Raw genomic sequence first — 57,671 nt, 5'->3', positions numbered from 1 at the left:
GATAAAAAAGTTCAACTTTTTTTCATTATCCATATAAATCATGAACTTTATTTTCAAAATTCTATAAATAATTTCCCTTTTTTAGATTTTATGAGATAATTTCATTGAGGTGAAAATATGGATGATTTATTACAATTAGAAAAGGACATATCTTTTCAGTCTTTCGATCATGAAGATGCCTATATTTTAGGACAGATGCTTGTTGAAAAAGTCAAACAAGATCATCTCAAAAACATTCGTATCCGTATTGTTTTGCATCATAATATTGTTTTTCAATACCTGATGAATGGAAAAACAGGTGATGAATGGCTGAATCGCAAACAAAAAACAGTTGAAACATTTGGTCATTCCTCATATTATATCTGGACACAGAATGAACAAACGCATCAATATGATCATTATCTCCAAGATTCCCAGTTTGCGATATGTGGTGGTGGTTTTCCATTAATGGTCCAAAATCAAAGAATAGGATGTTGTATTGTTTCAGGATTAGAACATGATCAAGATCATCAAATCATCGTCCATTGTCTACAAAAATTAAAAAGAAAGAAGGAGCAATCATGAAATTAGGAATTTTAGGAACCGGAATGATTGTCAAAGATTTAATGACAACTTACTCAAAGTTCGATATTGAAAAAACATATTTACTGGCAACTGCACAAACTCAACAAGAAGCTGAAGAATTATGTCAAAAGTATCACTTAGATCAAATCTTTTATGACTATGATCAATTATTAGACAGTGATATTGATACAGTCTATATAGCATTGCCTAATCATTTGCATTATGGTTTTGCGAAAAAAGCGATATTAAAAGGAAAACATGTGATTATCGAAAAACCAATTTGTGCCAATGCGCATGAATTACAGGATTTAATTGATTTAAGTCATGAACATCATATCATCATTTTAGAAGCTATGAATATCCATTATTTACCAGCCTATCAGTCTTTAAAAACACATTTATCCAAATTAGGACAAATCAAAATCTTAAACTTCAATTACAGTCAATATTCATCACGTTATGACGCTTTTAAAGAAGGTCGTATTTTACCTGCTTTTGATTATCATAAAGCTGGTGGAGCTTTAATGGATTTAAATGTTTATAATTTACATGCTATTATAGGGTTAATGGGGCAGCCTGAAAGTCAGCATTACTTTGCTAATATTGAAAAAGGTATTGATACAAGCGGTATTATGGTTTTAGAGTATCCTCATTTAAAAGCGATTTCTATTGGAGCTAAAGACTGTAAAGCACCTATTACTTCAACTCTTCAGGGAGATCAGGGCGTTATTGTGATTGATAAACCTATGAATCAGATGACTGAATATACATTCATTGATAATAAAGGACATCAGACAAAATATGAATTCCCTCAAGATCAGCATCGTTTATACTATGAATTTGAAGAATTTATCAGAATCATTAATGAAAAAGATTTTGAAAAAGCACAAGCCATGATAGAATTAAGTTTACAGGTTGCTCAAGTTATGGAAAAAGGTAGACAACAGGAAGGAGTTATTTTTGACAATGATCAACAATAAATTAGTATTAGGTTATATTGGAAACGGAAAAAGTGCCAATCGTTACCATATTCCATTTGTTTTACAAAGACAGAACAAATTTATGATTAAAAAGATTTTTGATATTCATGTTCGTCATGATATATGGAAGGCCATTGATGGTGTAGAATATTGTGAAGATGTCAATGCATTATTACAAGATCCTGATATTGATATGATTGTTGTATGTACAACACATCATTTTCATTATAATTATGCCAAAATGGTACTAGAAGCAGGTAAACACTGTTTAGTAGAAAAACCATTTATGGAAAATTCAAAGCAGGCAAAAGAAATCTTTGATTTAGCGAATCAAAAAGGATTATATTGTTCAGCATATCAAAATAGACGTTATGATAGCGATTTTTTAACTGTTCAAAAAATCATTGAAAGTGGAAAATTAGGTGATTTATTAGAATTAGAAATGCATTTTGATTATTATCGTCCTGAAGTTCCAGAAAATGTTGATCACTTTGATCCGGCCCATTCTTACTTATATGGTCATGGATGTCATACTTTAGATCAAGTGATTTCTTATTTTGGTCGACCTGATCATGTTCATTATGATGTCAGACAATTGCTTGGTGAAGGAAGAATGAATGATTATTTTGATTTAGATCTTTATTATGGGACTTTAAAAGTTTCTGTCAAATCAAGTTATTTTAGAATCAAAGAAAGACCAAGTTTTATTGTTTATGGAAAAAAAGGAATGTTTGTCAAACAAACAAAAGATCGTCAGGAAGAACATCTGAAATTATTCTATATGCCTGATCATGAAGATTTTGGAAAGGATACTCCTGCACATTATGGTGTATTAACATATGTAGATAATCAAGGTCAATATCACGAAGAAAAAGTTCCTAGTGTTGATGGTGATTATGTGAGAGTTTATGATGGTATCTATGATTGTATAGTCAATGGAAAACCGCAAATCATTACACATGAACAAACTCTTTTACAAATGGAAATGTTAGAAAAAGGAGTTCAAAATTTAAAATAAAAGAGATTTCCTATTGTGAAATCTCTTTTTATGATTGTCTATTGTCTATAGACTTTTTCTGCTTTTTATACAACAAGGAATAAAGAATACTCAAAACATATTGAAAAGATATCTGCGAATAAAATGTAGCTATTTTTTCATTTTTTTCTTTATGAGGAATCAATATATGATAGCGACTGTATTTAAATAGAATATCATCATGATTAGAGGTAATTGTGATGATAGGCACATGATTATATAATAATATTCTAAGCGATTCACGATAAACATCCTGCTTAGAATAAGTGATAAATAAGGCCACATCTTGAGGTGTAGCAGCCTTAGAAAAAGAAACTTCTTCTTTATTTTCTGTTGCGATATAAAAGAATTTCCCTATTTTGATGAGTTTATTGGTAAAACCCATAGCAGTAATCTTGGAATCTCCAGTCGCATAAATAAAGACTCTTTGACTACGATCAAGTAAATCCACAATTTTTTCGAGTTCATCTATATCTAACTGACTATTAATCAAGTCAATACTCTCCTTATAAACACGCGCTAAGCTATTAATAATCTGCCAGGTCGGTTCATCACTTTGAAAAGGAAATGAAAAATCAATATCCTGCCTGACATATTTTAAAGACTCCATATAACGCATAAAGTCTATTTTAAAATCACGAAAGCCTTTATAGCCTAGTTTTCTACATAGTCTAATAATACTTGCATTCGAAGAAAAAGTTACCTGTGCTAATTCTTTAATCGTCATGAGGATGACAGCCTGTGGATTTTCTTTGATGTAATGGACAATCTCTAATTCATTTTTTGTAAATAAAGTTTCATTGTCTAACAAATCAATGATATTCATAGCCTTCACTCCCTTTTTCCCATTATAACATGCCTCTTTTCTTTTTGATAAATCCTTTCAAAATAATAAACATGTTTTATTCATTCGCATACATTCTTAGGACGCTTTGTATTTTCAAATATATATAAACATGATATAATGCACAAAAAAGGAGGAAGTTTATGCATCATCTTGCTTGTCCCAAATGTCATGAACCACTTATTCTCGATGGTAAAAGTTATCGTTGTCAAAATGGTCATTGTTATGATATTGCGAAACAAAAATATATCAATCTCTTATTAAATCCAGATAAAGCCACAAATAATCCTGGTGATAATAAAGAAAGTCTTCTATGTCGTCAACATCATTTAAATAAAGGTTATTATGATGGTATTTTAAATGAAGTTATGCACTGTCTAACAAAATATACATCTTCTCCACGTCAATTATTAGATTTAGGATGTGGTGAAGGCTATTATACATATCGTATCAAAGAACTATTAAATGATGATTCAACGATTTATGGTTTAGATATTTCTAAAATTGGTATTCAAATGGCTACAAAATATACTAAAGATATTTATTGGATTGTAGGTAATTCTAAAAACATTCCTATTGATGATCATTCTTTGGATGTTATAACAGCTTTATTTACGGTTGTTAATGCACAGGAAATAGAACGTTGTTTAAAGAAAAATAGCTATATCATTCATGTTACAGCTAATCCCTATCATCTTGTGGAATTCAAAGAACTAATTTATGATGAAATTAAAATCAAATCTGATCAGCATATACGTCTACCTTTTTCAGTTGTTGAAAGTTATGATTATAAACAGACCATTCATTTACAGACAAAAGAAGATACACTCAATCTTTTACAAATGACACCCCATTATTATCATATTAAAAAAGAACGTCGTCATGTTTTAGATACTTTAGGTGAATTTGATGTGACTATTGATATTCGTATAACAGTTTATCAAGTCTCATGAAATATCAGATTCGGCACTCTTATTTAACACTCTTTATTGATTCACCTATATCCATCATTGATTTATTTCAACAGTTTCATTTATCTAAAAAAACAATTCATCTTATGAAACAAAATAAATCATATCTTGTCAACAATCGTTATGTTTCACCTTCAACAGTATTAGTCAAAGGTGATCAATTGACATTCAAAGCTTTTCAAGAAGATGATGGGATGTATCCACCCGTATATGAAGATTTAGATATTGTTTATGAAGATGAGTTTTTATTGATTGTGAATAAACCACCTTTTCTTCAAGTCTTTCCAGCTAAACCAGATGATACAAATTCTTTGGCACACCGTGTCAGTGGCTATTATCATCAACAGGGTTATAATCTTCCCGTTCGTTTTATTCATCGTTTAGACTATGAAACAAGTGGATTGATGATTTTTGTGAAATGTGCATTTGTACAGCCTTTATTAGATTATCAATTGTCTATGAAAGACATTCATCGTCATTATTTGGCTATTGTTGAGGGAAATTTTCATGATCATCAATGGCATACCATTGATAAACCGATTGGTAAAGACCGTCACCATCAACAACGCATGATTGTGCATCCTCATGGTAAAAAGGCATGTACACATTATCGTTGCCTTTCCAACAAGAATCATCTTTCTTTGATAGAATGTGTTTTAGATAGTGGCAGAAAACACCAGATTAGAGTTCATATGTCTGCTATTGGACATCCTATTTTATCAGATCAACTTTATGGTCACTCTTCTGCCCTGTTGAATCATCAGGCGTTGCACGCTTATCAAATAGAATGCATTCATCCTATTACCAAAGAAAAACTGACCTTCACTTGTCAGCCTCCATCAGATATGTTGAAACTTATAAAAAAAATGGATCCTCAATTTTGAGGATTCTTTTTCATACTGACCATTTTCATAACATTCTTTTCATTTATATCAAATAAAATATGAGCATCTATTTCACGACGTATACCACAATCAGAAAACACAATCCATTCTCCATCACAACTATGTTTATATCCTGTGATACAAACCCAATGCCAATTAGCATCTTCAAGTTCTTTGGCCTGATGAGATAAAATCAGTAAGCTTACTGGATTACCTTCATCTATACTCTTTTCAATAAATTTCATAGCCTGCCAGTAACTTTTAGGCTGTTTCATGTAAACAGGTTTCAAGAACACATGCTTTTCTTGCATCATCTGACAAAATGTTCTTGCAAATTTATATAAAAATGGATAACCCATTCTTCCTGGAGTAAAGCGTTGAAACATCTGATTCATAATTTCTAAAAATTCTGACTTTGACATTTGTGTGATAGATAAATAATATGTATAAAGATGACTTGCTAAAACACTGGCACAACCAGCCTTTTTGGCCCAATCATCTAAAAACCAGTCCTGATTACCACCATAGCTAATACATTGACCGTTTTCATAAATATGAATCATATCCAATTCTTTTTTCATATTTGATCCTCCTTGACATTATTGTAACATACCCACAAAATATTGTATAATGATTCCAATGTCTTAAAGATGGGAGGAATTTTTTTGGCAACAAATTTCACTGAAATCATCAAAAATCAATCTGTACTTTCAAATAAACAAAAAATCAATATTATCATTCAATTAAGTATTCCTACGATTTTATCACAAGTTTCTTCTATTTTAATGCAATATATTGATGCTGCCATGGTTGGACATCTCGGTCCTGATGCTTCAGCTTCAATTGGAATTGTATCAACCAGCAGTTGGCTTTTAAGTGGTCTATGTAGTGCTATGGCAACCAGTTTTGCGGTTCAGGTGGCACAACTCATTGGCGCAAGTCAATATGAAAAAGCACGTCGTACTTTCAAAACCGCGCTTATCACATCCCTCATTTTTTCTTGTATATTATTAATCATCGGTGTGCTTGTAAATCAAAGTTTATTAACATGGTTAGGTGCTGATCCAGCTATTTTTGATAATGCTTCTGCCTATTTTCTTGTTTTCACATTAAGTTTACCTATTTTACAATTAAATAGTTTATGCAGTTCCATGTTACAATGTAGTGGTAATATGAAAATACCGAGTTTACTCAATGCTTCCATGTGTGGATTAGATGTGATTTATAATCTTATTTTCATTCATTACTTTGGTGTTGTGGGGGCAGCCATTGGAACAGCGCTTGCTCAGTTGACAGTCTGTTTTATCAATCTCTGGTATACGACTTGTCATTCTTCTCTATTAAAATTCCAAAATCATGAAAAGTTCTATTTTGAAAAAGAAACATTGAAAAATGCTTTTCAGATTGGAACACCTTTAGCTTTTGAACATATAGCCATTTGTGGTGCCATGGTAATGTCTACAAAGATTATTGCCCCTTTAGGAACAATTGCAATTGCTGCTCATTCCTTTGCGATCACTGCTGAAAGCTTATGTTATATGCCTGGATATGGACTGGAAGCTGCCGCAACCACATTAGTTGGACAATGCATGGGTGCTCAAAAAAAAGAACTTGCAAAGTCCTTTTCCAATTTAACCGTTGCCTTTGGCGCTATCATCATGGGAATCATTGCGATTGTTATGTTTGTCATTTCACCATTTGTTTTTCAAATCTTAACTCCAGATGTGCAGACCCAACAGCTGGCTACAGAAGTTTTACGAATTGAACTTTTTGCCGAACCACTCTATGGTGTTTCCATTGTAGCATCTGGTGCGTTACGTGGAGCTGGAGATACTCTTATACCAAGCTTACTCAATCTTTTGAGTATTTGGGGTGTTCGTTTATCTCTATCCGTTCTTTTTGTTCAAACTATGGGATTACATGGAGTTTGGCTGGCTATGTGCATTGAATTATGTGTCAGAGGTTTATTGCTTCTCTATCGTCAACAACGTGGTCAATGGCTGGAAAAATCACTATAAAAGACATCATAAATCATATTTTATTCTTTCTGTTTTGTAAAAAAGAAAAAGTTGCTATAAAGCAACTTATTTCCTGTTTGTATTCTTACGGGAAAACGAATACGATTATAGATATTTGGGACATGCTTATCATATCATAAATTTTATAAAAATGTTTTCATATTATGAAAATTATCTATCACGAAAATAAATTTCTATTGTAAAATAAACCTCATCTTCCTGACTTCTTCCTTCAACAATATAACGATGACCATTTTCAGCCATAAAAAGTTTGACTTTTTCCAATGGTCTAATTTCTTTACGATATTGAATATTCAAATCACTGATATAACACTGATGATGTTTATCAAAATCAATGAAATCCAATGCCCATTCAACATAGCGTGTATTGTTCATATGCTGATTAATATCGACATCACTATATAGAACTTTTCTTTCTGTGATATATTGGAATTCCATATCTTTTTGAATAGCTGGTGGTAATTCTAATAAATGCTCCAAAGGCGCTTCTGGAAAGGTAATCCCTATTTTTTGTGGTGAAACCATTCTTCTTTTTTGAATATCTAATAATGTCCAAACAGAAGAACATGTGCCAATCAGACGATTATCTTTTTTAATATAATAATATCTTGGAAAACTCACATATGTTCCTTTCGAAATCGTTGTTGATAATTCAATACGATCTTGATAATGAATAGGTTCATCTAAATGAAGATACTGTTTAGCCACAACCCATCCATATTTTGACATCATATCATAATTCCATACACCTAACTTCATAGCGCTCTCTGTTGCAATTTGAGCAAAACGATTCAAAAGATGATGAAAGAAATATTCTCCCATATCATCAACTTCATTAATTTCAATAACACGTGTTTCATAACTCTTTAAATCTTCCATATTTTCACTTCCCTAGTGTCTATTATAATAAAAATTCATAAAGATTTCACATATTTTCATTTTTTTCTAGGCGAAAAGCAAAATTATATGTATAATAGAGAAGTATGAAAGGAAGTTTAATTTATGCAGGAAATTTTTTCATTAGTTCTATCGTTTGTTTTAATAATTATTTTTCTTTGGTTTACATATTCTATCGCTAACATTATTGTTACGTTTTTTCGTTGTCGTAAACAAGATCATTCTTTACAGCTTTGTTTAAATACTGGTGGTCTTATTTTTTATGTAATTTTAACTATCATTTATTTGATTGCTGTTATTGGTGGTATTATTGCTGTTGTATATGGAATCGTCACTTCTCGTTCATCATTTTTCCATAATGGATTAAATGCAGCAGCACTATTAACAGTTGTTTATGCTTATTTTCTTTCAACAATTGTGCTAGTAGGTCGTAAAAACTTAATGGTAGGAAGAATGCTGATAGATTATCGTAAACTGAAAAAAGTGAATTTCACTTATAATAATAAAGTTACATTTGTTTATGCTCAAAAAGATTATAGTTTCCCAACACGTTTTGTTGATAAGACAAAATTAAGAAAAATGATTTCTCGATAAAATAAAAACACGAAGCTCGTGTTTTTATTTTTGTATTTCAAACTGACTATAATATAAATGATGATAAAAGCCATGCTTTTTCAATAACTCTTCATGTTTTCCCTGTTCAATAATTTGTCCATGATTCATGACAAGAATCTGATCAGCTTTTTGGATAGTTGATAAACGATGTGCAACAATAAAGGTTGTACGTCCTTCCATCATTAAATCAAACGCTTCTTGAATTTGCTTTTCAGTACGTGTATCAATTGAACTTGTCGCTTCATCTAAAATCAACATTGGTGGTTTGACTAACATAATACGCGCAATGCATAATAGCTGTTTTTGCCCTTGTGATAGATTTCCACCTTCTTCGCTAATCATTGTATCATAGCCATCTTTTAACTGAATAATAAATTTATGTGCATGGGCTTTTTTGGCAGCTTCTATAATTTCCTGATCAGTTGCCTCTTTTTTTCCATAAGCAATATTATCCCTAATACTTCCTTGAAATAACCAAGAATCTTGTAAAACCATTCCATATAGACTTCTGACATAATCACTGCTCATATCCTGAATATCAATGCCATCAATGCATATTTGACCATGTTGTGGCTGATAAAATTTCATTAATAAATTAATGAAAGTTGTTTTTCCACATCCTGTTGGTCCTACAATTGCAATAGTTTGCCCTGGTTTTGCTTCCACATTGAAATCTTCTATGAATGGTTCATCATCTCGATAAGAAAAACTGAGGTGTTGAATCTGGACATGTCCTTGAATATGCGAAAGTGTTTTCGTTGGACCCTGTTTAGGACTTGAATCTATATCTAATAAATGAAAAACTCTTGAAGCACAAGCTAATGCTGTTTGTAATTCGGTAAAGACATTAGAAATTTCATTAAAAGGTTTTGTATACTGATTGGCATAACTTAAAAAACTTGATAAAGCTCCAACACTCATAGAGCCACCAATCACATATAAAGATCCTGCAATACAGACACTGGCATAAACAATATTGTTGACAACTCTTGTACTCGGATTGGCTAATGCTCCTAAAAACTGTGATTTAACACCACTGATATAAACACGCTGATTGATTTCTTCAAAGCGCTCCTGATTTGTTTGTTCATAACCATAAGCCTTGACAACTTTAACACCGCCAATCATTTCTTCTACATAAGCACCAAGTTCTCCTCTTAAAGCCAGCTGTTCTTGAAAATACTTATATGTCTTATTGGCAATAATTGTTGCTACAACCAATGATAAAGGTGTTAAAACAATCACAATCAATGCAACTGTTGTTTGGATATATAACATAAAACAAATCGTTCCAATAATAGTCGCAATCCCATTAAATAAATGTGTAAATCCCTGTAAAAGGCCATCACCAATTAAATCTATATCATTAACCATACGGCTTAACAGATCACCATGAGCATGACTATCAATATAACTTAAAGGCAATGTTTCATATTTTTCAAATAATTGATCACGTAAATCTTTTGTAATCGCATATGTCATACGATTAGATAATCTCACTACCAGCCAATCAAAAATTTCCGCAATCAGAACACTTCCCAATATCCAAAGCATTTTTTGAAATAACAAATCAAACGCCACAAGTCCCTGTCCAATAATATGATCAACAGCCTGTCCAATAAAAACAGGTGTCAACAATGTAAAAACAATCTGTCCTGACGAACATAATAAAGCACAATATAAATATTTCATATACGGGCGACAAAATGATAATAAACGCTTCACTGTTTTGATATCCATTTATGCCACCTCCTTAGACATTTGTGATGTGACAATTTGTTGATATATTTCACAAGTTTTCATCAACTCATCATGTTTTCCCATTCCCACTAATTCACCATGACTCAAAACAAGAATCTTATCAGCATGCATAATTGCACTGACACGTTGAGAAACAATAATTGTTGTTTGAGGAAGTGTGGCAATGGCTTTTCTTAAAGCAGCATCAGTCGCAAAATCCAATGCACTGGCACTATCATCTAATATAAGAAGTTCTGGATTTCTCACCAATGCTCTAGCAATCGTTAAACGTTGTTTTTGTCCACCAGAAAGATTATGTCCACCTTGTGTAATATGACTATAAATGCCATCTTTCCACTCATCTACAAATGATGCCTGTGCCAAATGCAAGGCCTGTTTGACTTCATCATCGCTGGCATTTTCTTTAGCCAAACAGATATTTTCTTTAATCGTTCCTGTAAAGAGCGTAGCCTGTTGTGGAACCAAACCAATCATCTGTCTTAAAGAAAATAAAGAATAATCTTGAATAGGTCTGTTCTTGATATAAATTTGTCCTTGTGTCGCTTCATAGAAACGAGGAATCAGATGGATGAGAGTTGATTTTCCCGAACCAGTCCCACCAATGATTCCAATTGTTTCTCCCTGATGAATAGAAAAAGATAGATCATGCAATGCATGGCTACCCTGATATGAAAAACTGACATGATCAAATGTCACCAATGGACCTTCTTGATTATCAATAAGACATTTTCCATTCTGAATAGCTGGTTGAATAGCTAAAACTTCCTGTACACGTTTATAACAAGCTGTTGCTTTATTATAAATGACTATCACATTAGCAAATGCAAACATTGATAATAAAATTTGATTCATGTAATTGATTAATGCTATTACTTCTCCCTGAGTTAAATATCCCGCATTGACCTGTAAACCACCTGCATACAAAATGACCAAAATAGCACAGTTGACAATCACACTGGTAATTGGATTTAAAAGTGCAGAAAGTTTTCCAACCTGTATTTGCATATCTTTTTGTTTTTGAGTTGCCTGTTGAAAACGTTCTTTTTCTTGTTTCTGTTTAGAAAAAGCACGAATCACACGAATACCAGCTAAATTTTCACGACAAATCAATGATACATGATCCAGTTGTTTTTGAATTTTTAAATAAAGAGGCAGGGATTTTGACATCACTCCATATATCGCTAAAGCGAGTATTGGTGCTGCACAAATAAAAATCAAAGCAATCGGTACTGAAATACGAAAAGCCATGACTAATGAACCTAAAATTAAAAATGGTGAACGGGATGCCAAACGAATCGTCATCGCAACTGCCAACTGTAATTGATTCGTATCATTTGTGATACGTGTCATTAATGATGGAATTCCAATTTCATCTATATTTTCATAATCATAAGCATGAATCGCTTTAAACATATCATTTCTTAAATAAGTTCCAAATCCCTGAGATGTTTTTGAGGCAAAATACTGACATACCAAAGCACAAGCATATCCTAATAAAGCTAATGCCAATAATAAAAGGCCTCGCTGTAAAATGTATTGTTGATCTTGATGTAAGATTCCATAATCAATAATATCTGCCACAACAATAGGTACAATCAATTCAAAAAAAGCTTCTATCAATTTAAAGAAGAAACCAATAACAGCTTCTTTACGATACGGTTTTAAATATTTCATCCACATGCTTTTATCATTCCTTTTCTTGATTTATTATAACGAAAATTGTATTATATGTATAATATATATAAAGTATAATTGGTATACTTTTAGGATATGGTGATTCAATGGATATTAAACAGATGATTTATTTTAAAACAATTGTAGAAGAAGGAACAATTTCTAAAGCAGCGAAAACTTTACATATGGCACAACCCCCTTTATCTATGCAACTGAAACAATTAGAAGAAGAACTCGGTGTCACTTTATTAAAACGTGGACATCGAAAAATAGAATTGACTCAAGCTGGAAAAGTCCTTTATAAAAGAAGCTTACAGATGATTTCTTTAAATGAGACGACATTTCATGAAATTCAGGATATGCAAAATGAAGTTTTAAGAATTGGGATCACATCTTCTAATTCCAATATTCTTCCAAGTTGTTTAGCTCAAAATCAAAATCTAGCCCATGTTTCTTTTCGTATCTATGAAGGAAGCACTTATGAAATCATAGACTTATTAATGACACATCATATTGATTTAGGCATTGTGCGTACCCCTTTTGATCAAAGTCAACTGCATTGTCAGGCGTTTTTAAAGGATCCTATGGTCGCCGTTGGTATTCCTGAACTCTTACATTCCAACATGACACATATGTCAGACTATCAAAATAAACCATTAATTATTCATCAGCGTTATTTATCACTTATTACTGATTATTGCCTGAATCTTCATTTTCATCCTTATATTAAAATTACATGTGATGATTCAAGGACATCTTTACAATGGGCTCAAGCTGGTTTGGGTATTGCGATTGTGCCACAAAATATCCTTACTTTCTATCCAGACTCCAAGCTGAACCATGTGATCCTCGAAGATGAAGTTTTAAAAACAGATTTAACATTAATTACACGTCCTCATGAAGTCTTAAATACGTCTTTGCAGACACTTATTGAATTATTTGCGAATCAGCAGAAAGGATAATATTTATGCAGCTATCTCAATTCCCACAATTTGAAATTATGATTTTACATCTATTGAAACAACAAGATTTTTCTGGTGAACACATTTATCAGATTTTAAATAAACACTTTCAAATTATTGAAGGAGATATTCTCATTTCACTTTTCTTTCTTCAAGATACACATCTTATTTCAAGCTATTCATTAGAAAACATTGTTTTCTATCATATTGAAGATCCTGGTCTTGTCAGATATACAACATTAAAAAGAGAATATCAAAATATTCATCAGTCTATGGAGGCATTATTACAAAATGAAAAAACAAAAATTCAATAATAAAAATACTAAAAAATATTATCATCAATTATATACAACATTTCCATTACACAATGTCCAAGAAAAAAAGTTTCTCACATTCTTCAAAACAAGATTACATGAATATGAGCGACAATATCCTGATTGTTCCTATCAGGACTATATATACCATTTTGGACTACCTGAAGATATTGTCATTGATTTTTATCATCACTACGATCATCATTATGCTATTACACATATGAAATCTCGTAAAATTCTTCAATATGCTTCTATCATTCTTGTTCCTTTAATAATGGCATGTATCATCTATGTTCTTTATACAACTTATCTTTATTATCAAAATTATATAGAAAGCTATCCTCTTTATCAGGAGGAAATTATCTATGACTATGGTGATATCCCCATGTATGAATAAATACAGGGATATTTTTTATTTCATATCATTAGAACACAAAAAAAGCCATTGATTTGTCAATGACTTTCATTAAGAAACATGATCTCTTATTTGTTTATCTAAATCAATATTAGGTAATGTAAATCCTCTACCTTTAACACTATGTATTTCACTACCAATAATAAATGCAGTTGGATCAATTTCCATAACCAAATCATTAATAACAGGATACTCTCTGTTATTGACAACACATAATACTGCTTTTTGCTGATCATGGAAATATCCTGTTGTGACATTGACAAAAGTACAACCACGATCTATTTCTTTAAAGATAGCTTCAGCAATTTCTTCATGATGAGCAGAAATCACAAGTACCTGAAGATTTCTTTCTCCAAAGATTGTCACTTTATCTAATACAATAGCTGTAATAAACACTGTGATAATTCCATATAAAATACCTTCAAAGCTCGTAAAGAATGATTGTCCCAGTAAAACAACAACATCAAATAAATAAACACAGACTCCAAGTGAAATATGAAGCTTTTTATTCATAATGATGGGTGGTATATCCATTCCTCCTGTACTATACCCTACTCTAAATACAATTCCACATCCCAGTCCAGTAAATAATCCAGCATAGATGGCTGATAATAACATATCTGAAGTTAAATGCTGAAGTTGTGGAATGGCTTCAAACATTGCTAAAAAGAAGGGAAAAATCAAAGAACTTAATATTGTTCCAGCAGCAAACTTCTTACCCAAAACAATAAATCCAAGCAATAACATCACCATATTAATGACAAATACAACAGTTGCATAATTGACTGGAATAAATTCACAAATAATCAAAGCAATCCCTGTTGCTCCTGCAACAATTAAGTTAGATGGAACAGCAAATACAGCGACACCAAAAGCCAAAATTAAATTGCCTAATAACACAAGCAATGTATCACGTACAAGATGTTTTGCCTGATGCATTAATCATCCTCCTTTACCATTGATTTTAAATAGGCATAAATGCATTCATCCAAATCCCCATCTAAAATAGCTTTAGGATTATTAGATTCATAACCACTACGATTATCTTTGACCATAGAATATGGATGTAAAACATAAGAACGAATTTGACTTCCCCACTCGATAGCCTTTTGTTCCCCTTTAATTTCATTAAGCTCAGAAGCCTGTTTTTCTAACATGAGCTGATATAATTTAGATTTCAGCATAATCATAGCTTGTTCACGGTTTTGAATCTGTGAACGCTGTGATTGACATGTTACCACAATGTTTGTTGGTAAGTGCGTAATACGAATTGCTGAATCTGTTTTATTAATGTGCTGACCTCCAGCTCCAGAAGCACGATAAGTATCAATACGGATATCATGAGGATCAATCTCAATTTCAATATCATTGTCAAATTCTGGCATGACATCCACAGAAGCAAATGATGTATGACGACGTTTTGACGCATCAAATGGCGAAATACGCACCAGACGATGAACACCTTTTTCAGCTTTTAGATGTCCATAGGCATTATATCCCACAATACGTAAACTGACTGATTTCAATCCTGCTTCTTCTCCATCCAAGTAATCAAGGACTTCAATTTTCCAACCTTTTTTATCAGCATATCTTTGATACATACGCATCAACATAGATGCCCAATCCTGTGATTCTGTTCCTCCAGCACCTGGATGAATTTCCAATAACGCATTATGATGATCATATTCCCCTGAAAATAAAAGCGTTTTTTCAAAATCATCCATTTCTTTTTCAAATGTTAAATAATCTTCATCCAAAACAGCTTTAAAGTCTTCATCATCACTCTCTTTGACATATTGATAAGTTTCTTCTAATTCATCTAAAGCTGTTATTAAATGATCATATGTATCAGCTTTCTTTTTCATTTCATTTAGTTGATCATATATTTTTCTAGCATGGTCTTGATCATTCCAGAAGTTTTCATCCATTGTTTGAACTGTTAAACCTTCAATTTCTCTTTTTAAACCTTCAATATCAATCGAAATAAAGAGTTCATTGAGTAAAGAACGGGCTTTTTCAAGCCCATTCTTCATTTCATATAATTCCATTAATCTGCTTTAAACTCCAATTCTATCTGAACAGCTGGAATTTGTTTTTCCTGTTCACTACCAGGTGCAATACCCATATGAACAATATTTCGTGTAATATCTTGAGAAATTGATTTTGTCATTTCTTCAAACATGTAGAAGGCTTCTTCAGTATATTCTTGAAGTGGATCTCTTTGGGCATAAGCACGCAAATAAATACCATTTCTTAATTTTTGCATAGCATCAATATGATTAATCCATGTATGATCAATAACCCCTAATAAAACTCTTCTTTCATAATCCAATTTCACTTCTGCTGGTAAATCTTTATTAAATCTATTTTGATATTGTAAATAAATCACTTCAGATAAACTTGTTGATAATTTCTTTGCATCATGTTGTACTGCTTCTTTATTTTTAGCTGTTAACGTAGCTAATAACATATAGTTTTTAGAAATATAGTTTAATGCTCCATCAACATCCACATTATCTTTTTTACCATCATGTTTTGTAAATTGACGTACTGTATTTTCTACAGCCTGATCAAACATACCTCTTACAATAGGTCCTAAATCTGTTTGTGACATAATATCATCACGTTCTTTGTACATAATTTCACGTTGTTGACGCATCACATCATCATATTGTAATAATTGTTTACGAATATCAAAGTTCTGACCTTCAACACGTTTTTGTGCATTTTCAATAGATTTTGTGACCATCTTACTTTCAATCGCTTCATCTTCTAAGAAAGATCCCATTCTATCTTTCATCTTTTCATTTGCGAATCTTTGCATCAATTCATCTTCAAATGATACAAAGAACAATGAACATCCAGGATCTCCCTGACGACCAGAACGACCTCTTAACTGGTTATCAATACGTCTAGACTCATGTCTTTCACTTCCAATAACCATTAATCCTCCAATTTCAGGAACACCTTCACCAAGTTTAATGTCAGTCCCACGACCAGCCATGTTCGTTGCGATAGTTACAGCTCCCATAACTCCAGCTTTTTCAATAATCAAAGCTTCTTTCGCATGGTTTTTCGCATTTAAGACGTTATGTTTAATACCACGTTTATTTAACATTTTACTTAATAATTCTGATGTTTCTACTGAAACTGTCCCTAATAAGATTGGTTGTCCATAACTATGTCTTTTTTCAACTTCGTCACAAATCGCTTTATATTTAGCAGCCTGTTTAGCGAAAACCAAATCTGGTTTATCATCTCTAATAACTGGTTTATTTGTTGGAATTTCTACAACACGCATATTGTAGATTGTTCTGAATTCTTCTTCTTCTGTTTTTGCAGTTCCTGTCATCCCCGCTAATTTATTGAATAAACGGAAGAAATTTTGGTAAGTAATTGTCGCTAATGTCACTGTTTCCTCTTTAATCGGAACTCCTTCTTTAGCTTCAAGTGCCTGATGCAACCCATCACTATATGCACGACCTGGCATCACACGACCAGTAAACTGATCAATAATCATAATGCTGGCATTTCTGATATCATGGCTTCCATCTTCAGTTGCAATCATATATTCTACATTCAAACTCATTGTATAGTTAGCTTTTAATGCCTGATTGATATGATGCACCAAAGCTGTATGCTCAGGATCATATAAATTTTTAATCTTAAAAGCTTTTTCTGCTTTAGAAATACCTTCAGCAGTTAAAGCAACAGTTTTACTTTCAATATCAACTTCATAATCTTTATCTTCACGTAAAGATTTGACAAACTTATCAGCTTGAATATATAAAGCTGCGGTATTTTTCTTACCACCAGAAATAATCAATGGTGTTCTTGATTCATCAATTAAGATAGAGTCAACTTCATCAACCAATGCAAAATTCAATGGTCTTAAAACCTTATCTTCTAATCTTGTCACCATATTATCTCTTAGATAGTCAAATCCAAGTTCAGCATTTGTTGTATACGTAATATCACAAGCATGTTGTGCACGTTTTTCTTCTTTAGATAACTCTCTTTTATTTAACCCAACAGTTAAACCTAAAAATTCATACACTTTTCCATTGTCTGTTTTATCACGTTCAGCTAAATAATCATTAACTGTCACAACATGAACACCTTGTCCAGTTAAAGCATTTAAATAAACTGGGAAAATAGATGTTAATGTTTTTCCTTCTCCAGTTTTCATTTCTGCAATATCACCATTATGAAGTGAAATAGCTCCCATAAGCTGAACTTTAAATGCTTTTAATCCTAAACGTCTAAACGCAGCTTCACGAACAGTCGCAAAAGCCTCAATTAATAAATCATCTAAAGTTTCACCATTTTGTAGACGTTCTTTAAAAAGATCAGTCTGATGAGCTAATTCTTCATCACTCATTGCCTGATAACGAGGCTCTAAGTCCATAATTTGTAGTGCCTGCTTTTCTAACTTCTTTAATATTTTATTATCTTGTGAAAAAGCCTTTTTGATAGAACCTAAAAAACCTTTCTTTTCCTTTTGTGGTGTTGTATTAAATTCAATCGGTTGTGATGGTTTTTTCACTACATCATCAAATGTTTCTACAACAACATCTTCACCTAAATCATCGTTTAAATCCACGATTTCGGCATTAGGATTCAATCCAAGTTCTTCTAATTCTTTGGCTTCTTTCTTTTTTAATTGCTTTCTAATTTCTTGTTTTTTACTTGCCATGAATAAATCTCCTTTCATGCATACTGAAACATTTCACATTATAGCATATAATCTTAAGAAAACAAAGTAAATATCATGTAAAATTCATGAACAAAAACAAAAAGAGATATGCTTTCTACATATCTCAATTTCATCAAATTTTTACAACATGTCTGGCTTGCAAACCACGTTCTGTTGAATAAAGCTCAAACTCTACCAGTTCACCTTCATTTAAAGATTTATATCCATCTTGTATAATTTGACTATAATGAACAAAAACATCTTTTCCTTCACCACGATCAATGAACCCAAATCCTTTTTCAGCATTAAACCATTTTACTTTACCTTGCATATTCACAACTCCTTTACTTCATGGTTGTGTCTATTATAAATGATTGATTTTAAAAAAGAACGCAGATCCTGTCGATGAATTTTATTTTTCTTTCTATCAAAGTTTATCTTTTTTATAGTCATTTCCCTGGAAATTATATTTTTTTAGCGAATAAAGTTTGTATGAACTGTTTCTTCTTTTTCTGGCAATCCTAGCTGCTTTTTACCTAACTGAATACTTTTGATAAGAAAAGCCATATTCTTACCTAAAGTACGCATCGTTTGTAATCCTTCCAAATCCTGTTGGACTTCTTCAGGTGTATTGCCGTGCACCATATTCCAATATTGACTAGAAACAATTGGCATTTGTGAAATTGTAAAGTATTTATTCAATTCATCAAAAGTAGCTGTTGTTCCAGCACGTCTGGCACTGACAACGGCCGCTCCAACTTTCATTGTTTTATCAGCCAAAGTACTATAGAATAAACGATCTAGAAAAGAAATCAGAGTGCCATTAGCACTGGCATAATACACAGGACTGCCAATAACAATGCCATCACTTTCAGCAAATTTCTTTGCGACTACATTGACTTCATCATCAAAAACACATTGTCCATTTGTTTTGCATTGACGACAACCAATACAACCACGAATATCTTTTTGACCAACTTGAATGATCTCTGTTTCAATACCTTCCTGTTCTAATGTTTTTGCAACCTCATTTAATGCCGTATAAGTACAACCTCTTGGACGAGGACTACCATTAATTAAAAGAACTTTCATTGTTTTCATCTCCTATTCTGACTCTATTATAATACTTTTTCCTCATATAGAAAATGATGAAAATGTACACTTCTTTATAAGAAATGTACATTTATATTGTTTGAAAGCTTTTTGTTGATAAGACTAATAATTCGATGCATTGAGGATGGCCTGTCTTAATGAGAGATAGACAAGCTGTTAATGTTGATGATGATGTGACCACATCATCAAAAATTAAAACTTTTTTCCCTTGAAGTTCTTCTGGATGATGAATACCTATTTTATGAACAACATTTTTTCTCTCTTCAAATGATAAGCCACTTTGTTTATATGCTTCTTTTTTATACAATCCTGTAAACACATGTTGTGAAAATGTATGGGCTATGGTTTCCATTGGAGCAAAACCACGTTTTTCATTTTCGAATGATGAACTCGGGGCTACTGCTATCAAATATTCATCATATTGTGTTTTGAACTTGGATAAATACGTACAAAGAAACGCATCTTTGAGGGCATAATCATAGAGTCCTTTATACTGATAGAGAAGTGTTCTAAAAAATTCATTGTATTCATAAAGAATCCTTAAAGGATAGTGATGAAAAGTTGTCTGGATATCAAGAACATGAAATTGTGATAAGCAGTTTTGACAAAGCGATAATGGGCAAAGAAGATGAGCCAAAGATATTTGTTTCAGGAGTGGCGCATGACAAATCAGACACTCATCTGATTGAGATTTTTGATTGTATGAATGCATTGTCTAATAGAGGAGGTATGTTCATTTGATAATATGTAAACATGACCTTGAGGATGAGAAATTTTACGCCCCACGCGTCCTGCTATTTGAATCAGTGTTCTTCGATCAAATAAATCATGTTCACCATGATAAACAATAACCTGCACATCTTCTATTGTGATTCCACGTTCTAATAATGTTGTAGAAACAATCACATCAATATCGCCATTTTTTAAAGCCATCAGATTATCTTGATTATGTTTGTGTGTAGATGATACACCACGAACTCTTAAATGTGTATAAGATTGTAATTGACTTGCCAGTTTATCCACATCTTGAACGAGTGGCACAAAAACAATGACTTTCTTTTTCCATTTCTTAAGCAAAAATGAAATCAATAACACTTGTAAACAATGAGGACAAATGATCAGTTGAGGTACTGGAAGATCATAGCCATGGTATCTTCTATTCATAATTAGTAATTCTTCACCATCAATATCCTCTTTCACAAATGTAGCACTTAACTTAACGTAATTCCCTATACAACAACGCATAAAAATTTGTTGTAAGACAGGATTGCCATAAAATGGAAAGGCATCCACTTCATCAGCTATCATCAAATGAAATCCACTTTTTTCAAAACGATAAAGCTGGTGCATAGTACATACTATCAATTGTGCATTGATATTTTCAATATGTCCACCATAAACCAGACCAATATCTATTTGATGAAAAGCTTCTTTTATTCTTTGATAAAGCTCTTTAACCAATTCTTTACGTGGAATACAGAAACATACACGATCACCTCTTTGTAAAGCATATTGTATTAATTCAAAAACAATTTCGGTCTTGCCAGATCCACAAACTGCCAAGACTAAGGAATGATAATGATTTTGATAATTGTAAACCAATTGTCTAGATATATCCTGTTGGGATTTTGACAATTCAAAATCAAGAGAATATCTTACTTTTTGTGGAGGAAAACGTGTATGATCTTGAGTATATGGCTCATCTACCCAAACACGATGAAAAGCTATACATTGTCGGCAATAATATTTACCATGAAGCTTATATAAACGTTTGACATTTTGATTATGGCATCTTGGACATTCCACTTTTCATCACCCACCTGTATCATAGCATAGATCTATCATTAAAAATCTCAAGTTTGTCTTCTTTTTTTCTCTGATTTGTTTCATATTTTTTAAATCCATTCATACATTGTATGGGGTGAAATCTATGTGTGGTATTATAACAATCTGTAATTATTCAAAACATTTATTTGATTATGATGAGAAAATCATGACAATGACAAAGTTACTGCAAAAACGTGGTCCTGATCATATTGGCTATATGATGACACCACATTGTTTAATGGGACATACACGTTTAGCAATCATTGATTTAAAGAATGGCAATCAGCCTATTCTCTATACCCATCATGAGAAAACATATCGTATGACTTATAATGGTGAAATCTATAATATGACTCAAATCAAGAATCATCTGATTGAATTAGGTTATACTTTTCATACAATGAGTGACAGTGAAGTTGTTTTAGCTGCATATATTGAATATCAGGAACACTGTCTGGACTTATTTGAAGGTATTTTTGCGTTTGTCATTGATGATGGACAAAAGCTTTTTGCGGCCAGAGATCCACTAGGTGTCAAACCACTTTACTATACCTTACAAAAAGATACACTTGTCATTGCCAGTGAAATCAAAAGTCTTTTAAGCTATATTGGAAAAGCTGTCGTGGATGAAAATGGGGTGAAAGAATTATTAGGACTGGGACCAAGCTTAACACCAGGATTAACACTTTATAAAGATATATACGCTTTAAGACCTGGCTACTACTTATATTTCCAAAAAACACTGCATATTCAATGTTATTGGAAGCTTCATGATGAATCACATGATGAAAATTTAACTGAAACTATCCAACACGTTCGTCATCTTGTCATTCAAAGCATCCAGCATCAATTATTAAGTGATGTTCCATTATCAACCATGTTATCTGGTGGGCTGGATTCTAGTATTATTACAGCCATCACTTCACAATATGTACGTCCACTTTCGACTTACAGCGTGACTTATGAAGACCAGGATAAATATTTCCATGCCTATGATTATCAGACAACAATGGATGATAGTTATATTCAACAGATGGTATCACGTTATGCAACACATCATCATTCTATTGTTTTAAAACAAACTGATTTAATAGAGGCTTTAAGGGAAACACTCATTGCCAGAGATATGCCAGGTATGGCGGATATTGATGCAAGCTTTTTACTGTTTTCTAAAGCTATTTCAAAAGAACATAAAGTCACATTATCAGGTGAATGTGCTGATGAAATCTTTGGAGGATATCCATGGTTTTATAAAGAAGAACTCTACAACCAGCCTTATTTCCCTTGGATGCGTGATTTAGATCAGAGATTAAGTATGTTTAATGAAAAGGTTCAAAAATTAAATCTTAAAGACTATATTATTCAACGTTATCAGGAATCTTTACAGGAAATTCATACTGACAATCGTAAAAAACAGCTTATCTATCTCAATACACAATGGTTTATGCAAACACTTTTAACACGTGCTGACAGTCAAACCATGCGTGCTTCATTAGAAGTCCGTGTTCCATTTGCTTCAACTCAAATTTTACAGTATCTCTATAATATGCCTGAAGCCTATATGTTTGATCAAGGTGAAGAAAAAGGTATTCTTCGTCAGGCATTTGCTGATTTTTTACCAGATGATATTGTGCATCGAAAGAAAAACCCATATCCTAAAACTTATTCTCCACTATATGAAAAACTTATTGAAGACAAATTAAAAGAATCCCTTAAGGATCCTTCTAATCTCTTATTTCAATTCTTTGATATTCCAAAACTGGAAAACTTCATTCAATCACATGGCCAAAGCTTCACTGCACCATGGTTTGGTCAACTTATGATGGGTCCACAACTTATGGCTTATTTCTATCAAATTTATTTATGGGGAAAAATTTATCATATTCAACTTGAATTTTAAGCAGGGTATCCTGCTTTTTCAATATCTTCATAATAATAAGAATATGGATGTTCTTTGAGATATTCATCAATTGCTTTTCGACCTTTATCAGGATAATTGGTAATCAGTCCACTTACTCCCATATCTAAATACTGTTTCATTTTCTTACCATTATCTACCGTCCATATATAAATAGGAATCATTTGAGATGTTGCCTTTTGGATTAGAGATGTACTCGCACGATTCTCTTCAATCGCTAAAAAATCTATATCCATATCCCAAATACTATTATCTATATCACCAATACTTCCATAAATACAATAACCAACCCACCACTTTGGATACAAATGCTGTAAATAAGCAACACTTTGATAATGCAGTGACATAAAGATAGCTTGTGATTCAAAATGATATTTTTGTATAATCTTGACAACTTCATCTACCATTTTTCGATAGTTGTCATTGGTTGGCTTGAATTCAATCAGTAATTTGACATCTAATTGTTGTTCCTGCATCTTTTGAATCAGATGTTCTAAAGTGATAGGACTAGCCGTTAATCCCTGGTCATATAAAGATAGATTTTCAAATTCCTGAGCTGATAATTTTGAAACGGGTGAAGAAGAGTCAGATAATCGAGACATCGTTGTATCATGATAAACAACAGGAATTTGATCTTGTGAAAGCTGAATATCAATTTCCGCAAAATCACTGCCACACTGATTGGCATTTTCAACAGCTTCAAAAGTATTTTCTATGACATATCCTGAACCTCTATGCCCAATCACATAAGGCTTATGTAATCTTGAATCTTGATGCAAATAAACGAAACTTCCAACAATCACACAGACAATACAAATCAAACGAATCGTTTTTTTATAAGTCTGAATCCATTGAATTTGAAAAACACGCTGTTTTATTTTTTCAATCAATGATGTGAAATGATTTTGAATATTAGCTAATGTCTGTTGTAAACGGGTTGTATCCATCTGAACATCCTGAATTGTCATAAAATGCGTTTCATTTTGACAAAATAGAGATGCTAGAAATCTTAAAAAGAATATCATTGCAATCACGGATAATAAAAAGACAATTATATATTGAATCACACTATAACGAAATGAAGCAAAATGAACAAAATATTTAATAAAATAAATATTAAAATCTCGATTATGTAACAATGGATAAGGCAAAAGACTCATCATTATATTTTCTATGACTACCCATACGACAATCCATAATAAAATCTGTATTTTTTGATGAAAAGTTATTTGTTTAATCATCTGATAGCTTTTCTTAACCGCTGTGATCAATGAATCATGTTCAATAATCAAATAAAATGGTACAAAAATCATAACTATGAACAGTCCATAATAAAGCATATATATAAAAAAGATCAGTATTTGTCCTAGCCCTGTTAACTGTAATTCTTTAAAGATAAAAGGAGGTATATTCCATCTAGGAATATAGTTATTCAAATACCCAACATGAACTAATGGTAATAATAAAATAAGGTATAAACCACTCAGTATAAACGTTGGTTTATGTATATTTTTTAAATCTTGAAAGCTTTTTAAAACAATATCTTTTAAATGATAAGATTGCTTTCGATATTCTAATATAACAATTTGTATCACAACATAAAGATTATAATAAACAAGAAGCATCATTGCTAATAATAGTACCAGTAAAATGATGATTCCAGGAATAGATAAAAAAACATCAATCATATTTTGATTAAAAGCAATACTGACTGAAACTTGACTCAAATATTCTTTTAAAATAAATCTTAATAAAGGACTAAAGAAAAAGAGAATCATGAGTTTATAGAAGATTGAAAACTGTAAAACATTTTTTATTAAAGCATCATATTTTTTATCTTTAAGCACCATAACTCCCCCTCTCTTTTTCTTTATCATACACAATCTTGTGACTTTGTCAAATCCATTTTTTGAAAATAATATCTATAAATCAAAAGGGTTGCTATCATACTCATCACAGCAATATAAAACTCTGGATTACACCAATCAAAGCTTAATGCTAAATTAAAAGAACCAGAAATGGTGAGGATATGCCATGTTAAAAACTCATAAATTTCCATCATCATAATACCAGTTAAACCAACATAGATCAGCATATAACTTGTTTCACCATAATGAGTCCATATACCAATCAATGTTAAAATCATACATGCCACTGCAATAGGATTATTTAATAAAATGAGTCCAGAAATATCCTGAACACCTCGCTGTCCACCAAACCAATCCATCAGCATTGTTGATAAACTTATGATAAATATCACTGTCATTAATAATTTTCTTTTCATATTAACCACCCATTATCAGTATAATGTTTCACTTCTAAAATTTTCTTAAAAAATTCTTAATATTTCTTAAAAATAAAAGAACAAGATCATTCAAGACCTTGTTCCTTCTTTTATTTTCTTTGTTAAATCTTTACAAAAAACTTTCCTTCAAAGCTGTTCATTAAATTTTTTTATCTCTCTTCTCAAAAGACTTCCACCTTAAACAAATACCCATTTTTCATTGAGAAGATAATTATTGGAATCGAGCTAACTCCACAACTGTACCAATGTATTATCTCGTCAGGTCATGGAAAATACGTTCTCCTAGAAACCAAATATTTTTTAATCATTAGTTATGGTTGGAAACTTATGGAAACTAAAGCAATTCACTTTAATATGAAATTTTGTTGTAAAATCAAGGATTTCTAATATGTATTATCACTTATCAAGTTAAATCGGAAACTTATGGAAACTAAAATGAGTTATTTCAACAAAAAATTATGATATAAATTCAAGGTTTTCCAGTATATATTAATGTTTTTAAAGTAAAACTGGAAACTTACAGAAACTAAAAATTTATGCCCAATAAGGTTTATAACGTCTCATTTTCATCGAAGCTGTTTCATCATATATTTTAATGTAACCAGCATCAATTGTACTCTTAATAATCTTGGAAATCATAGCTTTCTTGTTGGAACTCACACCAAATCTTTCTCTTAATACAGCATTAGAAACATCTATTTCATTAATATAACAATAACAAGTATACAAATAACATGTTCTGATTCTATCATCTTTTTTCCAATCACTTATATCATTAAACCAGAATAGCTTAATACGAGTAAAATCCTCAGATGTTTCAACCTTTGGTGCAGGTATCTTTAGCTCATTCATTCCTTCTTCCATACGATCAAATCCACTTCCTCGTTCTTCACAGATTCTTACTATTCTAAGAAAAGAAGCCATATTTTCATTTCTAGAATGAGGAGCAGTATCAATAATACGATCAATATCTACCAATAAACTTCCAGGATTTGAAGCTTCTACTCTGGTATCAAAAACTTCTAAAATAGGTCCACTACCATGCACAGCTAAATCTTGATGAATAATCATATTTCCGATCATTTCTCTAATTGCTTTTCTAGGAAACATAATCTTTTCTTCTCTACGACCGCCCTCTATAATTTCTTCTTGAGGAATTAATGTCATTACATAATCAGTAACATCATCAAACTGTATAGCATATCCCTTAGTAAATACCTGTTCTCTTAAAGCCTGTGTTCTACTACTTCCTTTATATTGAATGACACGTATAGCTTTACGTTTTAAACGAGAAAAATCATTAATGTTTTTAGCAAATAATAGTGCCCCCATGTTTGTGATAGCATAATGACCATTATCCATTTCAACAATAAATTGTTCATCTATCATATTATGAATAATACCATCTCGATGACTTGGCAAAGGTAATTCCATAAGAGTGTAATATGCAGCACAATCTAAAAGTTCAGTAACTTTAGAAGCAGAAATATTTTCTATAGCTAACATAAGTTCAAAAGGTTTTTGTTCAAAAGATAGCCATAATTTACGTTCTTTTTCTGGAAAATCTTTAAGTTTCTTCTTATATGATCCCACTCTAATATATTCTTCATCTTTAAAACTCGTAGGTTGACTATGTGCATGCGGAATTTCTAATATCACAATGTTTTTTATCATTCATAGAAACTTCAACAAAATGGAAATCAACTCTTGGTTTTAACAATCTCAATAACCAATTTTCTAATTCCTCATTACCAATCTTAAATTGTTTAGGCTTAAATTGAGTACCAACAATGTCATGTGTTCTATCTTCAATCCCCCAAATGATATACGCTTTATCCTTATCACATATTGATGCAGAATTACTTAACGCTGAAATATATTCACTTATAATTTTGGGATCATTGTTATCCACTTTGAACTCAAGCCATTCTCTTTCATTAGGTTAGTTTCTTAACCTTTTAACTAAACTTATATAATACTCTTGTTGTGCATCCATCTAATCACTCACTTTCTTAATTAGTATACGTTATAATTATTGAAAACATATCGTCAAATAAATCAAAATTATCAAATAATTGTACAATATCAATAATCCTTTCTTCTTTAATAAATCATTATTTTACTCCTTGAATAAACATTATTCATTATTAATTTTATCTTTATAAATATTATTTCATTTAATAAAAAAATTATATCATAGATTATATATGTATTCATTGATTTTTCTTTAATAAAGTTAAAAATTGAGATGACTTCATATCATGTAAAGATAATCTTAAGGTATTATTATTTTTTCATTTAATCTCAAACATTTCTTCTTGTTTTTTAGTTTCAAACAATACTCATATATAAAAATTTTTTAACATTATGACTACACCAACCCTTTTTTAATCCACAAATAATTAATAAGTTTTATTATATAGATAAAAAAACAAGATCATTCAAGACCTTGTTCTTTCTTTAATCTTTCTTGTTTATTTTTTTGTGTTTTGATGACTTTTTGACGAGAGAACTCTTCTCTATCTTTTTCATCTAAAGATTCACTAATGAATTTCACTGTTCTTTCAAATTCAGGAATAGAAATGTTTTGCAAGGCATTAGCACGTTTTTGTGTTTTACGAATAGCATTGGCTAGACGATAAACAGCATTTTCTATTTCTGCTAATTTTACAGTTAATTCTTTAACATGATAGAAACATCTATATGCATAATCCACTTTAGAGTTTGCTCTTTCAAAACCATATCCTAGACGAAGAGGTGTTTTTTCATAACTCACTTTTGGAATTTCGACTCCCATAACGCTTCGATAAGTCACACTCAATCCTTCATCAATAGGAACAGCTTCAACAATATCACTGATAATACCAAGTGACATGTTCGCTTCCTGCAGAGCATAATAAGCTTTTTGATAAGAATCTGTAATATCATCTCTGATCAATTTGACATCATCTAATAAATTCATCATTTCCTTGATGAGAACATTTCTTTTTTTATCCATCAAGTCATAACCCAAATATGCGAGTTCTAATGACTTTTTGGTAGCAATCAAATTCCCTTTTGTTGGAAAGACCTGATTAGCCATTATCTACTGCCTGCTGTAACTCTTTAATCATTGTATCTTCTTGAAGATCAAATTGAGCTACTGCCTTTTCATGATCATAGAATTGTTCTAACACCGCATTATCAATACGATCTAATTCATTCTTAGGAAGAACAGATAATAAAGTCCATCCTAAATCTAATGTTTCTTCAATAGATCTGTTTGTATTGAAACCTTGGTTAAGGAAATGCTGTTCAAATAAACGTCCAAATTCCATATATTTTCTATCAACAGGTGTTAATTCATCTTCACCAATAACTGATGTTAATGATTTAACATCCTGAACATGTGCATAAGCTGCAAATAACTGGTTAGATACATCTGAATGATCAGCTCTTGTATATCCTTCACCAATACCATCTTTCATCAAACGTGAAAGTGATGGAAGCACACTGACAGGTGGATAAATACCCATTGAATTCAATTCAGAATCAAGTGTAATCTGACCTTCAGTGATATATCCAGTTAAGTCAGGTACTGGGTGAGTAATGTCATTGTTAGGCATTGTTAAAATTGGAATTTGTGTCACTGATCCTTTTGCTGATTTAGAAATACCAGCTCTTTCATATAATGAAGCTAAGTCAGAATATAAGTATCCTGGATATCCTTTACGTCCAGGAATTTCTCCCTTACTTGAAGAGAATTCACGTAAAGCTTCACAATAAGAAGTGACATCAGTATAAATAACCAAAACATGCATATCATGTTCATAAGCTAAATATTCAGCTGCTGTTAAAGCACAACGTGGTGTTAATGTACGTTCAATGATTGGGTCATTAGACAAGTTCAAGAACATAACAACTCTTTGCATAACCCCAGCTTCTTCAAAAGAACGTCTGAAGTATTCAGCAACGTCATTTGTAACACCCATTGCCGCAAAGACAACTGCAAATCCACTACCATCATCATCTTTAACTTTGGCCTGTTTAACGATTTGTACAGCTAATTGATTGTGTGGCAAACCTGAACCTGAGAAGATTGGTAATTTCTGTCCACGAATCAAAGTTGTTAAACAGTCAATAGATGAAATACCAGTGTTAATATAGTTTCTTGGATAAACACGAGCAACTGGATTTAATGGTTGACCGTTAATATCCATAGATTTTTCAGCATAGATTTCTCCAAGACCATCAATTGGTTTTCCTGCTCCAGAAAACACACGTCCTAAGATTTCCTTAGATACAGGAAGTTCCATTGGATGACCTAATAATCTTGTTTTTGTATTGGCAAGAGATAAAGAGTTTGTCCCTTCAAAAACCTGTACAACAACTCTTTCTCCTTCAATTTGAACGATACGTCCTAAACGAGTTGAACCATCTTTTAATTGTAATTCGACCATTTCGTCATATGAAGCATCTTTAACATGATCTAATACGACTAATGAACCATTAATTTCGTTCAACCCTACATATTGTAGACTCATCACATTTTCCTCCTTTAGTCAATAGATGCAACTGCTTCATCAATTTCTTTATAATAATCATCAAATAAAGCTAAATTATTGTTAGGAACATCATATTTCATTTTGACAACTCTATCAAAAATACCTGTTTCCAAAATCAAACGAATTGGTTTTCCAGCACTGACAACTTCTTTACCACGTTTATATAAGTATAAGATGACTTCCATCATCTTTAATTGTTTTTCTAATGGTACATAAGTATCATCTGGATGGAATGCATTTTGTTGTAAGTAACCAACACGTACTAATTTAGCAACTTCAATCACTAATTTCTGATCATCTGGTAAAACATCAGAACCCATTAATTTGACAATTTCCATTAATTTTGTTTCTTCAGCTAAAATACTTGATAATTCCTGACGATCTCTTAAGAATTTTGGATCAACATTTTTATTGAACCATCTTTCAAGATCAGGAATATATTCACTATAACTTTGATTCCAGTTAATCGCAAAATAGTGACGTGCATAAGCTAAAGCTTTATCCAATGCCCAGAAAGTACGTACGAAACGTTTTGTATTTTGAGTGACTGGTTCAGAGAAGTCAGAACCTTGTGGTGATACGGCACCAATGATTGTGACTGAACCTTTTGTTCCATTTAAGTTATTCATATATCCAGCACGTTCATAGAATTGTGATAAACGTGATGGCAAGTATGCTGGGAATCCTTCTTCAGCAGGCATTTCTTCCAAACGTCCAGAAATTTCACGTAACGCTTCTGCCCAACGAGAAGTTGAATCTGCCATGATGGCAACATGATATCCCATATCACGATAATATTCAGCAAGTGTCACCCCTGTATAAATAGAAGCTTCACGAGCCGCAACTGGCATGTTAGAAGTATTAGCAATCAATACTGTTCTGTCTGTTAAAGGTTTGTTAGATTTAGGGTCAATCAATTCTCTAAATTCTTCAAGAACCTGAGTCATTTCGTTACCACGTTCTCCACAACCTACATAAACGATAATATCGGCATCACACCATTTTGCTAATTGGTGCTGAGTCATTGTTTTTCCAGTACCGAATCCTCCTGGAATAGCAGCTGTTCCACCTTTAGCAATTGGGAACAATGTATCAATAACACGTTGTCCTGTCACTAATGGCATTGAAATTGGTAAACGTTTTGTAACCGGTCTTGCCTGTTTGATTGGCCATTTTTGTGTTAATGTACACTCCTCAATTGCACCATCTGCCGTTTCAATTTTCATGACAACATCATCAATTTTGTATTGTCCAGATGGAGCCACTTCAATAACTTTTCCTTTTGTATATGGTGATATCATACATTTATGAGTGATTAAGTCAGTTTCAGGAATTGTAGCATAAATATCTCCACCTTTGACTTCATCACCGACTTTTGCAACCATTGTGACATCCCATAATTTATTTTTATCCAATGGATCAACATGGCTACCAGTTGGAATGAAAGCACCAGATTCTTTTGCAATTTCTTCTAGTGGTCTTTCAATCCCATCAAAAATATTTCTTAAGATACCAGGACCTAAAGTAACAGAAATAGGTTGTCCAGTTCCATACACAGGTTCTCCTGGTTTTAATCCTGTTGTTGTTTCATAAACCTGAATTGTTGTTAATTCTTTTTTGATAGAGATAACTTCTCCAATCAATCTCGCATTACCAACATAAACCATTTCTAACATAGAAAAGGCATTTGTATCTTTGACTGTAACAACGGGACCATTGATTGAATAAATTACATTTTCATTCACACTCATACCTCCCGTTTCTATCTAATAATTAATCCAGAATTTTTATTAAACCAATCTTTTTGATTATTTAAAGCAAAATCTAAAGTTTCATCAACAACTAAAGAAGATGCTTTATTTTCAAGAATAAATCCACCAATTTGAATATCATCACTTGCTTGAACTTCAATATCAGTTCCAAAAGCTTTCACAAACGCATCTTTGTTTTTGAAATCATCATGAGATACATACATGATAGACTTAGAATCTTTAAAATTTTCAGCAACACGTTGAATTTTTGCTTCTACAAAAGGTAAATATTCATCACTTTTGACAAAAGCTTTTAATTCATCACGTGCCTGATCAAAGATGTTTTTCACATATTCATCTCTTTTTTCAATTAATTTTTTTGTTCTTTCAATATGACTTTCAGAAATTTCTGCAGAAGCATTAGAACTCATTTCTTCTTCTTCCTGTTTCAATTTTAAATCAGCATCTCTTTTCGCTTCTGCTTTCATAGATTCATAAGCTTCATCCTCAAGAGCTTTCACTTCATTTAAAATTGCCTGTTCTTCGCTTTTTGCCTGTCTTTCAATTTCATCTTTCATATAGAGAAATACTTGATCAATATTTTGCATAATCTATCTCTCCTATAATTTCACTCCAATAGCTTCAGATACATAACCGTCGATTGTTTCACCAATCTTAGAATTTCCATGACGGTCAGGTATTTCTGTAATGAGTGGTTTTTGTTGTTTTAATTTAATCTCTGATATAATATCTGGACACATATCAACTAATTTTGTAGTCACTAAGATAATGGCAATGGATGAATCTCTCATCTTTGACTGTAAAACTTCAAGAAAATCTTTTCTTGTATGCACAACCACACCTTCAATACCTACAAGTCTTAGTCCCATTAATGTATCAATATTATCGCTGATTAAGAAAAATTTCATATAATCAGACCTTTCTTACAAATATTAAGCTAAGTTATTGATGATTAAGATTGAAATTAATAACCCGTAGATGGCAACCCCTTCACCTAAAGCAACGAAAATCAATGCTTTACCGAAGTTATTGTCATTTTCAGAGAAAGCTCCGATTGCAGCTGGAGCAGCAGCAGCAACGGCAATACCTGCACCTAATGCAGAGCATCCAGTAGCTAATGCAGCAGCTAAGAATCCCATACCTTGAGCAACTGTACCAACAATAGAAGCACCTTCAGCGGCAAATGTTGAACCCATTGATAAACATAAAGTTAAAGCAACAGCTCCAAAGAATCCTCCAATATGAGTCATTAAACGCCATTTTGCACTTTCTTTGCTTACTTTAGAAGTAAACATTTTCACTAATGGTAAAGATAATAAAACAACAGCAATAGCAGGTAAAATAAACATAACTAAATTCATAATTTTTTTTCCTCCAAATATTTCTTTTTTATTTTTCTTTAATTGATTGAAAAGGTTTTCCCTTTCCTTCATAGTAACGAGAGAACATTTCATAGAACTCTAGACGTAATACCTGAATACCAACAATCATACCTTCTAGACACATAACGAAGATATTACCAATAATAGCGACTAAAATATATCCAAAATTAATAATTTCTGGACCACCAGCAACCATCTGGGCAAGTGTATAGACAACCATCATCATCCCAGCATGTGATAAAACGAATCCACCAACACGTAAGAATGACATTGTATTGGCAATGAATGTCAGCATAACTTCAAATAATTCAAAGAAGGCTTCTGTAAAGAATGCTCCAAAGCCATGTGGGAACATCTTTTCTCCTTCAAGTTTATGACATAATGGTTCTTTTAGGAAAATCATCACCACTGGCATTGCGATTAATAATGCAATATAGACTGGTCCACCAAGTGGTAAATTCATTCCTACAAGCATATTGGCAACTAATAATAAGACTGAAACATAAAACACTAGTCCAGCTACACCATTTTGAGAGAATAACATTTCTCCCCAGTTTTTCTTCTTAAGATTTAAGAAGATATTAAATGCGATAGAAATAATAATCAATACAACCCCTGTCGCAATGGCCGACATTAACAATGTCATCGTATTTTCAGATTCCATTGGCAAGAACATTGGTTCCATAAAATGTTCAAATAATTCTTCACTACCAAAAACAGAACCAAAGACAAATCCAAAGATTGTACTTGAAATACCTAAACGCACTCCTACAGCTCCTAGCTGCATACCTTTCCATTTATAGAAGAAGTATCCAACCAGCGATAAAACAATCCCTTGTCCAACATCACCGAACATCATACCAAATAAGAAAGTATATGTAATGGCAACTAAGTTTGTTGGATCAAAGTCGGTATATGATGGAACACCATACATTTCAACAAACATTCTAAATGGTCTTGAAAACCAGTTATTTTTAAGTTTTGTTGGTGGTGTCAAACGTGAATCACTCATTGGTGAACTGATTTCTACTTTGACATCATCTAACTTTTCAAATTCTTCTTTGATATTCTTTGCATCTTTTTCTTCCGCAAAACCATAAACGGCAGCATTTTTACCAAAGACAACAACATATTTTTGAGCATCATATGTTTCATTTAATTTCTTAGAAATAGAATAAATATGATTCATTTCTTCCATATTTTCACTAAACAATTTTTCAATTCTTGAATCAAGAACCTGAATATATTGTTTAGCTGTGTCATCTTCTTCTTTTAAAACTTCTAATGCTTCGCTAGGTTTACCATGAACGAATTCTGGAATATGAATACGTTCAAAATATAATGAAGAGAAAATGTTATCAATTTCAGGAGCATTATCAGCTGTTGAAATATAACTACAATAAGTTTCTTTTGTTCCTTTATGAAGAACTTTAAATAAGAATTTCTGTTCTCCATAATATTTTAATTTATCTAAATTCATTGTTGGTAAACGTCCAAAACGAATCTGTAAATATTTACAAGAGAATAATCTATCAAAATCAATGTTTGCATCAATCATATGCTCTAATTGAGAGATTGTTGCTTCATTCTCTTGAATCATTGCGAGTAAATCTTCTTTGACTTTTTCAATCTGTGCAGCTTTTTCTAATACATTACAGAAAAATGTATCAGCTTGAATAATATTCATACGAACATTATCAACATCAGCACATTTTAGTTGAAGATGATATTTATCCCTTGCTTCTTCCATTCTTGCGATCAAATCAGCATATGGATTTTCACGATTTAAAACTGATAACCCTTGTACTGAATCAGCAAATTTTGAAGCTGGCTCGGGATGAAAATTATCAAGATTAATGAGCTTTAATAACACGGCATCATACTGCTGTGCTGGAAATTCAATTTCCAAAAGCTTTAATTTTGCTATTGCCATATATTTCTCCCTTCCTTATTCTGCTTTTTTCTTTAAAATTGACTTTGCCAAAACAAACACAAGGCAAGCAACAATCACAATAGCAAATGGCATGATTGGTAAATTAATATGTGCTTCATACACACAACCAAAATACACAAGAAGTGCATAAACAATAATCAAACCACAAATTCCCTTCATGGAAAGGACTTTCTCCATTGTTGAATCTTGTAGATACATTTTCTTAAATGCACCAATTGTAAAAGTTCCAACAATCAAAAGAATAATTCCATCAACAAGTTTATAAACTGTTGACAATGGTAATGCTATGGCTGGATAAAGACTGATTGTATAGAAAACATCTCCATAAATAAGTCCTCCAAGCAATGCTGCTACACCAAGTGAAAGAAATAAATTTCCCATTTTTTTCTTTCTCATAAGAAGTCCAAGCAACGCAAGTATAGCTCCAACTCCTAAGTCCCCCAAAAAGATAATAAAGACTGCATAATAAAGTACTGCAATAGCGATTGTTGTATCAATCTTATCTGATTGCTTCACTTTACTTAGCATTTCAAATGGTCTGACAATTTTCGCATTGTGTACAACTGTTGGAGCCACAACTAGCTGATGATCTAAAATATCAGCTGGTAGTTCCTGATACTCCATACCGTTGATATGTTTTAACATATCTTTGAATTCCTCAATCATACGTTTTGGAATAAATCCATAAATTGCACACTTACTTTGGAAATCCACAACAAAGATTTTAAATGACTCTATTCTTTGTAAGAATAATCCTGTTGAATAAAGTTTCAACAAATCAACTTTGTGTGTTTCTCTTAAAATTGTCATCTTTTGATCCATGCGTAAGATATATTCAGTCATCGCATGAACTTCTTCTTCTAATTCCTTTTTTGCATCATTGACTTTCCCATGTACAAATGAAGGAATCACTATTTCTTCAAATCCTAACGCTTTAAATATATTGTCTACTTCTAACAATAAGCTATTTGTAACAATATAACAACAATATACATACTGACGATCTTCACCTAATTTATTAAAAATAAATGGTCGACCTTCATAATATTTAATTTTATCAAGATTTTGTCTATGAAAACGTCCAAATCTGGCTTTTACATATTGACAATTCAATAAATGATCAAGATCTACATCACTCAATGTTAATCTTGTCAAGATTTCTAATGTTTTTTCATTTTCATCTTTTTCCGTAATCAATTGATCTTGAACATCTTTGATATTTTTGATTTGAGCTTCTAAATCACTTAAATATTGATCTATCTGATCAAGATTTAATGTTTTATCAGGAGCCAAATCTTTATTCAAATCCAACTTCATATCAGATGCAACCTGAATCAAACGATCCAATAATTTTGTATAGGCATTATCTTCCTGTAATGCATGTACTCCTTTAACATTATTGACAATCTTTGAAGCAGGTTGAGGATAAAAGTACTTGGAATCTTTGAGTGTAAATAAGACCTGATCCAAATCATGACGATCAAAAGTCATATTTAACAATATCATTTGTTCTATAGCCATATCTTGTCCCCCTAATAGATGAGCATCGCTTCAATCTGACTCGGTGCCTCTCCATATCTTAAACCTTCAATAATATGTTTAAGATTATCAATTTCTACTTGATATACAATTTTATATGTCATATAAACCAATGCACTGTCTGTTGAAAATCTCATGAAACGTCTGGCTAAATTATATCTGATCTTTTCAGTATAATATTCAATATATACAAATTCATGATCATCTACATATAATTTATAAGGTGACTCAGCTAGTTTTCTTAAAAACTCACTGGCATCCTTTGTTTCAATCAGTTCAGACATAACACTTTTTGGAATACGGCTATATTCCATAAATAATGTTTCTCTAATTTGATCTGGCGATGCATTGAAATATTTCTTTAGACGATATATCTTTGTAATATTCTGTAATTCTATAGATGTATTGATCATTGTTAATAAATCTTTACGTTTTTTTCCTCTATACAGCTTATTAACGACATCAACATACTGCGCATAATAAATATGCTTTAATTCTAACTCTAACATATTAGAATCAAATCTTTCATCATCTTTAGGCTTATATTTGAGTAATGCATCATAATACTTTGTTCCTTTTAATAAAAATAACAAACTATCATAATCATTAATAGCCAATAAACCATATAGATCAAAGCTTGCATATTTATTCAAATATTCTGGAATTTCAATTTCATAACCTGTGTAATAATCAGATACAATCAATCTTGCTTTTGTTAAAATCAATTGAATCTCTAATTCCATAACACCTAAGCGATAAAATTCTAATTCCTTTTTTGAAGCAAATCTCATCAAACGATCAAGTCTTAAAAAGATTTCTTTATTTAATAAAGCTTCTAACTGACCACGATGAATATTCACTTCTTTTAAATCAGCTAATATACCACTATAAGCTGTTTCACTTTTTAAATAAGCAACTAAATCATTAATGCTTCTTCTTTTTAAAAGCTCTTCATAATTTTGTTCAGTTAATCTATGTGAATACATAGAACGAGCTTTGGCAAGAATAGCATTTGATGAAAAAGAACTCATACGCTCACCTCTTCTCTATATTTCTTTACAACGATTAACAATGGTAGAAACCCACTCATCTTTATTCTTTTCGTAAAGACTAGAGAGCTGATTTAGTGATTCTTTGTACTCTTGTTCATTTTTGACTCTTGTTTCTTGAATCTTTGCTTCTAATTCTTTTTTATGAGCATCAATTTTCACTTGATATTCTTTGACAAAAGAATCATAGATTTCTTTTTTCTTAGCATTCATATTGGCTTGAACATCTTGTTTTTTCTTCTTAGCTTCTTCAACCCTTTTTGAACACTCTAAATCTACTGAAACAATATCATCAATAATTTTGTCCAAAATAATCCCTCCTCACTTTAATCATTTATTCTCACATAGTTTACTCCTATTTTTTTAACATTTCAAGCAAAACAGTACTTTGTAAAAAAGAATAAAAAACAGTTATGTCTTATCAATTTTTCTTATTATGATAAAAAAGTTATTCAAGTATATTTTTCACTCATTTCATCAACATTTTTTAACTTTCCTATCATATATGATATTTTCATTAAGCCTTAGAATAATGAACATGTTGTCGTTTCCATTGTTAATTTTCTTTCACAATCACCTGTGTTTCTATGCCTTGTATTCCATAAGGCTCACGGGTATCTCTTTTGATACATTGTGTCTGATATTCAAAAACAACAATAGCCATAGCATCTTTGATATGATGAACGTTTACTTGCTTTGTTACTCATTCAATAGATAAATATGATTTTTGAATTCTATCAATCAAAAAATTCTGATAGATACTTCCATTCCTTCATAAACATTTGCAATAGAAATTAAACAATATTTCAATTCACTTTTCATCATAAAAAAACTGTAACATGTCCCAAAGTCCTGTTACAGTTTTTATTGTGTTTATTTTGTTTGAGGTGTTCTAAACATAATATAAATAGGTACAGCTAATAAAACACTACCACCTATAATATTTCCAAGTGTTGATATGAGCATATGTAGTGGAAGCATTGACCAGTCAATTGTTGAACCTAGCTGTGTGATTCCCATTGTAAAAATACCACCATTTGCAATACAGTGTTCAAATCCTGGTAAAACAAATGTCATAACCAAAATCATAATCACAATTAATCTTGCTGTTTCATCTTTAATCTTAACTCCTGAATATGCTGCAACACAAACAACGAAGTTACACAAAATTCCTTTGATTAATAAATCAATGACATCAAAATTTAACTTGGATTCCATAATTCCCTTTAAATAAGGTTGCATAATCGCTTCTTGAGCACCACTTTTAATAAATAAGAAACAAATCAAAGATATACCAATCATATTTCCTATATAACAGACAACCCACATTGGCATAATCTCTCTTAATTTCATGTCACCTCTTAGTACAGGCATGATTGTTACAAAACAATTTCCAGTAAATAATTCAGCCCCTAGATAAACAATAGCTACTAAACCAATTCCAAAAGATGCAGCCACAGCAATCTTTCCAACAACACTATGGTCACTTAACATAGCTCCTAATGTATAAGATAAAATAGCAGCCAATCCCAAATATGCCCCTGCCATAAATGCTCTTACAAAGAAACGTTTTGGATCTGTTTTCATTAAATTGATTTTAATATTTGCTAATTTACAAAGTGTTTCAATATCACCAATCATAGTCCCTCTCCTTTAAACCAAAAACATTATATAAGATACGACAAAAAAAGGCAAAACTTTTTCCATGTTTTTCTAAAAAGTTCTTTCTTTGGCTTCAATGTAAATATTTTTTTAAGTTTATGTTAAAACTTTACATAAACTTAACATAATATATATGTAATATTAACGATAGTTTACAAGAAATTTGTTAAAGTACCTGACTTTAGTATCCGGTATTAAAATCTAGTGATAGTTTTATAAAATATTTAGGTCCCTATTTTTAGGGACCTGTTTTTAATTCTATATTTTATAATTTAATATTTGTTTAATTTGTCTCTCTGTTAGGTAGTAGTTAGTTAATGGAAGTTTAGACAGCTTCGCAAATTCTTTTATAAATCTGCTACTTGTTGTTATATTAATGTATTTACTTTCACCTTTTACTAGTCTAAATTCACGTGTGAACTTCATGATTTCATATGTACTAAACTCTTTATTGAATACTTTGAATTGTAGTAATCTTTCTAGAAGAACTGATAAATAACAGATTAAGAAATGGCCTTTTATAGTACTTTCTTTTTGGAGAAATACAGGCCTTGCATCGAGATCGCTTTTCATGATCTTAAATGATTCTTCTATTCTCCATAAATTATGATAGGTCTCATATATTTCGCGTTCACTCATTTTTGTTTCAGAAGTCACTAGAAGATTATAACCTGCAAGTTTTCTTTCTTTGTCAATGGCTTCTTGATTTATTTTGGCTTTAGCTTTTCCTCCTTTTTCATTGATAAAATCAACATATTTTCCTAGATCGCCAAATTCAGAACGTTTTGCTTGGCTATAACAGAGTTCTCTTGCTTTCTCAGCTTGTTTTTCTATTTCATACTTTTTCTTTGCAGCAAGCTTAGGGTTATAAGTAAGTACTCTTTTTTCTTTAAACATCAAAATTTTCTTTTTCCCTGTGTTTTCATCAATAGTGATGTTGTAAGGAAATTGATCAACACATGATTTGTATTTGTAAATGAGATGTCCCTCTTTATCTCTCACTTCTTCCCAATCATCACTATCCATAGTCACCCAAGTTTGTTCAGTTTCAGGAAGTATCTTTACGGATTTAGAAAAGAGATAACCATCACCATTTTCTTTGGCGAAAGCGATATTATCAGCACAATTAAGACCTTTATCAGCTACATGTACTGTTCTGCCATTTATTTGATATGTATTTCTTAAATCATTTACAACATCTCTCATGATAGGCTTTTCACTTTGATTCCCAGGAAACATTTTCATGCCTATAGGAATCTGGTTGGCATCAAGTAGAAGTCCCATACCGACTATTGGATCTTTACGGCTTTCTTTAGATGGTCCTTTTCTTCTGAAATCATCTTGTTTATCAATTTCAAAATAGAAGTTTGTACAATCAAAATAAGTTTTATCAGTTTCTTTTTTATAGACCATATCTAATTGTTCATTAAATATTTCAATAAACTTTCCATAATCATTACCGATATATCCTAAACCGCTTAAAAGTTGGTCATAGGAATAATGAACTGATTGATGAAGTTTAGGAAGAACTTCGTGAAAAGTCTTGCGTTTACTGCAAGGATTTACTAAGCGAGCGAAGATGAGTGTAGAAAGAAGTTCATAAAGATCAAAAGTGAAGCTATTAGAATTATTTAAATAATCGACATACTTCTTTATGTCCATACATTTTAAAAGAGAGGCATAAGGGAAGTAACCAAGATAAACTTCAGGAGACTCATCAGATATTTGAAGTTCTTTTTTAATTTTATGAGCAGCATTTAATTCATCAACTTCTTTTTGAAAATGAGCAACAGGATCATCAATACCTTTTTTCTTCCAAGTTTCAACAGAGGCAAGAGACTTGTATGTACGATGAGCAGACCCGTGCTTTTCAGGAGAATAAAAACTCTCAACGATTGATAAATAAGTACGTCCTTTTAAATGAGATTGTTTAAGAAAATAAGCCATAAAGCACCTCCAATAATCTATCACCACTATCACTATTATTATAACATAAACTATAAAAAAATAAAAGAATTTAACATAAAAAAACATCGATAAAATCGACGTTTATTCGCTACTTAAAATTTTGATTTTAAATTTAGTCCAAAAAATCTAGTGATAGTCTCTAAAGACGGGTATCACCAATCATAGTCCCTCTCCTTTAAACCAAAAACATTATATAAGATACGACAAAAAAAGGCAAAACTTTTTCCATGTTTTTCTAAAAAGTTCTTTCTTTGGCTTCAATGTAAATATTTTTTTAAGTTTGTGTTAAAACTTTACATAAACTTAACATAATATATATGTAATATTAACGATAGTTTACAAGAAATTTGTTAAAGTATGAGTGATTAAAAATAAAGGATGGAATCAATAATGAAAAAGTTTGGAATATTAGTTATAGTCTTTATGGTTTGTTTAGCATTTCTTGGATTTTCAGCCAATGCTGATATAGAAACACAAAAAATCAGTTTAAATGGTTCAACATCTATGGAGAAAATGATCAATGCTATTAAAGAAGGCATTGAAGAAAATTATCCAGAATTATCACTAGAACCACAGTTCACTGGTTCAAGTGCTGGGATTGAAGCTGTTCTCAATGGAACTGCTGATATTGGTAATTCTTCTCGTTATCTCAAAGATGCTGAAAAAGAAAAAGGTTTAACAGAAAATATTGTAGCTATTGATGCGATTGTGATTGTGACAGATACACAAAATAAAGTCGATAACTTAACAACTCAACAGTTAATAGATATTTATAAAGGAAAAATTCGTAATTGGAAAGAAGTTGGAGGAGAAGATCTTCCTATTGTTGTGATTGGGCGTGAGTCTGGTTCTGGAACACGTAGTGCTTTTGAAGAAATATTGAATATTGAAGAACAATGTCAATATGCCAATGAAGTCAATGAAACTGGTCCCATCATTGCGAAAGTCCAATCTATTCCTGGGGCTATTGGTTATGTATCATTAGATGTTATTGATGAAACAGTAAAACCTCTATCTATTGATGGTGTTCAAGCCAGTGAAGAAACAATTCAAAATGGACAATATTCTTTACAAAGACCATTTGTGATGGCAACTAGAGGAGCTATCAACCAACAAAATGAAAATATTCAACATCTTTTCCAATTCATTCAAAGTGAAGACGGACAAAAAATCATACGTGCTGTTGGTCTTGTTCCTGTCGTTGAATAAAGAATCAATAAGAGAGTCTTATTTTCAATATTGAAGATAAAACTCTCTTTTTTTATTTTGTCATTAATAAAAGAGGTAGTTATGATATTGACACTTTTATTTATCTTTTATATACTAAATATAGTTCATACACTGGTTCGAGAGCCAAACCCAGTATAAAAAACTAAGGAAAAGAGATGGCTCACCATCTCTTTTCTGGCTTCTAACTGTTTTTTAGAAGAAAGGAAAATGAAATATGAAAAAGAAAACAAAAATGCAAATGGTTATTGTCATGGGGATTGTTTTCAATGTTATGGGAGCATTCATTGCTATGACACTCTCTATTCCATTTTATATGGATTCTATTGGAACCATATTGGTGGCCGGACTTTTAGGTCCTAAATATGCCATGTTAACGGGTGTATTAGGAAGTATAACGAGTGGAATCACTTTTGATATGTATTCCTTCTATTATGCTCCTGTGCAACTGTTCACAGGCTTCTTTGCTGGATTACTCTATCATGGCAAATGGCTCAAGGGATGGCGTACACCTATTGGTTCATTATTAGTTGGTATTCCAACATCATTATTGAGTGCCTGCATTACAGCTGGTTTATTTAACGGAATCACTTCTGGTGCCAGCAGCACTTTTGTCGTTGTCTTTCATCACTTAGGATTACCATTAGTATTCAGTATCTTGCTTGTTCAAGTTTTTACTGATTACTTGGATAAATTCTTTGCCGTATGTCTGACAAAGGCGATTATTGAAAGAGGACATCTTTATGAGAAATGGGGGATAGCATGGAAAGATACAGCCGCATTGAAAACAAGCACAAAAGAGAAATCGTTCTTTTAAAAGCCAGACCATGTGCCTGGTCAAAATGCACATTTTGTGATTATATTGAAGATAATTCTACATGTACAGAAGAAATGATCAAAATCAATCAGGACGTTTTAAGTCATGTCACTGGTGAATATGGTGTTTTAGAAATCATTGACTCTGCCAGTATTTTTGAATTACCTCAAGCAACACTATCACTGATTAAACAAATTATTCATGATAAAAATATTCACACACTCTTTGTAGAAAGTCACTGGATTTATCATCAACGTATTCAGGAAATCAGAGATTTCTTTGGTATTGATATGATTGTAAAAATTGGTGTTGAATCTTTTGATGATGATTTTAGAAATCGTGTTCTCAATAAAAATGCGACTTTTTCAAGCATTGAGGAATTAAAAAAATATTTTGATTCACCTTGCCTGATGGTTGGTATTCAAGGACAAACAAAAGAAATGATTCAAAAAGATATGGATATTTTAACTCATCATTTCGATTATGGAACAATCAGTATTTATCGTAATAATTCGACACCTATCAAAAGAGATGAATCTTTAATTCAATGGTTTATGCAAAACTATGCCTATTTACAAGATGATCCACGCTATGACTTTTTATGTGATCCTACTGATTTTGGTGTAGGAGACTAATACAATTGAAATATACAAAAAAATGTACGACACACACATCGTACATTTTTTTATACCCATCACAATATTTATCTATATCCGTTTCCAAAAAATACCCATTCACCTTGAGAATTTTGAACACATTCATATCTATATCCTGACACAGATGCATTTTTCCCAAATTCAGGTGGTGCCTGAAAAAAGCCTGTATGAAAATCTAAATAAACAACTATAGCATCCTGATACCCATCATGAATCAGATTCTTTTCAAATGTCTGACTTTCCATTCCATCATAATAGACATCTGTTACTGTTATACCATCTCGATCCATATTGGCAAGTGCCTTATCCATAACCAATTTAATATTTTCCCTTTTATGGATTGTATTATGACGAATTTCTCTATTAACTTCAACTGGCTGATTATCAAATATAACGATAAATGCTATCACAACAACTATCATGAATATAATGCCTTTTGTTTTCTTTTTCATATTGATGAGCTCCTTACTTATCTTTAAAAATATAATAGACTTTTATTATATATATTATATAAAAAAGATATGAAAAACCTGTGAATATACAATTCTAATATCTTTGTTTTAAAAGGGATGCACATGCATCCCTATTCCATTGACTCATATCAGGTAAGTCAATACTCTATTCATCAAATACCCAATAAGAATAAGTTGTTGATAAAGTCATATTTAATTTTCTTTGTAAAGCTAATGATGCCTCGTTTCCTACGACAACCTGACAATAAGGGACTTTCTTTTGTTTCAGTAATTCATTCATCAAATAGCTTTCCAACAAAGAACCATAACCTCGTCTTTGATATTCTTTTTTGATTTTTAAAATGCCCATGCTTCCTTCTCGATGCATACCAATAAATCCAGCTAACTGGCCATCATGAAACAATCCCCATAATGCTTTCTTTTCAATACGATCTTTTATATAATCTCGATCACTCATATGATGATAAATATGATAAACATCATCAAGATAATCCTGAGTCAACAAGCGTATAGAAACATGATCAGGGATTGTGAATTCTATTGGCTGAGATGCCATATAAACTGCCTGATAACAGGCAAAATAATCTTTTTTATGATATTCATTGATCAGTAAATCAACAACTTCTTTTTGTTTGACATTATATAATTGATATTGATCTAAATGGCATTGACTCCATAATCTTTTGAACTTGTCTATATCAGTCATAGAAATCATGATGGACTGACTTTCTCTTTCCAGCATAATCAAGCCATCATCTTCACGATAGAAAACATCTGTCATATTTAAACGTAATGGCTCAATAAAATCAATATCATCAATTGAATCTAATATCATCATTCTACCCTCCTGTATTGATTATATCATGGCAGATGACGAAAGGAAGAACGAATTGATCTTAATAATGCATAACAAATCACTAAAGCAACAATTAATATCATACATAAAATAAAGACGTTTGATAATTGTATAGGTTGTTCAATCAGTAATAGATAACCCCATGTAGCTGGACAAAGTTTTCCAATGGTTTCTAAAAAAGAAGGTAATAAAGAAACAGGAAACATAATACCAGATAAAATGATAGATGGTAAAAAGATGATTTGACTGACCATAGTCAGCTTGGCCTGATTATGAACTGCCAATCCTAAAATACAGGCTATACTTAATGATACCAAAACAAATAATATCAACATCACAAAATATAAAATTGGATGAATAGGACATGTTGCATCAAAAAGAAGAGGAGATAAAATATAAATCAGACTGCTCATCATCATTAAATGAATAAATGCTGATAAAAACAAAGACAAAACTGCAAAATATTCAGGTATATGATTGGCCATATACATTTTCTTAATATCTGTTCCATAAATTTCAGCAATAGATGGTGGTAAACCAATATATGCCCCCATCGAAACACCCATGACTGTCATAGATGCCATCAATGTTTCTTGAGACTCAGGCATGATGGATGTAAAAACACTTCCCATCATTAAGAAAAAGAGTAATGGCACTAAATAACATGTGATTAATAATGAACGAGAACGGATATCCATTTTCCATTGTAAATAAATCCCATAACCTAATGCTTTCATATTTCATTTCTCCTTGCGACTTCTAAAAAATGCTGTTCCAAAGTCCCACGATTGACTGTCATATCTAAAATATCGAGATCTTGTTTTTGATAGTCCTGACAGATTTGCATTAATGTCTGTTGAATATGTTGTGTCGTATAAACTTTTTCTCCTTCTTGACTATTGACCTTAATATAATAATATCGTCCAAGTTGTTTCGCTAATTCTTCTACTGTTCCTATAAAAGCCATTTTTCCTTGCCTTAAGATCCCAATACGATCACATAAGCTTTCTACTTCATTCATATCATGACTCGTCAAAACAATCGTCATTCCCTGTTTTTGACATTGGATAATATTTTCATGCAGGGCTCTACGTCCAGCGACATCTAATCCTGCAGTTGGTTCATCTAGAAAAAGCAGATCAGGATGTCCCATCAAAGCTAATGCCAGATGAAGACGACGTTGCTGTCCTGTCGAAAGTTCCCTATATGTCTGATCAGCTATTTCTTCAATACCTAATGTCTTGACTATTTCTTCATCTAACTGTGCATGCTTCCATTTTGAAAACAACTTCATAGCTTCTTTCACTTTCATATAAGCGGGTAAAGCTGAAGATTGAAGCTGAATGCCTATTTGACCATGAATTTCAATCTGCCCCACATCATATTTTAAAAATCCTTCCAGACATTCTAAGATTGTTGTTTTTCCAGCACCATTCATTCCTAATATGCCAAAGATTTCCCCTTTTTTCACATCAAAACTAACATCCTTTAAAACCTCAAGTGTCTGATACTTCTTTTTCAAATGTGAAACGTGCATAATCGTATCCATCATCATTCCCCCTCAAATGGATTATATCCTAATTTTTGAAAATAAATTTCTAATGCTGGTTTCAAATAATCATTGACTTCATTTTGTTTTTGAATCCATTCCTGATTTTGGGCATCAGTTAAATGATCAAATTTCATTAAACGTGGTAATAAACTCATATCCCCTTGCGTAAATTCCATAATCAAATTCCAAAACCGACCAGTCATCTGCTGGACCTGTTCATCTTCTGGAGGAAGATGTTTTGCCTTCAGCTTTAAGATGTCTTCATTGAGCTGATGAAAACGTTGAATAAATTCCTGACCACTATCTTTATCAAACTGTTGACGAATATGTTCCAATGTTTCATTATCAAAATGTTTAATTAACCAATAATACTCATTATCCATTTGAAGATTCACAATGATATCTGCATATTTTTTAAAATCAACCGTCTGCATTTGATTGACTTCAATCTTTAAGGCTTTAATGGCTGATAATGTATTTTGAAGCTGTTTGATTTTTTCTTCAATCATGACTTCCTGTTGATGAAGCGCATGTTCTACTTTTTGAGGTGTATCTAAAACTTCTATCCTATTTTTAATATCATCTAAAGTAAAACCTAATGATTTTAAAGATTGAATCTGATGAAGTAAAATCATATCCTGATAAGTATAAAGACGTCGGCCTCCTTCACTTTCACTGCTAGGATGTAACAATCCTTTTTGATCATAAAACTGTAATGTGCGAACAGTTGTTCCCATCTTCTTTGCGAGTTCTCCAACTGTCATATATTTGTGATTATTCATTTTCCATCCCTCCTGCTTTTATTATAATTCATAACGTTACGTCACAAACAAGCATTTTTGTCAAAAAAATATATATAATCTCTTTGTATTTCAATATGAATTCCCCTATAATAAGATTTGGGGTGAAAGTATGAAATTGCTTGCTAGTGATTTTGATAATACATTATGGTTTGAAGATCATATGAAAGATGAAGATGTTAAAGCTATTCATGAATTTCAAAAACATGGACATCTGTTTGGTATTTGTTCTGGGCGAAGTTTGAGTGGTATTTTACGTCCTTCAAAACCTTATGATATTCAGTATGATTTTTTTATTTTATTAAGTGGGGGACTCATTTTAAATAAGGACTATGAACCTATTTTTGAAAGTCAGATTCCTATATCTTTAGTTAAAGACATCTATGAATTTACTGGCAAACAAAATATGTCGATTGTTCATAATGATGTGACATATCATCTTAATACAAAATTTCAAGATCATATTTTTGATCATGAAATTCATTCTTTCAATGAGCTTCCTTTTACACATATTCAGGCTTTTTCATTTCACTATCAAGATCATGAATTAGACCTGGCTCAAAAGATGACACATCTCATTATTGACAAATACGGTCATCAAATTGAAGCTTTTCAAAATAATCAACATATAGATTTAGCAATGAAAGGCTGTTCAAAAGGAAAAGGTATTCAAATCATTGAAAAATATTTCCACTTATCACATGATCATATTTATGGAATTGGAGATAACTATAATGATTTACCTATGTTAGATGCCATTCAACATAGTTATTCTTTTGATTATGCTCCCTTACCAGTTCAAAAACATGCCAAGACAATTGTTTCACAATTGTCTAAGTGTATTTTAGATATTGAAAAATAATTTTATTTTTAATAAAAATAAAGCATCTTTTTTCGCTTATTTCAAAATTATTTATTCATAAATTGACAAATGTATACAAAAATGATATTATCAATGCAATAACAAAGGAGGACATTTTCATGCGGATTTATAAACATGAATATATCATAGCCGATCATATGAGAGTGTCTAGATTGTTGTCAAAGAAAACCATATCTCATGAAGAATGAGATTTTTTATTTAGAGGGGGTATCATATGAAAATTGGTGTTATTGGTCTAGGAACTGTTGGGTTTGGCGTTGTAGAAATCTTAACACAACAAAAAGAAAGATTAGAAAAGCACATTCATGAAGAAGTGACAGTTAAATATGGCTGTGCTTTAAATGAAGTGACTTTACCAGATGGTATCATCTATACACAAGATTTTCATGATGTTTTAAATGATGATGAAGTTGATGTTGTGGTAGAATTAATTGGTGGAACAACAATTGCTAAAACAATCATTTTAGAAGCCTTAAAAAAAGGGAAACATGTTGTCACGGCAAACAAAGCATTGATTGCACATGATGGTCAGGAAATCTTTGAAACTGCAGCCAAATATCATGCTAAAATCTATTATGAAGCTGCTGTGGGTGGTGGTATTCCTGTCGTTGTTCCGGCTAAAGAAGATTTAATTGCTAATGAGATTGAGAAAATCGAAGGTATCTTAAATGGAACAACAAATTTCATTTTAACATTAATGGAAACAGATAATTTGGATTTTCAGGAAGCTCTCACAATAGCTGATGGCTTAGGATATGTAGAAGCCGATGCCAGCTTGGATTTAGATGGGATTGATGCTGCACATAAGATTTGTATTTTAACTATGAATGCTTTTGAGATTTTCTTTGATTTCAATAAGATTCAATGTACAGGTATTCGAAAAGTCACAAAGAAAGATATAGACTATGCTAAAAAATTAGGATACCGTATTAAATTGATTGCACAGGCTAAAAAACTTGATCATGGTTATGGAATTGATGTTTCTCCTACCTTAATTGGTATAAAAGACATTGTTGCGAATGTGAATCAAGCATATAATGTAGTAGAAATCACTTGTAATTATTTAGAAAATGTGATTTTCTATGGTAAAGGTGCTGGGCGTTATGTCACTGCCAGTGCTGTTGTGAGTGATATCATCAAAACACATCAACCAACAATATGGCAACATCAATATCAATATGTAGAAGAGATTTATCCAATTACATATTCTAAATATTATATCAGATGTGATCATCCTCTAGATATTGACTATGAAATGTATTATTCTCAAGATCATGATCATATCTACATTACAAATCCTATTGAACTGAATGAGTTAAAACAACAACTTCAAGATGAAACCTATAATTTATTGAAAGTAAGGGGTTAAAATAACATGAAAATAATTGTTCAAAAATTTGGTGGAACCTCAACACGTAGTATTGAAACACGTGAACATATGTATAAAAATATTATTCGTGAACACGATAAAGGCAACAAAGTTGTTGCTGTGGTCAGTGCGATGGGGCGCTATGATGATCCCTATGCAACAGATACCCTTCTATCCATTGTTCATACAGATCAATTGACAGATGAAGAAATTGATCGTTTAACAAGTATTGGAGAAACGATTTCAACACTTGTTGTTAAAAGTGAACTGGCTAAAAAAGGCTATGTTGTAGATACGGTAACAAACGGAGAACTGGGTATTTTGACAGATTCACATCATCAAAATGCAACGATTACAACTGTAGAAGGAAAACATATTTTAGATAAACTTAAAAATGCTGATATTGTGATTTGTCCAGGATTTCAGGGATATTCTCAAAATGGAAAAATTACCACTTTAGGTCGTGGTGGCAGTGACTTATCTGCCGTTGCTATTGGTGTTGCAATAGATGCCAATGAAGTTGAAATATATAGTGATGTTAACGGTATTTATACAGCTGATCCTCGTATTGTTCCTGATGCGATGAAATTAAATTATATCAGTTATTCAGAAATGCTGGAACTTTCTAAAAATGGCGCTAAAGTTCTCAATCATCGTTGTGTACAATTGGCTGCCAAACATGATATTGTGATTCATGCAAGAAGTTCTTTCGATGAAAGTCAAGGAACATATGTGTTAGGAGATGAAAAAATTATGAAAGATCATTTAAATCAATTCATTATATCTGGAATTACTGGTTCACAAAATGAAGCGAGAATTACTCTCGTTGGTGTTGATGCCAAAGTCAATGGTGCTGGTGAACTCTTTGAAAAAATTGCTGATGCTAATGTCAATGTCAATGTCTTCAGTCAGGCATTAGTCGGTGGCGGTAGAATGGATATTTCTTTAATCATTAATGATAAAGATGTTCCTGCTGTCGTTGAAGTCATTAATGATTTAAAAGAAACATTGCAGGCTAAAAAAACGATTGTGCGAGGAAATATTGGAAAAGTGGCTGTCATTGGTGTTGGTATTAAAAATAATAAAGGAATGTTCCAGAAAGTTTATAATACACTCATGAGTCATGATATTAATGTGGAAATGACTTCTTGTAGTGAAATTAATATTTCTTGTTATATTGATCGAGATGATGTCAAAAGAGCACAGGTTTTATTACATGAAGCATTCTTAGGTTAGGAGGACTATAAAAATGAAAAAATATAAAGTTGCAATTGTAGGAGCTACTGGTGCAGTGGGTAGAGAAATGTTAAGATGTATTTTTCAGTTTCACTTCCCATTTGAAAGTTTAAAATTATTAGCTTCTTCAAGAAGTGCTGGAAAAGTGATTGAATATGAAGGACATGAATTTGTTGTTGAAGAATTAACTGAAAATTCATTTGAAGGTATTGACGTTGCTTTCTGGAGTGCTGGTGGAAGTATTTCTGAAAAATATATGCCTTACGCTGTTCAAGCTGGTTGTATCAATATTGATAATACTTCTCATTTTAGAATGGATCCTGATGTTCCATTAGTTGTTCCAGAAGTCAATGCCTATGCATTAAAAGAACATAAAGGGATTATTGCTAATCCAAACTGTACAACGATTCAAATGGTCAGTGCTTTAAATCGTTTAAATGAATATTTTGATATTGAAAGAATTATTGTGTCTACTTATCAGGCTGTTTCAGGTGCTGGTGTTGCTGGAATGGAAGAATTATATCGTCAGTCTCAAGAAGTCTTAGATGGTAAAGAACCTGTAGCCAAAACATTACCTTGTGCTTCTGATAAAAAACATTATCCAATTGCTTTCAACTGTATTCCTCAAGTGGATAAATTTGATTTAGATAATCATTTTACAAAAGAGGAAATGAAAATGGTGAATGAAACAAAGAAAATCTTTAATAAAGATATTAAAGTTAATGCCACTTGTGTCCGTGTTCCCGTATTAAGAGGACACAGTGAATCTGTTTATATCGAAACAAAAAAACCAATTGATATGGATAAAGTCTTTGAATTATTATCAAATTCTCATGGTGTTGAACTCTATGATGATATTGAAAATCAGATTTATCCTATGGCAACTCTATTTATTGGTGATGAACTTGTCCATGTAGGGCGTGTCCGTCGAGATTTAGATAATGATCATGCTTTAAGCTTATGGATTGTGGCTGATCAGCTTATGAAAGGTGCTGCTTACAACTCTGTTGATATTGGCTTAAAGATGATAGAGATGGAACTAATCTAGTTAATCAATTTAGAATAAAAGAAAATATAAATACAATATACTCTCATCATTTTGTATAATTAACAAATTTATATTCAAGTATTATATGAGTATATTACGATATCATTCTCAGGTCTGTCAAAAACATGTCAAAAACTTCTAACAAATATTGATTAGAAGTTTTTTTATAAAACAATTTTTAAAGCACAAAAAAAACACCTCTAACCATAATAGCTAGAGGCTTTTTTCTATATATTTCTTGTCGAATTCGTAGGTATAAAATGCGGAATTATTGTATCTAACAATGACAGTATCTGGTGTCTCTTTGATAACATACAATGGACGAGAGTATAACCATAATTCCATATGATTTCCATCCACTGTTGGAGCTAGATATTCTATCTTTACAAAAATGTATTTTACCATATCTTAAGCCTTTTTGAGTTTGCCAGATTTCGCAAGTGATTTAAGTTTTTCGTTCTGTGATGCAGTACCAGTGTAATTAGAAATACCGTTGGCTTTCGCCACCGGTTTACGTTTTTCCCAGCTGCCATAATAACTGCTTGGAACACCAATAGCTTTAAAAATGGCATTTAATGAATTGCTGCTGCCTGTGTATTTCTTGTAGTAAGAAGATGATCCATTACTACTAGAGCTAGAAGAGCCTACTTTTTTAAGCTTTCCAGTCTTAGCTAAGGATTTTAATTTTTCATTTTGGCTTGCAGTACCAGAATAATTACTAATTCCATTAGCTTTTGCTAAAGGTTTTCTCTTTTCCCAATTACCATAGTATGTACTTGGTACTCCAATATCTTTAAGAATAGTATCCAATGATGTACTGTTTCCAGTATATTTTTTGTAATATGAAGTAGAAGATGAGCTAGTACTTGACGATGATCCAGAAGTAATTAATGAATCATTTACCCATCCAGTACCACCATTAATCAAGTAAGGATATTTAGCTCCTGATACAATTCTTGTAATCTTACCTTTCTTTACTGCAATATTAGTTGTATGTGAACTTGCAGTAGATGAAGTGGCAAGTCCTTTGAATGATACAGTTTCACCTACCTTGTGTTTTAATCCTGATGCAGAAGTAGATGGCTTGCTTGTATTGACTACATTCCCACCACCATACATTTCATTGTATCTGTTTTGTACCAATGTTCTATATTCAGATTCACTAACTCCTTGAGAAATTAATCTGTGAGGGCAGTTCTTTCCACTCCAATGCTTATGATAGAAAACACGAGTTACTGGAATACTTTCATCATGACAGATCTTAGCAATAACTGTTAATGCATTATCGCATGCCTTTACGTATCTATCTCCTCCTGATTTTGAGTAACAAGTTTCTACTCCAATTGAAGTTCTATTACCTCCAGTAGCTTTAGAACCATCACCAGCATGCCAACCATTTCTATTAAAAGGCAACCCCTGAACAGCTCTGTAATCATCTACAGCAACGTGATAAGAAACTTCAAGACTATTACCAATCATGTATGAAATTTCTGACATTGCAGATGCATCATTGGCAGTATCATGACGTGTTACTGCACTAGGATTCATCGAGTAAGGACATTTAATATCATATTTTGAACTTGGTACAAGCATTTTAGTCCATGTAATAGTTTTAGCCATTATTGATCATCTCCTTTACCAATTTCATCATCCCATGCTGAGAAGTCATTTTCCTGCATGTTCTGATGATAAAGCTCTTCATCAAATTCAACTTCTTCTTCAATGAATTCGTAATTTTCAGCCATAAAATTTTCCTCCTATTTTTATAATATTCATTTCTAATTTAAAAGAGCAGTCGAATGACTACTCCTGTTCATCCTGATTAACAACTTTATCAGCAACCTCTAACCCTTTAACCAATACTGTTGGGACGTTGTATCCTGCCTCAACAAAGTTTTCTAAAATACTTCTTAATTCATTAACCAATAACGAAGCTAGTACAAAGTAACCTAAAAGCGTTGTAACACCTAAGTCCATTCCTAAGGTATTTCCAATCTCGATAAAGACAGCACTTGCTGCAAAGGCAACTAGAATCATTAACCAGTACCCTAGTTTCTTTAATACACCTTGCCAACCTTTAACAGAATTTTCTTTTCCTGCCATTCTGGATTTCATCCATCCTGTTAGCCAGTCTGCGATATTGAAAAGCAAGAAAATAGCGAACAAAATCCAATGTTCGCCAAACACAAACGATAAAACTGCTACAATACCACCAACAATGGCATTGTATGTATCCATGTAATTCATTTTCTTCATATACCTCCACCTTCTCTATAATTCTATTCCTTCAATTTCAGCTCTGATTTTTAAACAACGAATATAATTACCCATGTGTTTCTTTTGATCTTTCAATAGTTCTAATGAACACGTTGGTGTAAATGATAATGTACCTGCTTCGTACTTAACTGTCATTGCATCTAGCTTATCATATCTAATTTTTGTTTGTTGATACTCAGCTTTAAATCTCTCTTTATAATCATTACTGTTCATCATTTCAATAGTATCTTTTAACTCCATATTCTCACCTCCTTCAAAACAAAAAGCACTCTATTAATAATAAAGTGCATGAGAACTAATAATCATAGGCATCAACATATATATAACTATCATTGGTATTAAAATATACCTGTAAAATAGCTTCTTTAGTAGTACAATGAAAGATAACACTATTGTCATACACTGAATGTGTGTCTGCCTCTGCATATACACCACCTGAAACAGTCCAAATATCATTTTTAGTTACCGTTGGTCTTTTAACCATGTCTTTTACATCAAACGGCAGAATGAATGTTCCGTTTTTGTCTGATATTGTTATAGTAATAACGTTATCTTTAGTACCTCTATATGCTCTAAACCTATTCCAACATTTTGCAAATTCTAAAACATAATTCCATGCTGGCATACCTGTGAAATGTTCACCTATCTCTAGTTTCTTGCAATTAAAAGAAACAACTGCGTTTGGAGCTAATTCTATATAAAATCTTTCCAGAGCTGAAGTTAATGTAAATGTAAATTCATTATCTCCATTAATCAACTTTTTCTTTTGTGCATCCAATCCTGTCATGTAAATATATACATTTCCTGTAATATTAAAACAAGATGCATAGAATGTAACCTTATCTCCTGCCTTTAAGCCTTTAATATCAAGGGGCTGTTGTACAGTATGATTAGCACTTGTTCTATTGGCAAAAGTAACATAATTAGATCCAACAGCAATGTTAATGCCATATAGAATCCAACCATCTATACCTAATTCTGTACTTCCATCACTTTTATCAAGAGATGTAATACCTTTTTGATTAATAATTCCTGATCTATAATCAGAATTCATTAACAGATTGGGATTATATAAACTTTTCCAGTTGGGTATTTTAATACTTGTTTGTCCCATTTCCTTCGCTGTCACAGAAAGAGAAGCAGATTAAAAAAGAGAATACCATTCAGTCCAAGGAGATCCTCCATACTTGAAACGACATTTTGTCGTTTCGCCTGTGTTGACTCTTATCTGAAATGCAATCCACGATATATAGAATCCTATATATCCAGTTCCTTTTGAATCTATAAACATTCCTAGACTGTATTTATTCATTGCATGACTGTCAGGATAATTGTCATCAATATTATCTTCAGTCAATGTAATAAAATTAAGCTTATTCAACAGCTGATTATCCACATACTGTTTTGTTGTAAGTTTAACTGGCATAAATATGCTTATAGCGTTTTAGCGATACGTTATATATTGGTCCATTGTGACCAGGCATTCCCTCCAAATTTCATTCTCCAATTAACAGTGTTTGTTGATTCGATTCTAAATTGAAGGACTACCCACGAGATATAAAATCCAATATATGCAATGTTTGTATCTGGATCTAAAAACATACCCATGGAATACTTGGCCATGCTATGACCATCTGGATAATTGTCGTTAATGTTATCCTTATTCAAATTAAGAAAATTTACTTTCTTATACATAGCTTGTTCGTAATGATCAAAATCCACAAGTTTTGCTTTCATAACGCATCACCTTCGGCAAACGCTAATAAGCGTTCACCTCTCTTTCTGTTATAGAAGTTGCTTCTAAATGACAGCAACCTCCTTCCAGCATGATTTTGATAAAGTTGTATTTCTGGCCAGAATTCTGACCCCCCCCCCCGACGATTTTTCGAAGGTTGTTTTTAATTGAATTCATAAATTAATTTGCTATCGTTTGGAAAGAAATTATTAATAGATGAATGTAAGATTTATTGTGGTTCCTCTATTTAATGTACTCCCTTCATCCGGAATTATCTTTACCAGATTTCCAGCTAGATAGGCATACCCGAATTGACCACCATTCACATCCACAATTCTATATCCTATTTCGTGAGGACAATTTACAAGAGAATTGTCAAATATAATGACTGGATGCCTGTTGTCTGAAGAAGATGTATTATTATTCAAAGTTCCTTCGATGTGAACAATCGTCATCCCTTTACATTTCTTGACAGATCCTTTTAATCCCCAGTCATTATATACTTGTGAATAATTCGTTTCTTTATCTACATATTCTTTTCTTGCTAATTTAATTCCCATGCGATCGCATGTAGCATTAACTTACTCCTAAGAAGCTTGCATAGAATGCATTAGTACACATAACATATGCACATCCATAAATGCTTGTTACAATATCAACAATGACATGTTCTTTCTGCATTTCTGTATATCTTACATTGCAAGTGCCTACTATGTTGCTTACATCATAGCTTATGCTAGAATCATTCCAGCTAACCTCTACAAGAGCAGCAAAAGCACCATTGTTATGCGAACCAAATATGAAAATAACAGCCTTATCGGCTCCATCCTTACGTATACCTATTCTTATTGCATTTCCTATAACATTCATGCCTAGTGCTGCAAATTTATTTGCCATTCCTGATACGTATTCATATGTAGCAAACTTCTTATTCATAAACATCACGGTGAATGCTACAAGCACTCACCTCTTTTCTTTCCAAATGTAAAGAGGATACTATCCTCTCTCGATAGCATCCTCCTTTCTGATGATATTGCGGTATTTTGTACCCCCCCCC

At 31.9% G+C, this 57,671-nt stretch carries 60 protein-coding genes and 1 riboswitch; of the genes, 18 read left to right on the top strand and 42 right to left on the bottom strand.

Annotation, left to right across the window (positions count from 1 at the left end):
- Positions 1 to 117: 117 nt before the first annotated feature.
- The 3 genes from B5E87_RS06650 to B5E87_RS06640 are packed head-to-tail and all read left to right on the top strand — an operon-like array spanning position 118 to position 2,562.
- A complete protein-coding gene (locus B5E87_RS06650) occupies positions 118 to 564 on the top strand; it encodes a heme-binding protein (protein WP_087244149.1) in 447 nt (148 codons plus the stop codon).
- Entirely contained in the window at positions 561 to 1,544 is a 984-nt protein-coding gene (locus tag B5E87_RS06645; protein ID WP_087244148.1) for a Gfo/Idh/MocA family protein, read from the top strand. Before B5E87_RS06650 ends, B5E87_RS06645 begins: the two co-directional genes overlap by 4 nt.
- Positions 1,531 to 2,562 carry a Gfo/Idh/MocA family oxidoreductase gene (locus B5E87_RS06640; protein WP_087244147.1) on the top strand — a complete coding sequence of 344 codons (1,032 nt, stop codon included), beginning with the start codon at positions 1,531 to 1,533 and terminating at the stop codon, positions 2,560 to 2,562. Before B5E87_RS06645 ends, B5E87_RS06640 begins: the two co-directional genes overlap by 14 nt.
- 28 nt (positions 2,563 to 2,590) lie before the next feature.
- Here B5E87_RS06640 and B5E87_RS06635 read toward each other — a convergent pair whose 3' ends face one another.
- The gene (locus B5E87_RS06635; RefSeq protein WP_087244146.1) at positions 2,591 to 3,406 is read right to left on the bottom strand and encodes a MurR/RpiR family transcriptional regulator; all 816 of its coding nucleotides are present in this window, start codon (positions 3,404 to 3,406) and stop codon (positions 2,591 to 2,593) included.
- Positions 3,407 to 3,567: 161 nt separating this feature from the next.
- On the opposite strand from B5E87_RS06635, the gene B5E87_RS06630 reads away from it, so the two are divergent.
- Complete coding sequence (locus B5E87_RS06630) at positions 3,568 to 4,377, top strand: methyltransferase domain-containing protein (RefSeq protein WP_087244145.1); 810 nt, start codon at positions 3,568 to 3,570, stop codon at positions 4,375 to 4,377.
- The gene (locus tag B5E87_RS06625) at positions 4,374 to 5,279 is read left to right on the top strand and encodes an RluA family pseudouridine synthase (protein WP_087244144.1); all 906 of its coding nucleotides are present in this window, start codon (positions 4,374 to 4,376) and stop codon (positions 5,277 to 5,279) included. The genes B5E87_RS06630 and B5E87_RS06625 overlap by 4 nt, the downstream gene beginning before the upstream one ends.
- Here B5E87_RS06625 and B5E87_RS06620 read toward each other — a convergent pair.
- Complete coding sequence (locus B5E87_RS06620; protein ID WP_087244143.1) at positions 5,270 to 5,860, bottom strand: hypothetical protein; 591 nt, start codon at positions 5,858 to 5,860, stop codon at positions 5,270 to 5,272. The genes B5E87_RS06625 and B5E87_RS06620 overlap by 10 nt on opposite strands.
- Before the next feature lie 84 nt (positions 5,861 to 5,944).
- Here B5E87_RS06620 and B5E87_RS06615 point away from each other — a divergent pair, with 84 nt between their 5' ends.
- Complete coding sequence (locus tag B5E87_RS06615) at positions 5,945 to 7,297, top strand: MATE family efflux transporter (protein WP_206399247.1); 1,353 nt, start codon at positions 5,945 to 5,947, stop codon at positions 7,295 to 7,297.
- A gap of 171 nt (positions 7,298 to 7,468) precedes the next feature.
- Here the strand turns inward: B5E87_RS06615 and B5E87_RS06610 are convergent, their stop codons facing one another.
- Complete coding sequence (locus tag B5E87_RS06610; RefSeq protein WP_087244141.1) at positions 7,469 to 8,197, bottom strand: acyl-[acyl-carrier-protein] thioesterase; 729 nt, start codon at positions 8,195 to 8,197, stop codon at positions 7,469 to 7,471.
- Between the two features lie 123 nt (positions 8,198 to 8,320).
- On the opposite strand from B5E87_RS06610, the gene B5E87_RS06605 reads away from it, so the two are divergent.
- Entirely contained in the window at positions 8,321 to 8,809 is a 489-nt protein-coding gene (locus tag B5E87_RS06605) for a hypothetical protein (protein WP_087244140.1), read from the top strand.
- 24 nt (positions 8,810 to 8,833) lie between these two features.
- Here B5E87_RS06605 and B5E87_RS06600 read toward each other — a convergent pair whose 3' ends face one another.
- Positions 8,834 to 10,570: an ABC transporter ATP-binding protein gene (locus B5E87_RS06600; protein WP_087244139.1), complete on the bottom strand. Its 1,737-nt coding sequence runs from the start codon at positions 10,568 to 10,570 to the stop codon at positions 8,834 to 8,836.
- A complete protein-coding gene (locus B5E87_RS06595) occupies positions 10,571 to 12,265 on the bottom strand; it encodes an ABC transporter ATP-binding protein (RefSeq protein WP_342670397.1) in 1,695 nt (564 codons plus the stop codon).
- 107 nt (positions 12,266 to 12,372) lie between these two features.
- Here B5E87_RS06595 and B5E87_RS06590 point away from each other — a divergent pair, with 107 nt between their 5' ends.
- From B5E87_RS06590 to B5E87_RS06580, 3 genes are read left to right on the top strand one after another with little or no spacing between them, the layout of a single operon-like run.
- Positions 12,373 to 13,227, top strand: coding sequence for a LysR family transcriptional regulator (locus B5E87_RS06590; protein WP_087244137.1), 855 nt, complete (start codon positions 12,373 to 12,375; stop codon positions 13,225 to 13,227).
- A gap of 5 nt (positions 13,228 to 13,232) precedes the next feature.
- The gene (locus tag B5E87_RS06585) at positions 13,233 to 13,541 is read left to right on the top strand and encodes a hypothetical protein (RefSeq protein ID WP_087244136.1); all 309 of its coding nucleotides are present in this window, start codon (positions 13,233 to 13,235) and stop codon (positions 13,539 to 13,541) included.
- Positions 13,519 to 13,938, top strand: a complete 420-nt coding sequence (locus B5E87_RS06580) for a DUF6120 family protein (RefSeq protein WP_087244135.1) — start codon at positions 13,519 to 13,521, stop codon at positions 13,936 to 13,938. The genes B5E87_RS06585 and B5E87_RS06580 overlap by 23 nt, the downstream gene beginning before the upstream one ends.
- Positions 13,939 to 14,007: 69 nt before the next feature.
- Here B5E87_RS06580 and B5E87_RS06575 read toward each other — a convergent pair whose 3' ends face one another.
- From B5E87_RS06575 to B5E87_RS06545, 7 genes are all read right to left on the bottom strand, one after another.
- The gene (locus B5E87_RS06575; RefSeq protein ID WP_087244134.1) at positions 14,008 to 14,895 is read right to left on the bottom strand and encodes a YitT family protein; all 888 of its coding nucleotides are present in this window, start codon (positions 14,893 to 14,895) and stop codon (positions 14,008 to 14,010) included.
- Positions 14,895 to 16,004, bottom strand: coding sequence for a peptide chain release factor 2 (prfB, locus tag B5E87_RS06570; RefSeq protein WP_087244133.1), 1,110 nt, complete (start codon positions 16,002 to 16,004; stop codon positions 14,895 to 14,897). Before prfB ends, B5E87_RS06575 begins: the two co-directional genes overlap by 1 nt.
- Positions 16,004 to 18,652 (bottom strand): preprotein translocase subunit SecA, encoded by a 2,649-nt coding sequence (gene secA, locus B5E87_RS06565; protein WP_087244132.1) that lies wholly within the window; start codon positions 18,650 to 18,652, stop codon positions 16,004 to 16,006. Before secA ends, prfB begins: the two co-directional genes overlap by 1 nt.
- 133 nt (positions 18,653 to 18,785) lie before the next feature.
- Positions 18,786 to 18,983, bottom strand: coding sequence for a cold-shock protein (locus B5E87_RS06560; protein ID WP_087244131.1), 198 nt, complete (start codon positions 18,981 to 18,983; stop codon positions 18,786 to 18,788).
- A gap of 143 nt (positions 18,984 to 19,126) precedes the next feature.
- On the bottom strand, positions 19,127 to 19,744 hold the full coding sequence (locus B5E87_RS06555; protein WP_087244130.1) for a flavodoxin family protein: 618 nt from the start codon (positions 19,742 to 19,744) through the stop codon (positions 19,127 to 19,129).
- Positions 19,745 to 19,835: 91 nt separating this feature from the next.
- Positions 19,836 to 20,477: a ComF family protein gene (locus tag B5E87_RS06550; RefSeq protein ID WP_087244129.1), complete on the bottom strand. Its 642-nt coding sequence runs from the start codon at positions 20,475 to 20,477 to the stop codon at positions 19,836 to 19,838.
- Complete coding sequence (locus tag B5E87_RS06545) at positions 20,435 to 21,571, bottom strand: helicase-related protein (protein ID WP_087244128.1); 1,137 nt, start codon at positions 21,569 to 21,571, stop codon at positions 20,435 to 20,437. The genes B5E87_RS06550 and B5E87_RS06545 overlap by 43 nt, the downstream gene beginning before the upstream one ends.
- A gap of 124 nt (positions 21,572 to 21,695) precedes the next feature.
- Between B5E87_RS06545 and asnB the strand changes: the two genes are divergently transcribed.
- Positions 21,696 to 23,492 carry an asparagine synthase (glutamine-hydrolyzing) gene (asnB, locus tag B5E87_RS06540; RefSeq protein ID WP_087244127.1) on the top strand — a complete coding sequence of 599 codons (1,797 nt, stop codon included), beginning with the start codon at positions 21,696 to 21,698 and terminating at the stop codon, positions 23,490 to 23,492.
- Here asnB and B5E87_RS06535 read toward each other — a convergent pair.
- The 16 genes from B5E87_RS06535 to B5E87_RS06460 form a co-directional block, all read right to left on the bottom strand.
- Entirely contained in the window at positions 23,489 to 25,360 is a 1,872-nt protein-coding gene (locus B5E87_RS06535) for a glycerophosphodiester phosphodiesterase family protein (protein ID WP_087244126.1), read from the bottom strand. The two genes, asnB and B5E87_RS06535, sit on opposite strands and share 4 nt — an antisense overlap.
- 23 nt (positions 25,361 to 25,383) lie before the next feature.
- Complete coding sequence (locus tag B5E87_RS06530) at positions 25,384 to 25,794, bottom strand: hypothetical protein (RefSeq protein WP_087244125.1); 411 nt, start codon at positions 25,792 to 25,794, stop codon at positions 25,384 to 25,386.
- Between the two features lie 555 nt (positions 25,795 to 26,349).
- The gene (locus B5E87_RS06525) at positions 26,350 to 27,489 is read right to left on the bottom strand and encodes an ATP-binding protein (RefSeq protein WP_087244124.1); all 1,140 of its coding nucleotides are present in this window, start codon (positions 27,487 to 27,489) and stop codon (positions 26,350 to 26,352) included.
- The gene (locus tag B5E87_RS06520; RefSeq protein WP_087244123.1) at positions 27,446 to 27,727 is read right to left on the bottom strand and encodes an AlbA family DNA-binding domain-containing protein; all 282 of its coding nucleotides are present in this window, start codon (positions 27,725 to 27,727) and stop codon (positions 27,446 to 27,448) included. The genes B5E87_RS06525 and B5E87_RS06520 overlap by 44 nt, the downstream gene beginning before the upstream one ends.
- A 525-nt stretch (positions 27,728 to 28,252) precedes the next feature.
- Positions 28,253 to 28,897 (bottom strand): V-type ATP synthase subunit D, encoded by a 645-nt coding sequence (locus tag B5E87_RS06515; protein ID WP_087244122.1) that lies wholly within the window; start codon positions 28,895 to 28,897, stop codon positions 28,253 to 28,255.
- A complete protein-coding gene (locus B5E87_RS06510) occupies positions 28,890 to 30,338 on the bottom strand; it encodes a V-type ATP synthase subunit B (RefSeq protein ID WP_087244121.1) in 1,449 nt (482 codons plus the stop codon). Before B5E87_RS06510 ends, B5E87_RS06515 begins: the two co-directional genes overlap by 8 nt.
- Positions 30,339 to 30,352: 14 nt before the next feature.
- Entirely contained in the window at positions 30,353 to 32,104 is a 1,752-nt protein-coding gene (locus tag B5E87_RS06505; protein ID WP_087244120.1) for a V-type ATP synthase subunit A, read from the bottom strand.
- Between the two features lie 17 nt (positions 32,105 to 32,121).
- Positions 32,122 to 32,718 carry a V-type ATP synthase subunit E gene (locus B5E87_RS06500; RefSeq protein WP_087244119.1) on the bottom strand — a complete coding sequence of 199 codons (597 nt, stop codon included), beginning with the start codon at positions 32,716 to 32,718 and terminating at the stop codon, positions 32,122 to 32,124.
- A 12-nt stretch (positions 32,719 to 32,730) separates the two neighbouring features.
- Entirely contained in the window at positions 32,731 to 33,039 is a 309-nt protein-coding gene (locus tag B5E87_RS06495) for a V-type ATP synthase subunit F (RefSeq protein WP_087244118.1), read from the bottom strand.
- A 24-nt stretch (positions 33,040 to 33,063) separates the two neighbouring features.
- Positions 33,064 to 33,492 (bottom strand): ATP synthase subunit C, encoded by a 429-nt coding sequence (locus B5E87_RS06490; protein ID WP_087244156.1) that lies wholly within the window; start codon positions 33,490 to 33,492, stop codon positions 33,064 to 33,066.
- A 28-nt stretch (positions 33,493 to 33,520) separates the two neighbouring features.
- A complete protein-coding gene (locus B5E87_RS06485) occupies positions 33,521 to 35,446 on the bottom strand; it encodes a V-type ATP synthase subunit I (protein ID WP_087244117.1) in 1,926 nt (641 codons plus the stop codon).
- Between the two features lie 15 nt (positions 35,447 to 35,461).
- A complete protein-coding gene (locus B5E87_RS06480; RefSeq protein ID WP_087244116.1) occupies positions 35,462 to 36,988 on the bottom strand; it encodes a V-type ATP synthase subunit I in 1,527 nt (508 codons plus the stop codon).
- A gap of 11 nt (positions 36,989 to 36,999) precedes the next feature.
- On the bottom strand, positions 37,000 to 38,037 hold the full coding sequence (locus B5E87_RS06475; protein ID WP_087244115.1) for a V0D/AC39 family V-type ATPase subunit: 1,038 nt from the start codon (positions 38,035 to 38,037) through the stop codon (positions 37,000 to 37,002).
- A gap of 15 nt (positions 38,038 to 38,052) precedes the next feature.
- Positions 38,053 to 38,364, bottom strand: coding sequence for a hypothetical protein (locus B5E87_RS06470; protein WP_087244114.1), 312 nt, complete (start codon positions 38,362 to 38,364; stop codon positions 38,053 to 38,055).
- A gap of 564 nt (positions 38,365 to 38,928) precedes the next feature.
- Positions 38,929 to 39,696, bottom strand: coding sequence for a formate/nitrite transporter family protein (locus B5E87_RS06465; protein ID WP_087244113.1), 768 nt, complete (start codon positions 39,694 to 39,696; stop codon positions 38,929 to 38,931).
- Between the two features lie 279 nt (positions 39,697 to 39,975).
- A complete protein-coding gene (locus B5E87_RS06460; protein ID WP_143746883.1) occupies positions 39,976 to 41,664 on the bottom strand; it encodes an IS1634 family transposase in 1,689 nt (562 codons plus the stop codon).
- Positions 41,665 to 42,075: 411 nt separating this feature from the next.
- On the opposite strand from B5E87_RS06460, the gene B5E87_RS06455 reads away from it, so the two are divergent.
- From B5E87_RS06455 to B5E87_RS06445, 3 genes are all read left to right on the top strand, one after another.
- The gene (locus B5E87_RS06455; protein ID WP_087244112.1) at positions 42,076 to 42,894 is read left to right on the top strand and encodes a phosphate ABC transporter substrate-binding protein; all 819 of its coding nucleotides are present in this window, start codon (positions 42,076 to 42,078) and stop codon (positions 42,892 to 42,894) included.
- 126 nt (positions 42,895 to 43,020) lie between these two features.
- A riboswitch (PreQ1 riboswitch) is annotated at positions 43,021 to 43,067 on the top strand.
- A 62-nt stretch (positions 43,068 to 43,129) separates the two neighbouring features.
- Positions 43,130 to 43,729 (top strand): ECF transporter S component family protein, encoded by a 600-nt coding sequence (locus B5E87_RS06450; protein ID WP_087244111.1) that lies wholly within the window; start codon positions 43,130 to 43,132, stop codon positions 43,727 to 43,729.
- Complete coding sequence (locus tag B5E87_RS06445; RefSeq protein WP_087244110.1) at positions 43,675 to 44,364, top strand: radical SAM protein; 690 nt, start codon at positions 43,675 to 43,677, stop codon at positions 44,362 to 44,364. Before B5E87_RS06450 ends, B5E87_RS06445 begins: the two co-directional genes overlap by 55 nt.
- A gap of 68 nt (positions 44,365 to 44,432) precedes the next feature.
- Here the strand turns inward: B5E87_RS06445 and B5E87_RS06440 are convergent, their stop codons facing one another.
- From B5E87_RS06440 to B5E87_RS06420, 5 genes are all read right to left on the bottom strand, one after another.
- Positions 44,433 to 44,837: a hypothetical protein gene (locus B5E87_RS06440; RefSeq protein ID WP_087244109.1), complete on the bottom strand. Its 405-nt coding sequence runs from the start codon at positions 44,835 to 44,837 to the stop codon at positions 44,433 to 44,435.
- Positions 44,838 to 45,003: 166 nt separating this feature from the next.
- A complete protein-coding gene (locus B5E87_RS06435; protein ID WP_087244108.1) occupies positions 45,004 to 45,696 on the bottom strand; it encodes a GNAT family N-acetyltransferase in 693 nt (230 codons plus the stop codon).
- A 23-nt stretch (positions 45,697 to 45,719) separates the two neighbouring features.
- Positions 45,720 to 46,451 carry an ABC transporter permease gene (locus tag B5E87_RS06430; protein WP_087244107.1) on the bottom strand — a complete coding sequence of 244 codons (732 nt, stop codon included), beginning with the start codon at positions 46,449 to 46,451 and terminating at the stop codon, positions 45,720 to 45,722.
- Complete coding sequence (locus B5E87_RS06425; RefSeq protein ID WP_087244106.1) at positions 46,448 to 47,263, bottom strand: ABC transporter ATP-binding protein; 816 nt, start codon at positions 47,261 to 47,263, stop codon at positions 46,448 to 46,450. Before B5E87_RS06425 ends, B5E87_RS06430 begins: the two co-directional genes overlap by 4 nt.
- A 2-nt stretch (positions 47,264 to 47,265) precedes the next feature.
- Positions 47,266 to 48,048: a MerR family transcriptional regulator gene (locus tag B5E87_RS06420; protein ID WP_087244105.1), complete on the bottom strand. Its 783-nt coding sequence runs from the start codon at positions 48,046 to 48,048 to the stop codon at positions 47,266 to 47,268.
- 130 nt (positions 48,049 to 48,178) lie between these two features.
- On the opposite strand from B5E87_RS06420, the gene B5E87_RS06415 reads away from it, so the two are divergent.
- The 4 genes from B5E87_RS06415 to B5E87_RS06400 all read left to right on the top strand — a co-directional run bounded on the left by B5E87_RS06415 (position 48,179) and on the right by B5E87_RS06400 (position 52,602).
- A complete protein-coding gene (locus B5E87_RS06415) occupies positions 48,179 to 48,928 on the top strand; it encodes an HAD-IIB family hydrolase (RefSeq protein ID WP_087244104.1) in 750 nt (249 codons plus the stop codon).
- A gap of 235 nt (positions 48,929 to 49,163) precedes the next feature.
- On the top strand, positions 49,164 to 50,318 hold the full coding sequence (locus B5E87_RS06410; RefSeq protein ID WP_087244103.1) for a homoserine dehydrogenase: 1,155 nt from the start codon (positions 49,164 to 49,166) through the stop codon (positions 50,316 to 50,318).
- A gap of 6 nt (positions 50,319 to 50,324) precedes the next feature.
- The gene (locus B5E87_RS06405) at positions 50,325 to 51,554 is read left to right on the top strand and encodes an aspartate kinase (protein WP_087244102.1); all 1,230 of its coding nucleotides are present in this window, start codon (positions 50,325 to 50,327) and stop codon (positions 51,552 to 51,554) included.
- Between the two features lie 13 nt (positions 51,555 to 51,567).
- Complete coding sequence (locus tag B5E87_RS06400) at positions 51,568 to 52,602, top strand: aspartate-semialdehyde dehydrogenase (protein ID WP_087244101.1); 1,035 nt, start codon at positions 51,568 to 51,570, stop codon at positions 52,600 to 52,602.
- Between the two features lie 408 nt (positions 52,603 to 53,010).
- On the opposite strand, the gene B5E87_RS06395 is transcribed toward B5E87_RS06400, so the two are convergent.
- The 9 genes from B5E87_RS06395 to B5E87_RS06360 form a co-directional block, all read right to left on the bottom strand.
- A complete protein-coding gene (locus B5E87_RS06395; RefSeq protein WP_206399246.1) occupies positions 53,011 to 54,222 on the bottom strand; it encodes a peptidoglycan recognition protein family protein in 1,212 nt (403 codons plus the stop codon).
- Positions 54,222 to 54,347, bottom strand: a complete 126-nt coding sequence (locus B5E87_RS15535) for a hypothetical protein (protein ID WP_275112297.1) — start codon at positions 54,345 to 54,347, stop codon at positions 54,222 to 54,224. The genes B5E87_RS06395 and B5E87_RS15535 overlap by 1 nt, the downstream gene beginning before the upstream one ends.
- A 58-nt stretch (positions 54,348 to 54,405) precedes the next feature.
- The gene (locus tag B5E87_RS06390; RefSeq protein WP_342670396.1) at positions 54,406 to 54,849 is read right to left on the bottom strand and encodes a phage holin family protein; all 444 of its coding nucleotides are present in this window, start codon (positions 54,847 to 54,849) and stop codon (positions 54,406 to 54,408) included.
- Positions 54,850 to 54,873: 24 nt separating this feature from the next.
- A complete protein-coding gene (locus B5E87_RS06385) occupies positions 54,874 to 55,119 on the bottom strand; it encodes a crAss001_48 related protein (RefSeq protein ID WP_087244099.1) in 246 nt (81 codons plus the stop codon).
- 55 nt (positions 55,120 to 55,174) lie between these two features.
- Positions 55,175 to 56,008 (bottom strand): hypothetical protein, encoded by an 834-nt coding sequence (locus B5E87_RS06380; protein WP_158095565.1) that lies wholly within the window; start codon positions 56,006 to 56,008, stop codon positions 55,175 to 55,177.
- A 15-nt stretch (positions 56,009 to 56,023) separates the two neighbouring features.
- A complete protein-coding gene (locus B5E87_RS06375) occupies positions 56,024 to 56,305 on the bottom strand; it encodes a hypothetical protein (protein WP_087244097.1) in 282 nt (93 codons plus the stop codon).
- 29 nt (positions 56,306 to 56,334) lie between these two features.
- Positions 56,335 to 56,616 carry a hypothetical protein gene (locus tag B5E87_RS06370; protein ID WP_087244096.1) on the bottom strand — a complete coding sequence of 94 codons (282 nt, stop codon included), beginning with the start codon at positions 56,614 to 56,616 and terminating at the stop codon, positions 56,335 to 56,337.
- A 207-nt stretch (positions 56,617 to 56,823) separates the two neighbouring features.
- A complete protein-coding gene (locus tag B5E87_RS06365; RefSeq protein WP_087244095.1) occupies positions 56,824 to 57,174 on the bottom strand; it encodes a hypothetical protein in 351 nt (116 codons plus the stop codon).
- A gap of 16 nt (positions 57,175 to 57,190) precedes the next feature.
- Positions 57,191 to 57,550: a hypothetical protein gene (locus B5E87_RS06360; protein ID WP_087244094.1), complete on the bottom strand. Its 360-nt coding sequence runs from the start codon at positions 57,548 to 57,550 to the stop codon at positions 57,191 to 57,193.
- Between the last annotated feature and the right edge of the window lie 121 nt (positions 57,551 to 57,671).

The organism is Massilimicrobiota sp. An142, assembly GCF_002160725.1.
Taxonomy (GTDB): Bacteria; Bacillota_I; Bacilli_A; order Erysipelotrichales; family Coprobacillaceae; genus Allocoprobacillus; species Allocoprobacillus merdigallinarum.
The sequence above is the reverse complement of the archived record's forward strand: the minus strand, read 5'-3'. Positions and strand labels throughout refer to the sequence as shown.

Bases quoted from the DNA above. Each gene is read 5' to 3' on its own strand.
- B5E87_RS06650 (WP_087244149.1), top strand. From the start codon at position 118: ATGGATGATTTATTACAATTAGAAAAGGACATATCTTTTCAGTCTTTC.
- B5E87_RS06645 (WP_087244148.1), top strand. From the start codon at position 561: ATGAAATTAGGAATTTTAGGAACCGGAATGATTGTCAAAGATTTAATG.
- B5E87_RS06640 (WP_087244147.1), top strand. From the start codon at position 1,531: ATGATCAACAATAAATTAGTATTAGGTTATATTGGAAACGGAAAAAGT.
- B5E87_RS06635 (WP_087244146.1), bottom strand. From the start codon at position 3,406: ATGAATATCATTGATTTGTTAGACAATGAAACTTTATTTACAAAAAAT.
- B5E87_RS06630 (WP_087244145.1), top strand. From the start codon at position 3,568: ATGCATCATCTTGCTTGTCCCAAATGTCATGAACCACTTATTCTCGAT.
- B5E87_RS06625 (WP_087244144.1), top strand. From the start codon at position 4,374: ATGAAATATCAGATTCGGCACTCTTATTTAACACTCTTTATTGATTCA.
- B5E87_RS06620 (WP_087244143.1), bottom strand. From the start codon at position 5,860: ATGAAAAAAGAATTGGATATGATTCATATTTATGAAAACGGTCAATGT.
- B5E87_RS06610 (WP_087244141.1), bottom strand. From the start codon at position 8,197: ATGGAAGATTTAAAGAGTTATGAAACACGTGTTATTGAAATTAATGAA.
- B5E87_RS06605 (WP_087244140.1), top strand. From the start codon at position 8,321: ATGCAGGAAATTTTTTCATTAGTTCTATCGTTTGTTTTAATAATTATT.
- B5E87_RS06600 (WP_087244139.1), bottom strand. From the start codon at position 10,570: ATGGATATCAAAACAGTGAAGCGTTTATTATCATTTTGTCGCCCGTAT.
- B5E87_RS06595 (WP_342670397.1), bottom strand. From the start codon at position 12,265: ATGAAATATTTAAAACCGTATCGTAAAGAAGCTGTTATTGGTTTCTTC.
- B5E87_RS06590 (WP_087244137.1), top strand. From the start codon at position 12,373: ATGGATATTAAACAGATGATTTATTTTAAAACAATTGTAGAAGAAGGA.
- B5E87_RS06585 (WP_087244136.1), top strand. From the start codon at position 13,233: ATGCAGCTATCTCAATTCCCACAATTTGAAATTATGATTTTACATCTA.
- B5E87_RS06580 (WP_087244135.1), top strand. From the start codon at position 13,519: ATGAAAAAACAAAAATTCAATAATAAAAATACTAAAAAATATTATCAT.
- B5E87_RS06575 (WP_087244134.1), bottom strand. From the start codon at position 14,895: ATGCATCAGGCAAAACATCTTGTACGTGATACATTGCTTGTGTTATTA.
- prfB (WP_087244133.1), bottom strand. From the start codon at position 16,004: ATGGAATTATATGAAATGAAGAATGGGCTTGAAAAAGCCCGTTCTTTA.
- secA (WP_087244132.1), bottom strand. From the start codon at position 18,652: ATGGCAAGTAAAAAACAAGAAATTAGAAAGCAATTAAAAAAGAAAGAA.
- B5E87_RS06560 (WP_087244131.1), bottom strand. From the start codon at position 18,983: ATGCAAGGTAAAGTAAAATGGTTTAATGCTGAAAAAGGATTTGGGTTC.
- B5E87_RS06555 (WP_087244130.1), bottom strand. From the start codon at position 19,744: ATGAAAGTTCTTTTAATTAATGGTAGTCCTCGTCCAAGAGGTTGTACT.
- B5E87_RS06550 (WP_087244129.1), bottom strand. From the start codon at position 20,477: ATGCATTCATACAATCAAAAATCTCAATCAGATGAGTGTCTGATTTGT.
- asnB (WP_087244127.1), top strand. From the start codon at position 21,696: ATGTGTGGTATTATAACAATCTGTAATTATTCAAAACATTTATTTGAT.
- B5E87_RS06535 (WP_087244126.1), bottom strand. From the start codon at position 25,360: ATGGTGCTTAAAGATAAAAAATATGATGCTTTAATAAAAAATGTTTTA.
- B5E87_RS06530 (WP_087244125.1), bottom strand. From the start codon at position 25,794: ATGAAAAGAAAATTATTAATGACAGTGATATTTATCATAAGTTTATCA.
- B5E87_RS06525 (WP_087244124.1), bottom strand. From the start codon at position 27,489: ATGATAAAAAACATTGTGATATTAGAAATTCCGCATGCACATAGTCAA.
- B5E87_RS06515 (WP_087244122.1), bottom strand. From the start codon at position 28,897: ATGGCTAATCAGGTCTTTCCAACAAAAGGGAATTTGATTGCTACCAAA.
- B5E87_RS06510 (WP_087244121.1), bottom strand. From the start codon at position 30,338: ATGAGTCTACAATATGTAGGGTTGAACGAAATTAATGGTTCATTAGTC.
- B5E87_RS06500 (WP_087244119.1), bottom strand. From the start codon at position 32,718: ATGCAAAATATTGATCAAGTATTTCTCTATATGAAAGATGAAATTGAA.
- B5E87_RS06495 (WP_087244118.1), bottom strand. From the start codon at position 33,039: ATGAAATTTTTCTTAATCAGCGATAATATTGATACATTAATGGGACTA.
- B5E87_RS06490 (WP_087244156.1), bottom strand. From the start codon at position 33,492: ATGAATTTAGTTATGTTTATTTTACCTGCTATTGCTGTTGTTTTATTA.
- B5E87_RS06485 (WP_087244117.1), bottom strand. From the start codon at position 35,446: ATGGCAATAGCAAAATTAAAGCTTTTGGAAATTGAATTTCCAGCACAG.
- B5E87_RS06480 (WP_087244116.1), bottom strand. From the start codon at position 36,988: ATGGCTATAGAACAAATGATATTGTTAAATATGACTTTTGATCGTCAT.
- B5E87_RS06475 (WP_087244115.1), bottom strand. From the start codon at position 38,037: ATGAGTTCTTTTTCATCAAATGCTATTCTTGCCAAAGCTCGTTCTATG.
- B5E87_RS06465 (WP_087244113.1), bottom strand. From the start codon at position 39,696: ATGATTGGTGATATTGAAACACTTTGTAAATTAGCAAATATTAAAATC.
- B5E87_RS06460 (WP_143746883.1), bottom strand. From the start codon at position 41,664: ATGGCTTATTTTCTTAAACAATCTCATTTAAAAGGACGTACTTATTTA.
- B5E87_RS06455 (WP_087244112.1), top strand. From the start codon at position 42,076: ATGAAAAAGTTTGGAATATTAGTTATAGTCTTTATGGTTTGTTTAGCA.
- B5E87_RS06450 (WP_087244111.1), top strand. From the start codon at position 43,130: ATGAAAAAGAAAACAAAAATGCAAATGGTTATTGTCATGGGGATTGTT.
- B5E87_RS06445 (WP_087244110.1), top strand. From the start codon at position 43,675: ATGGAAAGATACAGCCGCATTGAAAACAAGCACAAAAGAGAAATCGTT.
- B5E87_RS06440 (WP_087244109.1), bottom strand. From the start codon at position 44,837: ATGAAAAAGAAAACAAAAGGCATTATATTCATGATAGTTGTTGTGATA.
- B5E87_RS06435 (WP_087244108.1), bottom strand. From the start codon at position 45,696: ATGATGATATTAGATTCAATTGATGATATTGATTTTATTGAGCCATTA.
- B5E87_RS06430 (WP_087244107.1), bottom strand. From the start codon at position 46,451: ATGAAAGCATTAGGTTATGGGATTTATTTACAATGGAAAATGGATATC.
- B5E87_RS06425 (WP_087244106.1), bottom strand. From the start codon at position 47,263: ATGGATACGATTATGCACGTTTCACATTTGAAAAAGAAGTATCAGACA.
- B5E87_RS06420 (WP_087244105.1), bottom strand. From the start codon at position 48,048: ATGAATAATCACAAATATATGACAGTTGGAGAACTCGCAAAGAAGATG.
- B5E87_RS06415 (WP_087244104.1), top strand. From the start codon at position 48,179: ATGAAATTGCTTGCTAGTGATTTTGATAATACATTATGGTTTGAAGAT.
- B5E87_RS06410 (WP_087244103.1), top strand. From the start codon at position 49,164: ATGAAAATTGGTGTTATTGGTCTAGGAACTGTTGGGTTTGGCGTTGTA.
- B5E87_RS06405 (WP_087244102.1), top strand. From the start codon at position 50,325: ATGAAAATAATTGTTCAAAAATTTGGTGGAACCTCAACACGTAGTATT.
- B5E87_RS06400 (WP_087244101.1), top strand. From the start codon at position 51,568: ATGAAAAAATATAAAGTTGCAATTGTAGGAGCTACTGGTGCAGTGGGT.
- B5E87_RS06395 (WP_206399246.1), bottom strand. From the start codon at position 54,222: ATGGCTAAAACTATTACATGGACTAAAATGCTTGTACCAAGTTCAAAA.
- B5E87_RS15535 (WP_275112297.1), bottom strand. From the start codon at position 54,347: ATGGCTGAAAATTACGAATTCATTGAAGAAGAAGTTGAATTTGATGAA.
- B5E87_RS06390 (WP_342670396.1), bottom strand. From the start codon at position 54,849: ATGAATTACATGGATACATACAATGCCATTGTTGGTGGTATTGTAGCA.
- B5E87_RS06385 (WP_087244099.1), bottom strand. From the start codon at position 55,119: ATGGAGTTAAAAGATACTATTGAAATGATGAACAGTAATGATTATAAA.
- B5E87_RS06375 (WP_087244097.1), bottom strand. From the start codon at position 56,305: ATGCCAGTTAAACTTACAACAAAACAGTATGTGGATAATCAGCTGTTG.
- B5E87_RS06370 (WP_087244096.1), bottom strand. From the start codon at position 56,616: ATGAAAGCAAAACTTGTGGATTTTGATCATTACGAACAAGCTATGTAT.
- B5E87_RS06365 (WP_087244095.1), bottom strand. From the start codon at position 57,174: ATGGGAATTAAATTAGCAAGAAAAGAATATGTAGATAAAGAAACGAAT.
- B5E87_RS06360 (WP_087244094.1), bottom strand. From the start codon at position 57,550: ATGAATAAGAAGTTTGCTACATATGAATACGTATCAGGAATGGCAAAT.